Origin of the sequence: Corynebacterium lubricantis DSM 45231 (genome assembly GCF_000379425.1) — a bacterium.
GTDB lineage: Bacteria > Actinomycetota > Actinomycetes > Mycobacteriales > Mycobacteriaceae > Corynebacterium > Corynebacterium lubricantis.
In genome coordinates, this window is sequence record NZ_KB902237.1 from 56403 (window position 1) to 114073 (window position 57671).

The window sequence follows — 57671 nt, forward strand, 5'->3', positions numbered from 1 at the left end:
AGGTTTTGGTGCGCCAGGCTTGGCTGCACCTGGTTTCGGTGCTGCAGGCTTGTCCGACTTGGACTCGCCAGAATTGCCTTCATCGTAGAAGGCGCGCATCTTCTTCACTACCGGTGGTTCGATGGTGCTTGATGCTGTTTTAACGAACTCGCCTTGATCTTTCAAGGTGGCGAGCAGTTCCTTACTTGTTACGCCGAGCTGTTTTGCCAGTTCGTGTACGCGTAGCTTTCCGGGCACGTGTCTCCTCTGGGGTTGGGCTAGAGGTACTCGGCCACGGAAAGCGGCCGGCCCCTAGACGTGATTAGTGACTTTCATCGCTGATGCTTCATCGTTGTTCGCTCATCAGTGTTCGGTCTTCCTTCATTTCTCGGGTCCATCTGCATGTTCTGCAAGGTACGTGCGTACATGACCTAAGTCCATGGGTATGGACGTGCGGAATGCTCGCCCGAAGGCGCGCCGTTTCTCCGCAAGCTCAAATGCGTCCATATTCGGACTGATCCACGCTCCCCTTCCCGGAAGGCTCCGGGTGGGATCTGCAAGCACACGCGTAGAGTCCGCGGGATCTACCACGCAACGAAGTAGCTGCGTATCCGGCAGAGCCTGACGAGTAGCTATACAAGTGCGGACTCGAATGGGTCGGCGACGGTTAACGTCCGACGCTCTACTCATTCAACTCCTTAATGCTCGTGCAGATTCCAAATTTTGGGAAGTATGGAAAATGGGCCGTAGACAAGTTTACGCTAAAGTCACCTAAATTAGAACTTGCTTGCGTCAGTGCTTACGCCTCAGCGTCTGCATCCGAGTGAATGTCGATCTTCCAGCCAGTCAGGCGAGCAGCAAGGCGCGCGTTCTGACCTTCCTTACCAATGGCCAGCGAGAGCTGGTAGTCAGGCACGGAGACCTTGGCTACCTGGCCTTCCCGGTCGATGATTTCCACGCGGACCACCTTCGATGGTGCCAGTGCATTGCCCACGTAGACGGCAGGGTCATCCGAGTAGTCGATGATGTCGATCTTCTCGCCGCCGAGTGCCTGCATAATGTTGGTCACACGCGAACCACGTGGGCCGATGCATGCGCCCTTGGCGTTGATACCCTTGGCCACACCGCGCACCGAAACCTTGGAACGGTGTCCGGCTTCGCGGGCGATCGAGATGATCTCCACGGAACCGTCAGCCACCTCAGGGACCTCCAACGCGAAGAGGCCGCGCACGAGTTCGGGGTGGGTGCGCGACAGGTTGATCTGAATGGAGCGCTCGCCCGGGTTCACACCGACAACATAGGCCTTGATGCGGTCACCGTGCTTGAGCTTTTCGCCGGGGATCTGCTCCGCCGGAAGCAAGATGCCATCTTGTGGTTCTTGCTCAGTGCCAACCTCCACCACGACCATGCCACGGGAGTTCGCCGCCGCGTCGCGCTGGACCACACCGGAGACAACATGGCCCTCGGTGGTGGAGTACTCCTCGTACGCGCGACCTGCTTCCTGTGCACGCAGGCGCTTGAGCATCGCGTCGCGAACAGCGGAGGAGCCGATGCGGGAAAAGTTGACTGGGGTGTCATCGTATTCCGAAACGGTCTCGCCCTCGTCGTCAAGTTCACTGACGATGACCGCAACGTCGCCGGTTGCCGTATCGATGTCGACGCGAGCCTTCGTGTTGGCAGCGGGTGCCGCTTCCTTATTATCGCGGTACGCAAACAGTAGTGCCTGCGCGATCGTCTGCAGCATCTCATCAACTGAGATGCCTTCTTGCTTCTCAATTGCAGACAGCGCCGAGATATCGATATTCACTTGTGTTTCCTCTCACCGGTTTAGGGCTTCATCAAATTCTTTCTCCGCAAGCGCAAGTTCAGCTGCTGGCGGATTGCTAAATTCAATTTCTACCACTGCGCGCGGGGATTCGGAAACCACCAGCGACTTCACCGCGGGATCGGCTTGAGATTTGTTGGCCTTCGGGTCGTGCGCAATGAGCACCACTTCGGTCTCATCCGCGTTGAGCGCGCCGATGCGCCAGAAAGTTTTCTGCCCGTCTTCGTCGAAAAGCGCGACGATGCGGGCCCGGTTGCGGCGCCAGTGGCGTGGCAGGGTCAGCGGATGGTCGACACCCGGCGTTGTGACCTCGAGGCTATAACCCGCACCAAAGTTGGCTTCGCCACGCTCTTCGGCAGCATCGAATTCCTCGCCGATTTCATTGGACACGACCTCAAGCTCATCGAGGGTGGGGCGCGTTTCGGAGTCCAAGGCGATCGAGACCACCGACTTCTTCCCCGCGCGCGTCGCGCCCACTCGCTCGATGTCCATGGAATGCCGCTCCGCGACGGGAGCAATCAGAGTTGTCAGTTCTTCGACTGTGGGAAATGCCATGGCGCCATCATAGCGACTAGACTTCCTCGAGTGATAAGACCCAAGCAAGCTATCGTCGCTACCGCTCTAGCGCTCTCCGGAACGCTCGCGGGCTGCTCGACTGTGCTCGATGTCTTCGGGCCGCAACCGAATCGCCAGTTGGTCACCCTCGCACATCAGGCCGAGGCCGACGCAGCATCGCTTCACGACGATGCCAGCGCCCAACAATTGCGCACCTTCCAGGCAGAGCAGCTTTACGACGAGATCACTCGCCTCTGCGGCATCGACGAGAATGGCAACCCGCCGACCTCGTGTTCAGTTGATGCGGAGAATGATCGTGCGGGAGCGTCGTCGACAAGCGATGCTGCGATGCAGGCGGTGACCTACTTATTGGACAATTACGCTTCCCTGCCGGAAGACTCCCGAGACTTAGTGATTGCCCAAACCATCGATCTCGTCGGCGCGGCTGGGCTCCCCCTGCCGGAGGGAGGCACGGCCGAACAACCCGCCACGGAGGCGGATCTCGCTGCGGCCAATGCCATGCTTGAGCGCGAATTCGCACTGCAGTATGGACTGGGTCTGGCAAGCGCGTTCGCGGATGACCCGCTGCAGGCGCACATCGATGCTCTCGCGGAGGCGAGCTCGCAGCGCACCTTGTATGTAGAGGAGTTCCTTGGACCGGAATCGGCAAGCGCAGCCGTGGGATACGAGTTCCAAGACGGCGAGACGCCGCAAACGACTGAAGAGGCGGGAGCACTCGTCGATAAGCTTTCTGGCGAAATGGACACAGCATGGCGCGCTGCTGCCGGCAATGCCGAATCGACCGAATGGTTGGAAAAATCAATATATCTGGCGTCGAGTCCCCCGGATTAGGGCAACGCGCAAATATCGATAGATGAACCGTTTTTACCCCCGCGACTTCCCCCTTCAACCTGCCAAGACAACACGATCCCACATCGTGTGAGCCTTGGCGTATTCAAAAACCCAGCCACGGAGACCAGCAAAGTAAGTACGTTGGATACCGCAACATTTTTGAAAAGGCTTTTGAAAGGAAGGGTTGTCCAACTGTGACGAATCCACAGCACGACACACGCATTGATTTCATTTACCTATCCGAACCCGAGATGATCGAGGCGGGTGTTGGCGATCTTGCAAAATGTGTCGAGACCATGGAAGAAACCCTCATCCTGCTCGCCCGCGGTGACTACCGCATGGCTGGAGCGTCAGGAAACTCTCACGGCGCGCAAATTAACTTCCCGGACAACCCGGAACACGAGGGCATGCCGGCCAACGGCCCCGACCGCCGCTTCATGGCGATGCCGGCCTACATCGGCGGACGCTTCCGCACCACCGGTGTGAAGTGGTACGGCTCCAACGTAGAAAACCGCAAGCGCGACCTGCCGCGCTCCATTCACCTGTTTATCCTGAACGACTCCGATACCGGCGCACCGCTGGCCGTGATGTCCGCGAACACGCTGTCTGCCTACCGCACCGGTGCGGTACCGGGTGTGGGTGTCAAGCACCTCGCCGTCGAAAACGCTGAGACTGTCGGCATCATCGGGCCTGGCGTGATGAGCCGCACCATCTTCTCCGCCTCGCTGACCCAGCGCCCAACGATCAAGAACCTAAAGATCAAGGGCCGCTCCGCAGGATCCACCGAGCGCGCCGCGCAGTGGTTCCGCGAGAAGTTCCCGGAGGTCAACGTCGAGGTCGTCGAGACCGAGCAAGAGGCCATCGAGGGCTCCGACATCATCATCGGCGGCACCTCCACCTCGCCTGATGGCCCTTCCGGCTTCCCATATTTCAAGACCGAATGGCTCAAGCCAGGTGCCCTCGTCCTCGCCCCAGCCGCAGCGCGTTTCGACGATGATTTCGTCACCAGCGATGCCCGCCTAGTCGTCGACTTCAAGGGCCTCTACGCCGAGTGGTTCAACGAAAACGGCCCAGATGTGACCTACGAGCAACTCCTGGGTATCCCGGGCAACCGCTGGTGGGACATGGTCCAGGAGGGCACCCTCAAGGAATCCGACCTGGCCAATATCGGCGACATCGCGGATGGCTTGGTACAGGGGCGCACCAACGATGAGGAGATCTTCTTCTACTCCATCGGCGGCATGCCCGTTGAGGACGTCTCCTGGGCGACTGACCTGTACGAGAATGCTGTCTCGAAGGGTATCGGCACCAAGCTGAATCTCTGGGACGTACCAGAACTTTCCTAACCCACACCCCAACAACCAACACGGATAGAGTTTAAGAGCCATGGCCTTTGACAACGCCGAACAACTACGCAAATTTATGAAGGACGAGGAGGTGGAATACCTCGATATCCGGTTCACCAACCTGGTCGGCGTAGAGCACGCGTTGACAGTGCCGGTCGATGAATTCGACGACGATGCTGTAGAAAATGGCTTTGCGTTCGATGGCTCATCGGTTGCTGGGTTCACTTCCGTGGAAGCCTCTGACATGACGTTGCTGCCAGATATTGGCACGGCCCATGTGGATCCCTTCCGCGATCGCAAGACCGTGAACATGAAGTTCTTCGTCCACGACCCCTTTACCAAGGAGCCCTTCTCCCGCGACCCACGCAACGTGGCGCGCAAGGCGGAGGAATACCTCGTCGATACCGGCATCGCGGATGCCTGCTCCATCGGCGCGGAGGCGGAGTTCTACGTCTTCGACCAGGTGCAGTACTCCACCTCGCTGAACGCTTCCTTCCACAAGGTCGACTCCGACGAGGGCTGGTGGAACTCCGGCTCGGACACCATGATCGACGGCAGCCCGAACCGCGGCAACCAGATTCGCGTCAACGACGGCTACTTCCCCACCGCCCCCTACGACAAGACTATCCCTGTGCGCGATGAGATCGCCGCGAACCTGACCCAGGTCGGTTTCAAGATCGAGCGCTTCCACCACGAGGTGGCCACCGGTGGTATCCAGGAGGTCAACTACCGCTTCAACACCCTGCTGCGCGCGGGCGACGACCTGCAGACGTTCAAATACATCGTCAAGGGCACCGCCGAGAAGATGGGCCAGACCGCCACCTTTATGCCCAAGCCGCTGGACGGCGACGGCGGCTGCGGCATGCACGCCCACCAGTCGCTGTGGAAGAACGGCAAGCCGCTGTTCTACGACGAGAACGGCTACGCCGGGCTTTCCGACCTGGCGCGGTGGTATATCGGTGGCCTGCTCAAGCACGCCCCGGCCGTGATGGCGCTGACCAACCCCACTACTAACTCCTACCGCCGCCTCTACTCCGGTTTCGAGGCCCCGGTGAACCTGGCGTATTCTCAGCGCAACCGTTCCGCTGCGATCCGCATCCCGGTCACCGGCGATTCCCCGAAGGCCAAGCGCCTCGAGTTCCGCGCCCCAGACCCATCTGGTAACCCCTACCTCGGGTTTACCGCCCAGATGATGGCGGGCCTCGACGGGATCAAGCACCGCATCGACCCCGGCGAGGCCGTGGACAAGGACCTCTACGAGCTCGAGGTCCAGGAGGAGTACGACGTTCCGAAGGTGCCCCACTCCCTCGAGGAATCCCTCAAGGCCCTCGAAGGCGACAACGACTTCCTCACCGAAGGCAACGTGTTCACCAAGGACCTGATCGAGACCTACATCAAGTACAAGTTTGACAACGAGATCATGCCATTACGACAGGGTCCCACACCGAAGGAATTCGAGCTGTACTACAACGTCTAAAGTCCGGAATTTGTGAATAAAAAGAGGTTATCCACAGTCGCTTGACGACGATCGCCTGCGCCGAACCCGCGTGCCCTAGACTCCGGGACATGAACCTTCTGGAGACGCAGGCACAACTGGCCGCCCGAGCAATGGAAATGCTCGAGGCGGCCAGTGGCCTGTCCGTTTCCGAACTCTGCCAGCTGGGTTTCGATCACCCCGCGGCCAAGAACTACGTCGAGCTGAGCAGCGTCTACTTCGGGCCCACCAAGTCTCGACGCAAACAGGCCGATGCCCGGGCTGCCGCCATTAAGAACGGACACACTCTCAATACCCTCGAGCTCATTGAGAAACACGTCAAACGCCTCGACGATGCCACGAAGGCCTGGGGGCTGCGTCGGCTGCTCTGTCGTCGTGAAGCGGACTACCATGCGCTCAACCGCTTCGCCCGCGAGGAAGTCGAACGTCTCAACGGGCCGAGCGAATCGGCGCCCGCGCGCACTGCGGTGTCGTACTCGAACCCGTCGGACACGCTCGACCGGACGCTGCACCTCACCGGGCCGGAGGCACGCGTGGCCAACCTCTTCGACCGGGCCCGCGAGCTCGCCGAAGCACTGGACGTTGAACTAGCGGAGGCCATGTTCACCTTATTTGAGGAGGGTACCGGCGGGACTGCGACCTATACCCCGAAGGTGATCGTGCGGCTGGAGGACTATGTCGCAATCCTGAATGGGGACGGCGACGACGTCGAGCTGGCCGTGACCAACGGAGCGCGGATGACCGGTGCCGAATATATGCAGTCGCGGTTCACGGACTATTTCGAATGCGTGTTGATTGATCCGGTCCGTGGGCCGATCAGCCTCGGCACCGGGGTGAGGTTTGCTACTCCGAAGCAACGCGGCATGATCGAGCCGGTGCATCCTGTGTGTGCCGAGCCGGGGTGTTGCCAGCCGGCTGATCTCAGCCAGATCAACCACAACATTCCCCATGGTCGGGACGGGCCGACGGATTTGTCGAACTTGACCTTATTGTGCAGGTATCACAATGGTGTTGCTGGCGATAAGGTGCGCTACAAAAATGTCAACGGCGAAGGCCATCGGATTCGCCCGGACGGAACCCTCGAGCGCAACGAACACCCGACCGCCAAGCTGGGGGCGATGCGGATTATCTAAAAAGCCGGAACACATGATTGTGTTCCGGCTATAGGTGCGCGACTATCCGCGGACGAGCTCCAGGACCTTCGCGGCAGCCTGATCGGCTGGGATCTCGAGGGTTTCGCCGCCGCGGATGCGAACCTCGACGATGCCGTCCTTGAAGGAGCGGCCGAGGATGACTGCGAATGGCATACCCAGGAGCTCGGCGTCCTTGAACTTTACGCCTGGGGAGACCTTCGGGCGATCGTCGAAAAGCACCTCGATTCCGGCCGCATCGAGCTCGGCGACGAGCTTGTCGCCAGCCTCGATCGCCGCGGCGTCCTTGTTCGCCACCGCGACATGGACCTGGTACGGGGCGACCTCGACGGGCCAGACGAGGCCCTTCTCGTCGTGGCGCTGTTCCGCGATGACGGCCATCATGCGGGAGACGCCGATGCCGTAGGAACCCATGGTCGGCACGGCGCGCTTGCCGTTTTCGTCGAGGATTTGCACGTCCATCGCCTCGGTGTACTTGCGGCCCAGCTGGAAGATGTGGCCCAGCTCGATGCCGCGGGCCAGCTCCAAGGTGCCGTTGCCGGATGGCGAAGGATCGCCTGGGTGGATCTCGGCGGCCTCGATGGTCTCATCGACAGTGAAATCGCGGCCTGCAACCAGGCCGACCACGTGGCGGTTCTTTTCATCAGCGCCGGTGATCCAGGACGAGCCCTCCACGACGCGCGGATCCGCGTAGAGCTTCACGCCGTTGGCTGCCAGACCACGCGGTCCGACATAGCCCTTGACCAGGAAGTCGGAGTTCGAAAAATCCTCGTCGGAAGCGAACTCGAAGGTCGCTGGAGACAGGGACGCCTCGAGGCGGTCCTCGTCGAGCTCGCGATCACCCGGGATGAGCACACCGGCGAACTGCGGGCCCTCCTCGTCGCCGTCGTCGATCTTGATCACCATGCACTTGAGCGTGTCGGAGGCGACGACCTCGCGGCCCTCGACCTGAACACCGGCCGCGTTTGCCCACGCGACCAAGGTCTCAATGGTCTCAGAGTCCGGGGTCTCATGGTCGATGGCCTCAGGCTGGCCCTCGATCGGGCGGGCTGGAGGGGCGACGGTGACCACGGCCTCGACGTTGGCGGCATAGTCGCCGGCGGTGGAGATCACGAAGGTGTCCTCGCCGGACTCGGAGTACGCCAGGAACTCCTCGGAGGCCGAACCACCCATGGCACCGGAGGTCGCCTTGCAGATCTCGTAGCGCACACCGAAGCGGTCAAAGATGCGCTGGTAGGCACCGCGATGCTTCGCGTAGGACTCGTCGAGACCCGCATCCGACATGTCGAAGGAGTAGGAGTCCTTCATCACGAACTCGCGGCCGCGCAGGATCCCGGCGCGGGGACGTGCCTCGTCGCGGTACTTCGTCTGGATCTGGTACAGGGTGACCGGGAACTCCTTGTACGAGGTGTACATATCCTTCACGGCATTAGCGAACATCTCCTCGTGCGTCGGGCCGAGCAGCATATCGGAGCCCTTGCGGTCCTTGAGGCGGAAGAGCTCGTCGCCGTATTCATTCCAGCGGTTGGTCTCCTCGTAGGGCTCGCGAGGCAGAAGCGCCGGGAAGAGCATCTCCTGGGCGCCGATGCCGTCCATTTCGGTGCGGACAACGTCCTCGATCTTGCGCAGGGTACGCAGACCAAGGGGCAGCCAGGTATAAATGCCTGGTGCGGCGCGGCGGATGTAGCCGGCGCGGACGAGCAGCTTGTGGCTCGGAACTTCGGCGTCGGCGGGGTCTTCGCGCAGGGTGCGCAAGAAAAGCTCTGACAGGCGTGTGATCATGCGACATATCGTACCCGGTACCCTTATGTGCATGCTTATAGTGTTGCCTCCTTCCGAAACCAAGGCCTCCGGTGGCGAAAACGACCCCATCGATGTCTCGTTTCCGGCCCTCAATCCGGTCCGGGAGGAGATCGCCGACGATCTCGCAGCACTAACTATCGACGAGCAACTCCCCTTGCTCAAGATCTCCGAAAACCTCCGCGGCGAGGCCGAAGCCAACCTCGAGCTGCGCACCGCGCCCGTCATGCCGGCGATCTTTCGGTATACGGGGGTCCTCTACGATGCGCTTGATCCAGCATCGCTTCACGACGATCACCTCTCGCGGCTGGCCATCGGCTCGGCATTGTTTGGCGTTGTCCGCGCTTATGACATGATCCCGAAGTATCGCCTCTCGGGTGGGACGAAGTTACCGCGTCGCGACGGCACACTGCCCACCTTGAAGGCCCGCTGGGGTACTTCGATCACCGAGGCCCTAGAGGGAACGGGAGAGTTTCTCGTCGATATGCGCTCTGGCACCTACCAGCAGCTGGGCCGGGTGAAGTCGGCGATGACGGTACGTGTGGAGTCGGTGCAGCCGGATGGTTCGCGCAAGGTGGTCAGCCACTTCAATAAGCACTACAAGGGTGAGCTGGCCCGGGTGCTGGCGTCGTCGTCACGCGATGCAAACAATATCGAAACCGTCGCCGATATTGCTGAAAGTGCCGGGATGAATATCGAGGTAAAGGGCCAAGAACTCACCCTCGTGGTGTGAGTTATCAATTTATCAATCGCGTAGCATGGTGGGCATGCGCAACCCGTTTCGCCCCACATTCGGCGCCAGCCCCAAAGTCTGGGCCGGGCGCCACACTGTTCTCGACGAGTTCTCCACGGCGCTTGGCTCGGGACCTGGCCACCCGCACCGCTCGATCATCATTTCGGGCTCACGCGGCATCGGCAAGACGGTGCTGCTGACCGAACTGGAGGACAAGGCGCGCGCCCAGGGATGGGTGGTGATCCGCGCCTCGGGCCGGCAAGGCATGGCGGAGACGCTGACGCAGTCGACGATCCCGGAGGTCATTGAGAGCCTCGAGCCGACCCCGCAGCGCAAAATCACCGGGGTCAGCGTCGCCGGCCTGGGAAGTGTGCGCAGCGATCTCACCGAGGAAAAGCCCGTTGTCCCCCGGCTTGTTACCCGCCTGCACCAGCTGCTGGGCAAGCTGCACGGTACGGGGGTGCTGATCACCATCGATGAGATCCAAGACTCCGACCCGAATGATCTCACCGAGATCGCCGTGGCCTACCAGGATCTCGTGCGCGACGACGCGGAGGTCGCCCTTGCCATGGCCGGGCTGACCCAGGGTGTCAATCAGCTACTCAATCTGCCTGGTGCGACCTTCCTGCGCCGCGCGCGGCACTACGAGCTAGGGCCGCTGACCATCGACGATGCCATCGCCACGCTCACCGATACCGCGGCGGATGCCGGCAAACCGTTTACCCCGGGTGCCGCCGAGTATGCCGGTGAGCTCACTCAGGGCTACCCGTACCTCGTGCAGCTGATTGGCTATCTCGCATGGAACCGCGCGGGCGACAAGGAGATCACGCGGGCGGATGTGTCGTCGATAAGCGAAGAGGCGATTGACACCCTGGGACGTCAAGTCCACCACCCCTCGCTGCGCGCCGTGCCGCCCAGGCAGCGCGAATACCTCGACGCGATGGCGCACATTCAATCGCAGACGGGGCGTCCGAGCGTATCGACGACCGACCTGACCACCGCGCTGGGGCGACCGGTCACGGCCCTGTCGGATACCCGGGGCAAACTCATCGACCGGGACTTGATCGTCCCGGCCGGTTGGGGTGAGGTGGAATTCGCGCAGCCGTACCTCGGCGACTATCTGCGGCGCGAGCAGGGTCCCACTCGGGTGAGCTAGCCGCCTGCCGGGGTCATGAGCCCCAGGGTGGTCGGCAGCCAGATCGAGATCTGTGGAACGAAGACGACCACGAAGAGGGCGGCGATCAGTGCCAGGAGGAACGGCCAGAGCCTTGCGATCACCGGCTCGATGCGCAGGCCGGCGACTTGGGCGCCGACGAAGAGGACGTTGCCGACAGGTGGGGTGATCACACCGAGCGACAGGTTCATCACGACCATGGCACCGAAGTGCACCGGATCGACGCCGAGTTCGGTGACGATGGGCAGGAAGATCGGCACGAAGATCAAGATCGCTGGAGTCGGGTCCATGAAGGTACCGATCAGCAGCAGGATGATCATGATGATGAACAGGATGACGACCTTGTTATCGGAGACCGACAGCAGGCCCTGAGCGATGAGATCCGGGATGCCAGCGAAGGCCATCACCCAGGACAGTGCCGACGAGGCCGCGACGAGCATCATGACGATACACGTGGTCCGGGTCGCCGAGAGGAGTACCTGTGGTAGGTCCTTGAACTTCAGTTCCTTGTAAACGAAGCCGAGGACAAGGCAGTAGATCACGGCAATGGCCGCGGACTCTGTCGGGGTGAACCAGCCCATCAGGATACCGCCGACGACGATGACAATCATCAATAGCGAGGGCACCGCACGCCAGAGCACGATGAGTGACTGCGAAAACGTCGGGAATTCGGTTTGGCGCTTGTAGTTTTCCTTGCGCGCGAGCCACACACCGATGATGAGCACGGCGAGCAACCAGATTAAGCCCGGGCCGACACCCGCCATAAACAGCGCCGCGATCGAGGTCGAGGAGACCAGCGAGTAGACGATGAAGGTATTCGATGGTGGCAGCAGCATGCCGGCCGGTGCCGAGGCCACGTTCACGGCCGCGGCGAATGGGCGGGAGTAGCCCTCTTTGCGCATCTGCGGCATCATGATCGTGCCGATGGCGGAGGCAGCAGCGACGGCAGCACCGGAGACCGAGCCGAAGAGACCGTTTGCGACGACGTTGGTCTGAACCATCGAGGCAGGAAGCCTGCCGACGAGTACCTTGGCGGCGTCGATGAGTCTGCCGGCGATACCGCCGGAGTTCATGAGCACACCGGCGAGAACAAAGAATGGGATGGCCAGCAGTGTGAATGAGTTGGCGCCGGTAAACATGCGCTGGGTCACTGCGGCGGCGGCGTTCTCAAAGCCGAGTACGGCTGCGGCCGCGAGCAGCGAGGGCACGCCGATAGCCACGGCGATGGGGACGGAGGCGGCGATCAGGAAGACCACGCCCACCAGAAGAATAATTGCTGCAACAGCTGCGGGGGTCAACATTAGTTGCTTCCTCCCTTCTCAGTAGGGGCGACGGGCGGAGCCTCAATCACGGTTGTCGTGTCGGGTTTATCGGACTCGCGGGGCTCGTCGGGATCTTCTATTTCTGGGTACGGTTCGGCCTTTCCGGTGACCACCTCGTAGATGTCGATGATGCTGAAGATCGCGATGAACACACCACTGAGAGGAATCACGACATAGACCCATCCGATGGTGAAAGGCAGTGCGGTGAGGTTTTGATGCCAGGCCGTCGAGGCCGCCAAAATGCCACCCCAGATCATGCCGAAGGTGGCGAAGAAGAGGATGACGAGCTGAACGAAGACCTGCATCCCCACTTGACCCTTGTAGGGCAGCTTGCGGGCGAGGAAGTCGACGGCGATATGGCCGCGCTCGCCGAACAGGAATGCGGAGCCCAGAAATGTCAGCCACACAAACAGGATCTTGGCAAGCTCCTCAGACCACGTCGACGGGGCATTGAAGACCTGCCGGGAGGTGACCTGCCAGGTAGTGGTGGCCACCAGCAGGACGAAGAGAATGATCGAAATGACGGCGAGCAGCCGCATCAGGATGTGCTTAAACATTGTCATGATTGATCACCAGTCTCGGCCGGGTCGGTTGCGCGGATGTCGTCGAAAAGCGTGTTCTGGAAATCGGTGGTGAGGAATTCCTCGCGAATCGGCGCGAGGGCCTCTTTGAACGCGTCCGCGTCGACATCGGTGAAGGTGGCGCCGGACGACTCAGCGTCGGCGATGGCCTCCTCGGTCTCCACGGCCCACAGCTCGGTGTGCTCCGTCATGGCCTTATCCCACTCTTCGTCGAAGATGGCGCGGTCGGTTTCGCTCATGGCGTCGCGCAGGTCGGAGCGCATGATCATGTAGTCGAGACCGACGAGGTGCTCGGTGCGGCTGAAGTATGGGGCCACCTCGCTGTGCTTCTGGGTGACGTAGGAAACCTCGTTGTTCTCTGCTCCGTCGAGCACACCGGACTGAATGGCGGTGTAGACCTCGCCATACGACAGCGGAGTCGCGGAAGCGCCCATCAGCTGGACCATGCGGATGTGCATGTCGGATTCCTGGACGCGGATCTTCTCGCCGGCCAGATCCGCAGGGACAGTGACGGGGCCATCTTTGGTGTACACGCTGCGGGTGCCCTGCGTGAACCCGCCGATGACGGTGATGTTGTCGCGGTCCTCGAGGGAGGAAAAGAGCGGCTCCATCAGCTCCTGGTCCCGGATGGTCTCCATTTGGTGCTCGATCGACCCGAAGGTGGTCGGCATGTTGAGCACCTGGAAGTCCTTATTCAGGTTCTCCAGCTGGGTACCGGAGACGATCGCCATCTCAATGGCGCCAGAGGAGATGAATTGCACGACCTCCTGCTGCGAGCCGAGCTGCTCGTTGGGGAAGATCTCGATGGCCCAGCGACCGTCGGTGCGTTCTTCAAAGCGCTGGGCGAAGTTATCCAGCGCAATATACGACGGGTGGGATTCGGTCTGGTTCAGCGCGAGTTTGACGTATGTCGTCTGGTCTTCTGCGCCTACGGTGTCCAGGTTGAGCCCGCCCAGGTTTGCGCACGATGTCACAGAGAGGCCGAGGGCAAGGCTCAAACCGGATGCTATGAGGGTTTTACGTTTCATAGGGCACTCCGGGGTCGATGTATAAAGATTATCTTTACATGTGACCATTTTTTGAGCGTGATCACAATCACCTACCCAGGTGCCCTATACCTCACCGCCAGCGTTTACCCAGCCAGCTGTAGGATTCTTCGCAGCGCATTAATAACTAGTCACCTACCCCTTTTACCCCCGGAGTTCCCCACGCATGACGGTAAATTTCTGGTTTCGCGCTTCCTCCGTCACGTTGGCGAAGCGCGCTTCCAGCTCCGGACGGTAGCGCAAGTGCGAATTGTGCACGACATAGATCTGCCCGCCGGGTTTCAGCAACCGAGCCGCCCCATCGAGGAGATGCTGCACCAACGTGGCATCAACCGTGGTGCCCTCGTGGAACGGCGGGTTGAGCATCACGGTATCGAAACCCGGTTCCAACCGCGCCCCGGCATCGTCCCAGGTCACCTCAGCGCGATCCCCGAGAGTGGCGCGGGCAGAGTTCACCGCGTCAGCGTCGGCGTCGGTGGCAACGACGCGCGCATCCGGATAGGCCTCCAGCACGCGCTTGGCCACCGATCCGTTGCCACAGCCCAGATCAAGGACGGTCCCAGGAGCAGTTCGCTTATCGACGACCACCTGCGCCAGCAGTTGGCCACCGAAGTCCTCGCGTGCACCGGAGAACACGCCTCCGACGGCGACGAGGCCGCCCGATTGCTTCGGCTCGTAGCTCGAGGGCTTCGGCCCAGTGGCGACCAGGCAGCGGAACTTGCCCTTGCCGCGAGAGGCAGAGACCTCCTCGAAGGACTCCCCCAGCACCTCATTCATGGAGCGCGAGAGGTGCTTGTTGTTCCCGCCGAAAACAAGGGTGACCTCGCTGAACCCGGCCGAGGCTACGGAGCGTGCCACATAATCGAGTCTGGCCAGCGACTTCGGCATCTGCCCGATCACAACGGCGCTGCCCTCCCCTGTCAGCCACTGATCGAGGCGGTTGTCCTCCACGGATTCCGCACCGCGGGCGATTGCGTCCCGGGACTGCGCGAAGTCCGGCGAAATCGAGATGACGCGGTTAGCGGAGAGGCGATCGTCGATAAGCGAACGCTCTGGGTCGTCGTCGATGATAACCGTGTCGGCGCGCGGCGCGACCTCGAGGATGAGTGCATCAAGCGTGCGCAAGACCGGCGACCTTTCCAATGACATACACGGCGGGGTTGGTGATGTTGTTCGCCTCCATCGTATCGGCGAGCGTGGCGGCGGTGGCAGAAAAGGCGCGCTGCTGCGGGGTCTCGCCGTTCTCGATGACCTTCGCCGGGGTCTGCGGGTCGAGGCCCGCGGAGACGAGCGCATCGAGGATGGCTCGGGCATTGCGCACCCCCATGATCACGACGATGGTGCCGCCGACCTGGGCGAGCGCCTCCCAGTTGATCAGCGAACCCGGATGGCCCGGGGCGAGGTGGCCGGAAACCAGCGTGAAGGAATGTGTCACGCCGCGATGCGTCACCGGCACCTCGGCGGCGGCAGGCACGGACACGGCGCTGGTCACACCCGGCACGACCTCACAGGCGATCCCGGCGGCGAGGCACTCCTGGTACTCCTCGAAGCCGCGACCAAAGACATACGGGTCGCCGCCCTTGAGCCGCACCACGTGTTTGCCGGCGCGAGCGTGCTCGATGATCAACTCGTTGGTCTTCTCCTGCGCCACCTGCCTGCCGTACGGCAGCTTGGACACATCGATGACCTCTTTGCCAGCAAGATCCAGGAAATCTTCCAGCTGATTCGTCGGTCCGAGATGGTCAGTGAGGATCACATCGGCCTTCTCCAGGGCGCGCAGGCCTCGCACGGTGATCAGGTCCCAGGCGCCCGGACCACCGCCGACTAGGGTGACTCGTCCATAATTCATAGTGTCTCAGTCTAGGCTGGGGACATGAGCGAACCACGACTTACCCACGCTTTCGCCGACGCACTGCCGGAGTTTGCGGTGGAGACCACCGCGGCAAGCTTCCCGGATCGCACTTTGATTGTGCTTAACGACGATTTATCCCGCGAACTCGGCCTGGATACGGATTGGCTGCGCACCCCTGAGGGCCTGGCGTGGCTCACTGGTGCCGGTGGAGGGCATGCGACGGCCTATGTGGGCCACCAGTTCGGTCAGTTTGCGGGCCTGTTGGGCGATGGGCGCGCGCTGTTGCTTGGTGATCTCGCCGGATACGAGATTCAGGTCAAGGGCTCGGGCCGGACTGCGTTTTCGCGAGGGATGTCCGATGGCAAGGGTGCACTCGGTCCGATGCTGCGCGAGTATCTGGTCAGCGAGTTCATGCATGCGGCGGGCATCCCGACGACGCGGGCGCTGGCGGTGGTAGCTACCGGTGAGCGTTTGATCCGCGACGGCAGACCTGCCCAGGGTGCGGTCGTTGTGCGGGTGGCTTCCTCTCATCTGCGGGTGGGCACGGTGCAGCTGGCGGCAACGCAGTCGGAGGAGCTGGTGCGGCGGGTCGTGGAATTCGCGGGCTTTGCTACGGCATCCGAGCTCCTGGACACAGTGATTAACAGGCAGCTGAATCTGGTGGCGCAGTGGATGCGCATCGGTTTCGTCCACGGGGTGATGAACACCGACAATGTAACCCTGTCGGGCGAGACGATCGACTACGGTCCGTGTGCGTTTACCGAGGACTTTGACCCGAAGGCGGTGTTCTCATCGATTGATACTGGTGGTCGCTACGCGTTTGGTAATCAGCCCGACATCATGGCGTGGAACCTGACCAAGCTTGCCGAGGCGCTCGTCCCCGTGCTTGATATTGACGAGGCCCAGGCCATGCTCGCGACGATGCAGCAGCGCTGGGATGAGCTAGACACCTCGCGCCGCGATGATCTGGTGTTTAAACCGCGCAATAGGATGCTGGGCAATGCCATCAAGGACGCCGAGCGCGGAGATTTGGGCCCCTATTTCCTGCTCCTGGGCGCGGTCACGGACCCCTATAACCCGAAGGCTGGACCAGCGTGGCTGGCCCAGCCTGAAGACCCCGAGCCGTTTGTGACGTACTGCGGGACTTAAGGGTCTAGAACTCGTCGATAATTAGCTTCTTCATCTGCATCATCTTCTCGTAGGCACCGGGGCGCTCCATGAGCTCGCCCATGTTCTCTGGAACGATCTGCCAGGACATGCCCCACCTGTCTTTGAGCCAGCCGCATACTTCGGATTCCGGCACGGCGGACAGGGCGTCCCAGTACTTATCAATCTCGGCCTGGTCCTTGCAGTTGACCATCAAGGACACGCCTTCGGTGAACGTGAATGCTTGATCCACGGCCGAGTCCATGGCAGAGAACCACTGGCCACCGAGCTGGAAATCAGAAAAAACGACTTCGGCGCCGTTAGGTGCATCTTGGCCCATCTCCTGATAGGTCACGCGGTTGCCCGGAGCGCTGTCTTCAATGGTGGCGATGTAATAATCGGTGGCTTCCGCGGCTTTATTTTGGGCGGGTCCACAGAACATCAGCTGCGGGACGACAAAGGGGCGGGGATCCCCGTCAGGGTTGGTGAGCATCAACTGCCAGTTCACCCTGTACTTGTCTTCTACCCAGCCATAGAGCTGGGAGTGAGGGTACTGGTTGAGCTCCATGAGCACCTTGCCGCCCACGATGAGTTTCTCCCACGTCGCGCGCAGGGTGGCTTCGGCGTCGAAGTTGAGGAAGAAGTTGATGGCGGGATTGGGCCGGAACTCATCGCCGGCGTTGACCAGGATCATCCGGAAACCATCGATGGAAATCTCGTTTGTAAGTGTTTTACCTGCCAAATCCAGCTGGAAGTCAGCCAGACCTTCTGTCGGGTAGGCGACGTTTTCTTCAAGTTTTGTCTGGGGAAGGGACTGAACGTAGAACTCCGCGGCCTCATCTGCGGTGCCGGAGTACCAGAGGTTAGGAATGATCTTTTGCATAAGAAAAACGCTACACCCCGCACCTTGGGGTTGCCAGGGTGCGGGGTGAGGTATTCGTCGTAAAGCGAAAAAGCTTTAACGATCCAACTTGAGCATCTTCTGGGTGTAATCCCACTGCTCTTGGTACGCAGCCTCGTCGTTGACGAGAGCCTTGCCGTAAGTTGGGACCATTTCGAGGATCTTTGGAGCCCACTCGATCATGCGCTCGCCGAAGCAACGCTCAAGCAGCTCGATCATCGCAGCAGGAGCGATGGAAGCGCCCGGGGAAGCACCGAGCAGACCAGCAATGGAGCCCTCGGAGTTGTTGATCAACGCCGTACCGAACTCGAGGGTACCGAACTTAGGAGCATTCGCAGGCTTGATCACCTGAACGCGCTGACCAGCAACGACGGTCTCCCAGTCCTTGCCCTCAGCGGCAGGAACGTATTCCTTCAGGGTCTCGATCTTCGCGTCGAAGTCCTTGACAACCTCCTCGACGAGGTACTTGACCAGGCCGAAGTTGGTCGCTGCAACACCCAGGTAAGAAGGAATGTTGTCCAGGCGGATAGACTTGAACAGGTCGACGTAAGAGCCTTCCTTCAGGAACTTTGGAGTCCAGCCACCGTATGGGCCGAAGAGCAGACCCTTCTCGCCGTCAATGACGCGGGTATCCAGGTGAGGAACGGACATTGGAGGCGCGCCGACCTTTGCCTTGCCGTAGACCTTCGCATCGTGCGCCTCGATGAGCTCTGGGTTGGTGGAACGCAGCCACATGCCAGAGATTGGGAAGCCAGCGTAGCCGCGGACCTCGGAGACGCCTGCCTTACGCAGCAGGTCAAGTGCGTAGCCGCCCGCACCCACGAAGACGAAACGAGCCTTGGTGACCTTCTTGTCGCCGGTGTGAACGTTCTTCACGGTCACGCGCCAGCCCTTGCCATCCTTCTTCAGGCCGATGACCTCGTGGCTGTAACGGATGTCCGTGCCCGCAGCCTCAGCGGCGGTGAGGAATTGGCGGGTCAGTGCACCGTAGTTGATATCGGTGCCGACATTGGTCCAGGAAATTGCGACTGGTTCCTGCTCGAAGTCGCGGCCCTTCGACATCACGGGGAGCTTCTCCGCAAAGAGGTCCTTGTCGTCGGAAAACTCCATGTTTGGGAAGAGGTGGTTCTTGCTCAGAGCATCGTAGCGACGACGCAGGTAATCAATCTGATCCTCGCCCTGGCCGAAGGACACGTGAGGAACTGGGTTGATGAACTCTTCCGGGTTGGTCAGGATGCCGTTGCCGAGCTGGTTCGCCCAGAACTGACGCGAAACCTGGAACTTCTCATTGATGTTGACGGCCTTGGACACGTCGATCTTGCCGTTGACCTCAGGCGTGTAGTTCAGCTCGCAGAGAGCAGAGTGACCGGTACCGGCGTTGTTCCAAGGGGACGACGACTCCAGAGCTGGTCCGTCGAGGCGCTCGTAGATTGCCTGGGTCCAGCTTGGCTCGAGCTCGCGGAGCATTGCGCCAAGGGTTGCGCTCATTACACCGGCACCGACGAGGAGGACGTCTACCTCGTCGTGTGCAGTTCCAGTCGTATTGTCGTTGGACACCTGTAAAAACCTCTTCGTCGTTGAACGTCGTTGTACACCGGCATTTAGGCAACGAAAAGCTCACCCATGTCGCCGGTGGAGTGGATACCCATAGATGATACGCGCATGAATCTCGGGGGTGATAATAGAGGTGGCTGCAATTCACGATTGTTGCCTCCTACTCCCCTTCTGGGGGTAAAGCCACCGTCTGGGTGCCCATAACCAGGCAGGCAACACTCGCGACCGGCTTCGTAGTGACAACTTTCACTGCCGCCCTGAAGCTGCCCTAGAATAGCGCCATGACGCAAAACGACGGTCTCTTTGACACTCTTTCGTGGCAACCAGACGAGCTTGGCTCGCAGTACGAACGCGCAGACTTGGACTTCGGCCCCGACCCCGAGGGCGAAGGCAAAGCCATTGCAACGCTTGTGCGTCGACTGCCGGACGCACCGACGGGAAAGCCGGCGCTGCTGTGGGTGCATGGCATGACGGATTATTTCTTCCAGACCCACGTCGCGGATTATTTCGTTGAGCAGGGCTACCCGTTTTATGCCCTGGACCTTCGCAAGTGTGGGCGCGCCCGCCAGGAGGGTCAGCGCTGGCACTTCACCAACGATCTGTCGCATTATTTTCCCGAGCTCACCCGCGCCACCGAGATCCTCACGAGTACCCACCCGGCGGTGATTCCGATCTGCCATTCCACCGGCGGTCTCATCGTCCCCTTGTGGGCGGATCACCTGCGCCGCACCAATCCGGGTTTGCACGACAAGCTCGGGGGCATCATTCTCAATAGCCCCTGGCTGGATATGCAGTACCCGCAGTGGTTCGTGCGCGTGATCACCCCGATTGTGAAGGTCGTGGGCAAGCGGCGGCCAAACATTAAGGTTCCCGGCGGCAATCTGGGTACCTATGGCCAGTCGATTCACAAGAGCAAGCACGGCGAGTGGGACTTCGACCTGGTGAAGAAGCCGGTGGGCGGGCACCCGAAGTATATGGGGTGGCTGCGCACCGTGATGGGCAATCAGAGGCGGATCCACCGCGGCGAGATTAATACGGGTGTCCCAGTTCTCACGTTGTGTTCGTCGCATTCCTATCTGAGTAAGCCCTACTCCCCTGCGTCGAATACCGCCGATACCGTGCTCGATGTCGCGCAGATCCAGCGCTGGTCGCCGCGGCTTTCCGACGACGTCCGCGTCCGTACCATCGAGGGCGCTCGCCATGATGTCTTCTTGTCGCTGACCGATGCCCGCCGCAAGGCCTTTTCGGTGACCAGCGAATGGCTCGAGCATCACTAGAAGGTCACTCGGGGAATCAATACCGAACCCCAACGGTTAGTTCTAAATAGGCATATCAAATTCACAAGGAGATTTACTACCGTGGCTGCAATCGACGCCCATTACGACTACATCATCATCGGCGCGGGTTCGGGCAATTCCATCCCCACCCCGGAATTCGACGATAAGACCATCGCCATCGTCGAGAAAGGTCTCTTTGGCGGTACCTGCATGAACGTCGGGTGTATTCCGACGAAAATGTACGTCGTGGCGGCGGACCGTGCGCACCAGGCCAGCGATTCGTCGAAACTTGGGCTCAACACCGAGTACAACGGCGCCGACTGGAAGTCGATTGTCAAGCGCGTTTTCCATGACCGCATTGACCTGATCGCGGAGGGCGGAGAAGCTTATCGACGAGGTCCTGAAACCCCGAACATCACCGTCTACGACCAGCACGCCACATTCATCGCACCGAAAACGCTTAAGACTGGCCAGGGCGCCGAGGAGAAGATCATCTCCGCCGACACCATCATCGTTGCGGCAGGCTCGCGGCCGATCATCCCGAGTGGTATTGCCAACTCCGGGGTCACCTATCACACCAACGAGACGATCATGCGTCTCGACGAGCAGCCGAAATCCATGACCATCGTCGGCGGTGGCTTCATCGCCGCGGAGTTCGCGCATGTCTTCCAGTCACTCGGCACGAAGGTGACCTGGGTCAACCGTTCCCCACTGCTGCGCGCCCTCGACGATGAGCTAGTCACGCGCTACAACGAGATCGCGGACGCCCGCTTCGACACGCGCATCGGTCGCATTTGTAAGACTGCGCGCGAGGACGAAAACGGCGTAACGCTCGTGCTTGACGACGATTCCGAGGTCACCTCCGAGGTACTACTCGTAGCCACGGGACGTCAGCCCAATGGCGACCAGATGGACCCGGCCGCTGCGGGTATTGAAATGCACGAGGATGGCCGCATCAAGGTCGACGAGTATGGTCGCACCACCGCGGAAGGCGTGTGGGCGCTGGGCGATGTGTCGTCCCCGTACCAGCTCAAGCACGTGGCCAATGCCGAAACCAAGGCAGTACGCCACAATATCTTGCACCCAGACGAGATGGTGGAGATGCCACACAAGCACGTGCCGTCTGCCATTTTCACAAACCCCCAGATTGCCACCGTGGGTCTGACTGAGCAGCAAGCCAAGGACCAGGGCTATAACACCACCGTCAAGGTGCAGAACTATGGTGATGTTGCCTACGGTTGGGCCCTGGAGGATTCCACCAGCATCGTGAAGTTGGTCGCCGATAAGGACACCGGCAAGCTTCTAGGCGCCCACTACATGGGGCCGCAGGCCTCGACCCTGATCCAGCAGATGATTACGGTAATGGCCTTCGACCTAGACGTCCGTGAGGTGGCCATGAATCAGTACTGGATCCACCCGGCCCTACCTGAGGTGACGGAGAACGCGTTGCTGGGGCTCGATTTCGAGTTCCCCGACGTGATCCGCCAGGAATCCTAACCTCTCAGTTCTACCCAGATCCCGCAATCGTGTTACAAATCACAGTGATACCTTTGCGGGATTTTCATATGATCAAGGTCCGCATTTTTGCCGAATGACATGCACTTATTCGTATAAAAAGGATTTATGCTGGCAGACGGCACCTTTGAGTACACATCAACTTCACAGCGAAGAGCAGCAAGGATCTAATATCTCCACTACAGTGACGCATTATCACCTGGTTCTGTACAGCGAATTTCCAGGTGTCCATACCACCCGGTCCGACTTGCCCAGTGATAGGTCTGGCCGGAACCACATAAAGGACATATTTAGATGAGTAATTTCCGTAAGGCTGCCCTCGCGGGCGCGACTGCACTGACCGTTGCCCTGGGATCCACCACAGTAGCTTCGGCGCAGGAAAACCCAACCATCACGTTCGGTGAATCCAACCTTTCGTCGCAAATTGGCTCTGACGTCTTCGACGTCAATACCAACCCTGAGACGAACCAGGATCCTACCGCCGAAGAAAACTCTGAGAACTTCGCAGACGGTCGCGAGATCTTCGGCTCGACCAAGGATGGCTTCGGCGAGCAGCCGGCGTGGGCACAGGTCCTCTACGGCGTGACCATCCTCGGTGGTCTTGGCGCGCTGATCGGCACCCTGATTGGACCGCTGTACAACTTCGTCGTTCACGGCCCATTCGCTAAGTAATTCCCTCTTCTTCTCAAAGGACTCTCACCATGCGCAAGTTCCGCACCGCTGCCCTCGCCGCAGCTACCGCTTTGACCGTCTCCCTAGCGGGCACCTCCATCGTCTCGGCACAAGAAGCCCCCGTCGCTGAAGGCTACGAAACCGGCTCCTCCGACCGCTATGAGAATGGCTCCTCCGAGCTCACCGAACTCACCTTGAACGGCCTGTCCTCCGGCGAGGGCCTCGGCCCAGTCGGCGATGCAACCGACGCCGACACCCCTGTCAACGCCACCGACATCCTCGGCAACGAGCGTGACGCCGAGGCCGCACCACAGTGGGCAAACCTGTGGGCAACAATCGTCGATCTCGGTGTTGTCGGCTCGCTGCTTGGCGGCATCATCGCTGCATACAACTACGCTGTCTACAACGGCATGATCCCGCACTTCATCCAGTTCTAAACTGAACCTTAAACGAGGTCCTCATCAGGAATGGTGAGGATCTCGTTTCCGTCTTCCGTGATCACAATCGTGTGCTCAAACTGGGCGGTGAACTTGCCGTCGTTGTTCTGCACGGTCCAATTGTCGTCCCAGATCGTGTACGGCAACTCGCCTAAGTTGATCATCGGCTCGATGGTCAGGGTCATGCCCGGCTCGAGGACGTCGGTGTACGCATCAGAATCGTAATGCAGGACGACGAGACCATTGTGGAACGTGGGGCCTACACCGTGGCCGGTGAAATCGGTGACCACGTTGTAGCCGAAGCGCTTGGCGTAGGACTCAATCACGCGACCGATGACATTGATCTGACGGCCGGGCTTGGCCACCTTGATGCCACGCATGGTGGCTTCCTTCGTGCGCTCGACGAGCAGACGATGTTCCTCCGAGACGTTGCCAGCGAGGAAGGTCGCGTTGGTGTCGCCGTGGACACCGTTCTTATACGCGGTGACGTCGATGTTGACGATGTCACCGTCCTGGATCACGGTGGTATCCGGGATACCGTGGCAGACGATCTCGTTGAGCGAGATGCACGTGGATTTGGTGTAACCACGGTAGCCCAAACACGACGGGTACGCGCCGTGCTCGATCATGTATTCGTGCGCAATGGCATCGATTTCATCGGTGGTTTTGCCCGGGGCAACCGCCGCACCAGCTAATGCAAGAGCATTGGCCGCAATCTTCGACGCCTCGCGCATTGCCTCGATGACCTCGGGAGTCTGGACGAATGGCTCGCCGATATTCTCCTGGACTTCCGACTTCCACACGTATTCGGGGCGCTCGATGGAATCGGGCACCGAACGAATTGGGGTGGGTTTACCTGGGGTGAGCATTGCGCGTTCAGTCATGGAACTCATGGTAGTCCCCCACCTGGTTCATGGGCAGCATCCCCCGGAGGCAGGTTGGCCTGATCCAGATTGACCAGCATGCTGTCAGTCAAAGCGACCGCGGCTTCGGAGCCGCCGCCGAGCACAACCAGGGTGGCAAAAGCAAGGTCGTCGCGGTAGCCGGCAAACCAGGCGTGCGAGCCTCCCGTGATCTCGGCCTCACCGGTCTTGCCGTAGATTTCGCCGCCGGCGGTCATGCCACTGGCGGTACCGTTTGTGACCACCGACCGCATCATCTGACGGGTATTCGTAATGGTTTCTTCGCTCAGTGGCGCGACCTCCTCGCTGACCTCGGTGTGCTGCCCCTCAATCAAATACGGTGTCGGGGTCTGCCCGTTGGCCACGGTCGATGCCACCAGCGCAAGGCCGAAGGGGCTGGCCAGATCGTAGCCCTGACCATAGCCTGCCTCGGTGCGTTCGAGGGGGGTTTCGCCGACAGGGATCGAACCGGTCAGGGTATCTAGGCCAGGAATGTTGTAGTCGACACCGAGGCCGAATTGCTTGCCCACCTTCTCCAATTCCCCTGGCTCCAGGTTGGTCGACATGTCGGCGAAGGTGGTGTTGCACGAACGCGCGAAGGCTTCCTCAAGCGGAACGTTACCGAGCGCAAACCCCTCGTAGTTGGTCACGATGCGACCGTAAATATTCTGCGTACCAGGGCACCCCACGATCGACCCAGGCGTTTGCCCCTGCAGCTCAAGCCCCGCCGCGGCCGTGACAATCTTGAACACGGATCCCGGCGGGTACTGCCCCATCAGGCCGATATTGCCATCTCGGTCCGCAGCTTGGGTCTGGGCGATCGCGAGGATCTCGCCACTCGACGGCCGCACCGCCACGATCACGGCCTGCTGGCCAGCAACCGGTTCCAGTGCCTGCTCGGCGGCAGTTTGCACCTTCGAATCCAGACTAATCTTCACGGCCGGAGCCGGATCGGGGCCGTGATATTCCACGTCTTCGTAGGCTGCGCCCTCGCTATTAACTATCGAGACTCGCCACCCATTTGTGCCCTCAAGTTCATCGGCGACAATGCCTCCGACGCGCGCCATGATGTCAGGAGCGAACGAAGGATCCTCATTGACCATCGCCGCCTCTTCATTAATCACCACACCTTGGACATCAGCGAGCGCATCTTTGACCCGTTGCCCCTGCGCCTGCGGCACCATCGCCACCGAGTACGTGCCCTGCGCCCGGCTGATCTCCTCCGCCAGCTGCGCGGCGTCGCGTTGTGGCACCGTGCGATCGTCGTTATGCGCGGCGTTCAGCGCATCAGAGATAGCGCGAGCAGTGCTTTGCGACGATTCCATCTGCTCAGTATTGACCAGCAGCCTGTAGGCCACACCTGGCTTCAATAGCTCGGCGCCATCAGAGGAAATGACGCTGGCTGGTTCCGCTTGCACGGGTCGCAGCTCGAGGTGCTGGTGCGCGCCGAGTGCCGGATGCACCAACGAGGGCTGCCAGCGCACCGACCACTGCCCACTTACTTGGGTCAGAGTGAGTTGCGTGTCGTAGGTCAGTTCGCGCTCGCGGGGAAGCTGCCACTGCAGCGTGTAGGAAGCAGTGGCCATGTTCTCGTCTTGTTCCACCTGGTTTAACGTCGCGGTGGCCCCCTCGGCCTGCAAACCGGTATAGGTGGCGTTGATCACCTCGGTGGCGGTGGTGGAATCGTCGATAAGCGGTGCGATGCTTTCTGCATCGTTGGTTGTGAGCGCGGCGAGGAAATCCTCCGCCACCGGTGTCGCGTCGTTGGGGCGGGGTGTGCACGAGACCACTCCCGCAGCCATGATCAGCGCTACGAGAACTGCCGCGAGCTTTTTCATGGCATAAAAATAGCAGCACCGGGAATGCTCCCGGTGCTGCCACGCTTAATGCCGAAAAAGTCTAGTGGGTGACCTTTACTTCAGCCTTGGTGCCTTCCTTCGCCTCGAGGCCTTCCTCTTCGGCGATGCGGTTGGCGTAGTCGATGAGGGTTTCTACGATCTTGGACTCCGGCACGGTCTCGACGACCTCACCCTTGACGAAGATCTGACCCTTACCGTTGCCGGAAGCGACGCCGAGGTCAGCGTCGCGCGCCTCGCCTGGACCATTGACAACGCAGCCCATGACGGCCACGCGCAGTGGGAACTCGAGGCCATCCAGGCCAGCGGTGACCTCCTCGGCGAGCGTGTACACGTCCACCTGGGCGCGGCCACAGGATGGGCAGGACACGATTTCGAGGCCACGCTCGCGCAAGTTGAGCGCCTGGAGGATCTGGTCGCCGACCTTGATCTCCTCGACTGGGTCGGCAGACAGGGACACGCGGATGGTGTCGCCGATGCCCTGGGAGAGCAGCGCGCCGAAAGCCACAGAGGACTTGATGGTGCCCATGAACTTCGGGCCGGCCTCGGTCACACCAAGGTGCAGTGGGTAGTCGGTCTTCGCCGCGAGCTGGCGGTAGGCCTCGACCATGAGAACTGGGTCGGAGTGCTTGACGGAAATCGCGATATCGCCGAAGCCATACTCCTCGAAAAGGCCTGCTTCCCAGATTGCGGACTCGACGAGCGCCTCAGGGGTTGCCTTGCCGTACTTCTCCAGCAGGCGCTTATCCAGGGAACCACCGTTGACACCGATACGGATAGGGATGCCCGCATCGCCGGCAGCCTTCGCGACTTCCTTGACGCGACCATCGAATTCACGGATGTTGCCGGGGTTCACACGCACGGCCGCGCAGCCGGCGTCGATGGCGGCGAAGATGTACTTCGGCTGGAAGTGAATATCGGCGATCACAGGGATCGGCGACTTCTTTGCGATGATTGGCAGCGCCTCAGCGTCGACCGTCTTTGGCACGGCAACGCGCACGATATCGCAGCCAGCAGTGGTCAGCTGCGCAATCTGCTGCAGGGTGGAGTTAATATCGTGGGTTTTCGTAGTAGTCATCGACTGCACGGAAATCGGATGATCTGATCCAACCCCTACATCGCCGACAAAAAGTTGGCGGGTCTTGCGACGCGGCGCGAGCGTCGGTGCTGGCCCTTCAGGCATTCCAAGACCAATGGGTGTGGGCATGTTTCTCCTCAACATAAAAGAAAACCAAAAGTTGTCACCAATGCTAGCACCAGTGTCAACTAGCCGAAAAGGCGAATTGGGTTGACAACGTCCGCCACAATCACGATCAGACCCACGGTGAGCAGCACCGCCGCCATCGCAAAGGTGATCGGCATGAGCTTCTCGTAATTAGCCGGGCCGCCTGGACCCAATCCACGCAAGCGCCGGAAGAAGTCGCGGACCTTTTCGTAGAGCACCACGGCGATATGTCCGCCGTCGAGCGGTGGCAGCGGAACCAGATTGAATAGCGCCAGGAAGAAGTTCAGATTGGCCAGGAGCATGAAGAACACACTCCACATGGAGCGCTCAACCAGTTCGCCACCGGTCATCGACGCACCCAGGACACTCATCGGGCCCTCGATGTCGCGCTCGGCACCGAAGATCGCGGCCACCACTCCAGGAATCTTGGCCGGGAATTGCAGCAGCGCCTCGAAGGTGGCATTGATGGTCTGCCCGGTAAACGCGGCGGTGGCGGGTACGGCCTCAAGCGGGCCAAACTTCCGCATCGCGTCCTCGACAGGGGCGTTGGTTAAGCCCACGGCACCTGCGGAAATCGTCTCGCCGTCGGCGTTCAAGCGCTCAACGGGTTCGACCTCTATGGCATAGGTATGCTCGGCGCCTTCGCGTGAAATGGTGAGATCGACGGTCTCGCCAGGTCGAACGATGACGTACTCACGCAATTCCTGGAAGGTATCCAACTTCTGCCCGTCGATGCTGACCAGTTTGTCGCCGACCTGGACACCAGCTTCACCTGCTGGTCCCGGACCAGTGCAGTCCTCCAGCGTTTCGGCATCGATCTGGTTGGAGGTACAGGAAACCTCGCCGACGGTCGGCGTGCGATCGGCATAGGGATTCGGGATCCCGGACGACACAGCCACCAGATACAGAATCATAAAGCCCAGGAAGAAGTTCGTGATCACACCGCCGGAGAGCACCAGCACGCGCTGCCACCACGGCTTATTCACCATGGCGTGTGGCGCTTCTTCCTCAGTAACGGGGTCTTGGGCTGTCATGCCTGCGATTTCGCAGAAGCCGCCGAAAGGAACCGCGGCAATGCCGTATTCCGTATGGCCCTTCTTCGTTGACCACAGGGTCGGCCCGAAGCCAATGAAGTATTTGCGCACGCGCATCTTAAATGCACGTGCAGTTAACAGGTGCCCCAGCTCGTGCAAAGCAATGGTCGCTGCGATGCCCAACGCGAAAAGCAGAACACCTAAGATATATGAACCCACTGGTGGGCTCCTCCCTACAACAGATAGAAACTAGGCGGCCAGCTCGTCGATAAGTGTATTGGCGCGCATCCTGGCGATGCGCTCAACCTCGACTACTTCGTCGAAGGTCGATGCTACGTGGGCGAAATCATCGGCGCCGGTGACGATCGCCGCGACCACGTCGACGATCTGGGGGAAACGGATCCGGCCGGCGAGGAAAGCGGCAGCGGCCTCCTCGTTCGCGGCGTTGTAGACAGCCGGGAATGTGCCACCCCGGGTAGCCACGTCGCGGGCAAGTTGCACGGCTGGGAAGGCCTCGTCGTCAAGCGGCTCGAAGTGCCAATCGTGGGCCTGGGAGAAATCGAGGGCCGGCTGGGCGTCGGCGACGCGGTTCGGCCAGGCCAGGGCGTGGCTGATCGGCAGCATCATCGACGGTGGCGAGGCCTGCGCGATCGTGGAGCCGTCGACGAAGGTGACCGCGGAGTGGATGATCGACTGCGGATGCACCGTAACGTCAATGAGCTCCGGCGCGACATCAAAGAGCAAGCTCGCCTCGATCAGCTCGAGGCCTTTATTTACAAGCGTCGCGGAGTTGAGCGTATTCATCTGCCCCATCGACCACGTCGGGTGCGCCGCCGCCTGCTCCGGGGTGACATCCCACATCTGCTCACGCGTGCGCCCGCGAAACGGCCCACCGGAGGCCGTGAGTACGAAACGCGCCACCTCGTCGCGACGCCCAGAGCGCAAACACTGCGCCATCGCGGAATGCTCCGAATCCACCGGCACGATCTGTCCCGGCTGCGCGCGATCAATCACAAGCCGGCCACCAGCGACCAGAGATTCCTTGTTCGCCAGCGCCAAGGTGGCACCGGTATCCAGCGTCGCCAGCGTTGCCGCCAGCCCCAGGGAACCCACCAGGGCGTTGAGTACCGTGTCCGCAGGTTGCTTGTCGACGAGCTCCCGCGCCGCATCCGGACCAGAAATCACCTTCCCGCCGAGCGCCTCCGCAACGGTACCGGCCGCCAGTTCGTCGGAGACCGCAACATTGTGCGGCTGCAAGTTCAGCGCGCGGGCCTGCTCGATGAGTAGATGCGGATTCGACCCGCCGGCAGCGATCCCGACGACCTCAAAGGTATCCGGGTTGCGCGAAATAACGTCGATGGCCTGGGTGCCTATCGAGCCGGTGGAACCAAGAATCAGGACCCGTGTTGCTGTGGTTTTGGTAGTGCTCACCCGACCTATTGTGGCACCAGTTCCCTATCCTGCGAAAGTATGAAACCTTAAGGGGGTATTCACTCACATAAACGGACACCGGTGTGAGATGATGGAGCGCAGACAACAGTGCAATTTTAAAGGAGAATGCAATGGCTGCGTCCCACGAGAAGACCTACCAGGTTTACAACGGCGTATCTGAGGAAGACGTTCCTTCCGCAAAGTGGGGCTGGTCGGAATTCAGCCCAAAGACCATTCAGATCGCTGGTTGGATCTCGGTTCTTTTCTTGCTGGGTTTCAACTTCGGTAACCACCGTGGCCATGTGGAGACCATCTGGCTGCTCACAATCGCTGCGTTGATCGCCATCGGCCTGATCCTCTTCGCACTGCGCCCACAGCTCTCCCAGATCCGCACGCTGACGGGTAAGAATGAGCCAGTCGGCCACGTTGAGCCAGACTGGGCCTACGATCAGAAGACGCTTTCCGGCGATTACTCTGATCTCTCCGATTCGCAGCTGCGCGCGCTCAACATCGAGCCATCCCGCGTTCGCCACCTCCGCGAGGTCGAAGGCTAAAAGCTCCACAGCGAAAAAACCCTGTACCGATTCGGTACAGGGTGTTTTCGTGTCTTTGCTTAGCCGACCTTTTCATCGGCGGCGAGCTGACCACAAGCCGCCGCGATTTCCTGGCCCTTGGTGTCGCGAACCGTACAGGTGACACCCTGAGCGATCACGCGACGCACGAACTCATCCTGGCGCTCCTTCGGCGAGGCATCCCACTTCGATCCCGGAGTCGGGTTCAGCGGAATCAGGTTCACGTGCACCTTGGACCCCAGAGCCTCGTGCAACTTTTGGCCCAGCATGTCCGCGCGGAAGTCTTGATCGTTGATGTCGCGGATCAAGGCGTACTCGATCGAGACGCGTCGCGACGATTTATCGGCGTAGTACCGCGCAGCGTCAAGAACCTCTTGTACCGAGTAGCGATTATTGATGGGGACGAGGGTGTCGCGCAGCTCGTCGTCAGGCGTGTGCAAAGACACCGCCAGGGTGCAGGAGAGGTCTTCGTCGGCAAGCTTGCGAATCGCTGGCGCCAGACCAACCGTGGAGACGGTGATATTGCGCTGGGAAATGCCAAAGCCGTCTGGTGATGGCTGGGTGATTTGGCGCACGGCCGAGACCACGCGTTTGTAGTTCGCCAACGGTTCGCCCATGCCCATGAACACGATGTTGGAGAGGCGAGAGCCTTCCGCTTCCATCATCGCGGCGGCCTCACGGACCTGATCGACGATCTCCGCGGTGGACAGGTTGCGGTCAAGGCCGCCCTGGCCGGTGGCGCAGAAAGGACATGCCATGCCGCAGCCGGCCTGCGACGAGATGCACAAGGTCGCGCGGTCGGTATAACGCATCAAGACGGATTCCAACAAGATGCCGTCGTGCAGGCGCCACAGGGTTTTCGTGGTGTCGCCTTCGTCGGTCTCCACTGTGCGCACTGGTGTCAACAGTGTGGGGAATAGCGCGTCCTTGACAAGCTCGCGTTGTGCTTCGGGCAGGTCGGTCATGGTGGTGGGGTCGGCTTCGAAGCGACCGTAATAATGGCGTGCGATCTGGTCTGCACGGAACTTTGGCAGGCCAAGCTCCTGGATTGCTGCCTGGCGTTCCGCCTTGGTCAGGTCAGCGAAATGCTTAGGTGGCATACCATGCTTGGGGGCCAATAACTGGATCTTAGGAAATTCACTCATATCGCGCTCCATCATTGCACGTCGAGGGCCGTTTACCGAATTGTTCGCACGCCTAGCATAAATTTTGATGCGCGTACGTTTATCATATGTCCTATGACACGAGACTCTTCCTCTGCTGGATCATACGACTACTCTGACCCAATCGAGCCGGTCGATCCGACGGACATTCCCGAGCCAACTGACACCGCGCAGCCACCGGCTGTACGCGAGGAACCCATGCCTCACGCTGAGGATACCAAACCACCGGCGAAGGTCTCCGGTTCCCTGGCGGCTGGCACGTGGGCGGCGTTGATCGTCGGCACGCTCTTGCTGATCTTGCTGATCATCTTCATTCTGCAGAATCAGCAGGAAGTGGAGATCACGCTCTTCCAATGGACCTGGCACTTCCCTGCCGCCATTGCATATCTCATGTCGGCAATCACGGGTGCGCTGATCATGGCGCTTGTTGGTGGCTGGCGCATGTTTGAGCTGCGTCGCCAGGTGAAGAAGGCTTATAAAAGCTAATCACCAGTAGCCGCTGACCAGGCTGAGTAGCAGCCAGGTCACGGCCGCGGCGGGGAGCATGCCGTCGAGTCGGTCCATGAGCCCGCCGTGGCCTGGGAGGAAATTCGACATATCCTTGATCCCCAGCTCTCGTTTAAATTGGCTTTCCACCAAGTCGCCGAGCGTGGCGCAAATAACCAACACGAAACCGAGAATCGCCCCAATCCACCAATCCTGTTGCAGCAGGAAGTGCAGGCTGAGCGAACCGATAATAACGCCGAAGGTAACGGAACCGGCGAAGCCTTCCCACGACTTCTTCGGGCTGACTGCTGGGGCCATGGGATGGGAACCGAACATCACACCGGCGATATAGCCGCCCACGTCTGAGCCCACGACGCAGAGCATGAACGTCAGGATGAACAGCGAACCTGGGACGTCCCACGAGGAGAGCTGTGAAATCATGGCGCCGAAGGAACCAAAGAGTGGGATCCAGACGAGCACGAAAATCGAGACGGCTGTGTCCCGCAGGTAGTTTTTCGGGGCCGTGGTGCGCCCATGGTGGAACAATCTGCCAAACATGAGCAAAATGGCGCTGACGGTGAACGTGAAAATCAGTCCCGTCACACCGAAAGGCCACGTGGACCAGACCATCGCCTGGCCGGCAACCAACAGCAGCGTGCGAGGAACTACATAGCCCGACTCACGCAGGCGAGTGAGCACCTCCCACATTCCCCCACCGACCGCCACGGCAACCAGCGGATACCACCCGATTGGTCCCGCAATCAACGCGGCGATGACAATCAGAGCCAAAATGACACCCACGATGATCGCCTGGGTGAGGTTGCGCCCGGCCGAGTTCTTCGGCTTGGGCAGGTCTAAATGTAGCGCTGAATCGCGTTGCGGTTTGGGGGTGTCTTTATCAGTACTCACCTTTAAACAAAGTTCTCGCTTCCTTGTAGGGCTGCGCGCGGAGGCTAGCTATGTGCTAAACCTCCATGAGCTCAGCTTCCTTGTTAGCGACGACTTCGTCGACCTTCTTCACGTACGACGCGGTGACGTTGTCGAGTTCCTTTTCTGCTGCGACAACCTCGTCCTCGCCAGCATCGCCGTCCTTCTGGATCTTCTTCAAAGCTTCCATGCCTTGACGACGAATATTGCGGATCGCAATCTTGCCATCCTCGCCCTTAGACTTGGCCATCTTCACCATGTCGCGGCGACGCTCCTCGGTGAGCTGCGGAATGGTGACGCGCAGTACCTGACCATCGTTGGTGGGATTCACGCCGAGGTCCGAGTTGCGAATAGCGTTCTCGATCTCGCCCATGGTGGACATGTCATAGGGCTTGATCAGCAGCATGCGTGGTTCAGGCACCGAGATGGTGGCCATCTGGTTGATGGGAGTTGGTGCGCCGTAAAAATCAGCCACGAGACCGTTAAACATAGCCGGGTTTGCGCGACCGGTACGGATGGATACGAGATCCTCGCGGGTGTGTTCTACGGAGTTACCCATGCGCTCTTCGGCATCTAGCAATACTTCATCAATCATTGTTGTTCCTTCGCAATCATCTCGGATATTTTTGCGCCACAGCGCGGCTACCTAATCAATCTACCAGTGCTAAAGCACCCGACTGAACTTATTGAACGAGGGTGCCAATCCGTTCGCCCTGCACGGCGCGCTTGATATTTCCTTGGGTCAGCAGGTTGAACACGAGGATCGGCATCTCGTTGTCCATGCACAGCGAGAAAGCAGTCGCATCGGCTACCTTGAGGCCCTTTTCGATGACCTCGCGAGGCGAGATCTCGGTGTAGAGCTCGGCGTCCGGGTTCGTGCGTGGATCATCCGAGTACACTCCATCGACGGCCTTGGCCATGAGCAGTACCTCGCAGTTGATCTCCAAGGCACGCTGTGCCGCGGTGGTATCGGTGGAGAAGTACGGCATGCCCATACCTGCACCGAAGATGACCACGCGGCCCTTCTCGAGGTGGCGTACCGCGCGCAGCGGCAAGTAAGGCTCGGCGATCTGGGCCATATTGATGGACGTCTGGACGCGGGTATCAACGCCACGCTGCTGCAGGAAGTCCTGCAGAGCCAAACAGTTCATGACGGTGCCGAGCATGCCCATGTAGTCCGCGCGTGCACGGTCCATGCCACGTTGCTGCAGCTCCGCGCCGCGGAAGAAATTACCGCCACCGATAACAACGGCGACCTCGGCCCCAGTCTCGGCGACCTCGGCGATTTGGGCTGCAACGTTTTCGACAACATCTGGGTCGATGCCGACTTGTCCACCGCCGAACATCTCACCCCCGAGTTTCAGCATCACTCGCTTGTAGCCATGACGTGGTTGTTCAGCAGTTTCAGTCACTTGAGATGTACTCCTTTTGGGCATACGCCATCGCAATTTTCCTGTTCCACATCCTACCTGCAATAGGCGGGATGCCGTTAGTTACCCACCGGAGGGAGCACAGAAGTTTCGGGCGGGCCAATCGTCGTCAAGCGAAATGCGTAAATCCCCGCCTCCGCCACGAGGCGGAAACGGGGATCACAACTGGCAGCGAGAATTACTGCTGGCCAACCTCGTAGCGGACGAAGCTGGTGATCTCCAGGCCGTTCTCCTCAGCGTACTGCTTGACGGACTTCTTGGAGTCAGACAGGGAAGGCTGATCCAAAAGAACGATGTCCTTGAAGAACGCGCCCACGCGGCCTTCAACGATCTTTGCAACGGCAGCTTCTGGCTTGCCCTCGTTGCGGGTGATCTCTTCCTGAACTGCGCGCTCCTTCTCGACGACGTCAGCTGGGACATCCTCGCGGGTCAGGTAACGAGCCTTCATAGCAGCGATCTGCAGAGCGACCTGGTGAGCGGCCTCAGCAGCCTGCTCGCCAGCACCGGTGTAGCCGACGAGAACGCCGACAGCTGGTGGCAGGTCAGCGGAACGCTGGTGCAGGTAAACCTCGAGGTTCTCTGCCTCAACGGTAGCTGCGCGACGAAGCTCAAGCTTCTCGCCGATCTTTGCGGAGAGCTGCTCGATGACCTCGGAGGCTGGGGTGCCGTCAACCTGTGCGGAAGCGAGCTCCTCAGGGGTGTTTGCCTTAACAGCTGCTGCTGCCTCAGCGATCTGGCCTGCGATGGTCTTGAACTCTTCGTTCTTTGCTACGAAGTCGGTCTCGGAGTTGATCTCGACGATCGTGTTGCCGGACACTGCAACCAGGCCCTCGAGAGCATTGCGCTCTGCGCGCTTGCCCACGTCCTTCGCGCCCTTGACGCGCAGGATCTCAACGGCCTTCTCGAAATCGCCTGCAGCCTCTTCCAGGGCCTTCTTGCAGTCCATCATGCCGGAGCCGGTCATCTCGCGGAGCTTCTTAACATCAGCAGCGGTGTAGTTCGCCATAGTCGGGCGATCCTCCTCGTTGTAGAACGAAATTCGTTTAAATGATCTTTAAAAAGACTAGTCGACAGCCGAAGTCGTGGCATGTCGAAAAAGACAACACCCCCAGTGCCGCCGTGCGCCCATTCATTCAGATATGGAACGACGTGCAGGCGCTGGGGGTAGATGCCGTGTTGAGCAGCGACTAAGCGTTTTCGGACTCAGTCTGTGCTGGAGCCTCAGCCTGAGCTTCAGCCTCGGCTGGTGCTTCTGCCGCCTGGTCAGCGGAAGCAGCAGCTGCTGCCTCTGCGTCCTGAGCTGCCTTCTCGTCGGTGTCGCCTGCAGCTTCGCGGGAAGCTGCGAGTGCACGCTCTTCGCGGGACTGCTTACCTGCGATGATTGCCTCACCGATGATGTGGGTCAGGATCTTGGTGGAACGAATTGCGTCGTCGTTGCCCGGGATTGGGAAGTCAACTTCATCCGGATCACAGTTGGTGTCGAGGATAGCCACAACAGGGATGCGCAGCTTGTGTGCCTCAGCAACAGCGATGTGCTCCTTGTTGGTGTCCACGATCCACAGTGCGGAAGGTGCCTTGGTCATCTCGGAGATGCCGCCAAGAACGCGCTCAAGCTTGGTGCGCTCGCGGGTCAGCATCAGGATTTCCTTCTTGCCGCGACCTGCGTAGCCGTCCTCGGCTGCGTCCATTGCCTGCAGTTCCTTCATGCGGTGCAGACGCTTGGAAACGGTCTGGAAGTTGGTCAACATGCCGCCGAGCCAACGGTGGTTGACGTAAGGCATGCCAACGCGCTCAGCTTCTTCCTGAACTGCTTCCTGAGCCTGCTTCTTGGTGCCAACGAACAGGATGGAGCCGCCGTGAGCGACGGTTTCCTTCACGAATTCGTATGCCTCATCGATGAAGGTTAGCGTCTGCTGCAGGTCGATGATGTAGATGCCGTTACGGTCGGTGAAGATGAAGCGACGCATCTTCGGGTTCCAGCGACGGGTCTGGTGGCCAAAGTGCACACCAGCGTCGAGGAGTTCGCGCATGGTTACAACTGCCATGGGAAGCTCTCCTTAGGAGTAATAGTTAGTTCGGTTACAAAATGTTGTGTGGGTTTTTATCCCGCACCCTGGCAACGAGCCGCACCAACGCCCATTTTCCATCAAAGGAAGCTGGGACCGATGTTGATAACGACAGCCAAGCTCATGCTTAGTATTTCGTCGCGCGTAGTCAGTAGTTCACAAGCTGACGCAAATGGACACACTGCTGCGCCCAATCTTAAACCGTGAACTACGTTCTCGCCAAACGGGCGCGCCAAGCTATCCACAGCCATCTGGTTATCCACAGGCTTTGATGGCTCGCTCGGTGCAAGGTCCATTGTTCGGCCAAGATCGCATATATGGCTTTACGACGAGCTGCTCTCTCCCCTTTGACCGTCCTTCTTCTCGTATTTTGTGTGGTAGTTTCTTCTGCCTTCCCCGCGGGGCGTGCCTTTGCTTATGTCGACCCGACCACCGGGGATTCGCAGGCGACTCGTGTGCTGCGAGGTGCGCAGATACCGGAAAAGAATTGGCTGCCAGGCCACCGTGGCGTGGATTTAGCACTCCCCATTGGCGGTGATGTGCGGGCCGCGGAGTCCGGCACAGTCGCTTTCGTCGGCGTTGTGTTTGGCACTCCGACAGTTTCTATCGATCACGCCGATGGCATCCGTACCACTTATCAACCTGTCCATGCCCGTGTTTCAGCGGGAGATGCCGTCCGCGAAGGCGAGCTGATTGGGCGTTTGGGGCATCCATTCGACGACCATGAGGGGCTGCACTGGGGTGCTCGGACCGGCCCCGACGAGTACATCAATCCCCTCACACTGCTTGATCGCCCCACGATTCGGCTCAAGCCCGTGGACAGTACTCAGGCACGCGGGTGCGCCTGGGCGAAGACGTCCTTGAGCCGTTGCGCCGAGACGTGGGTATAAATCTGGGTCGTCTGCATGGACGAGTGACCGAGAAGCTCCTGGACGAGGCGAAGATCTGCCCCACCTTCAAGCAGGTGCGTGGCAGCAGAGTGGCGCAGCCCGTGCGGGGTGAGATGAGGCACGTCAGTCTCCTGCCCGGCGCGCTCGACGATGCGCCGGACCTGCCGGGGATCGATCCGGTTACCCCGGACTCCGACAAACAAGGCTGGAGTGTCTCCGGCGATCTCATCGCGACCGTGGTTGAGCCACGCGTTCAGCGCAAGTCGCGCCTGCTTTCCGAAGGGGACGACACGTTGCTTATTTCCCTTACCGGTCACACGCGCTTGCATCCGGTCGAGGTCGAGGTCACCAACATCGAGATTGGTTAGCTCAGAAACGCGGATTCCGGTGGCGTAGAGCAGTTCAAGCATCGCCTGATCGCGCACTGCTTCGGGTCCCGTTGGGTTGTCCGCATTGGCTCGAGGCTGCGTCACTAGTTCCGCGGCTCGCTCGGTGCTGAGCACCTGGGGTAACTTTCGGTTGATCTTGGGGGTTTTCAGTCGCGCGGCCACATCGGAGGCAAGGTATTCGTGGTTATAGGCCCACGTGGAAAACGCTCGCGCAGCGGCAGTTCTGCGGGCGAGGCTCGTTCGCGCCAACCCCTGGTCCACCCCGTTGGCCAGCCAGGAGCGCAAAGTCACAATCGTGAATGAGCGAAACGTCGGTGCGAACTCGGTCAACGTTGCCAGATCCGATCTATATCCTCGCACGGTGGCGGCTGAGCGACCTTTCACGAGGCTGAGGTAGTCGGCGAAGTCATCGATGGCAGCACCGACTTGGGTAACCTCGCGGCCTGCTTCGCGTTCCTTCTCTCTTTCACTCACACCTCACGAGTATAGCGTCGCACCACTCCTCTTCGGCTCAGCCTTGTTCGATCCCGGGTGGCGGCCCAGGAAGCTTCGCCCAGGCGGTTCCTTCTCGCACAACCAGGGATCGCTTGGCTAAGTCCACAAGGAGATGCACGGTCAGCGCCACGCTCAGGCCTGCCGCGGCGGCCACTTCCTCCGCGGTGATTCCCCCTTGGTCGTCTCGTGGCAAGACGTCGTAGACACGCAGCTCGTTGCGCGAAAGCTCCTGAATCGGAGTCGGCGCGAATTCGAGTTCTAGCTGGGCGTCGACATCTACTTCCCCGATTCGGGAAAGATGTCCGTGTACTTCGCGGATATCGACGATGGCGATCGCTCGTTGTTGTTTGATCAAACTATTGCTGCCATTCGACGCTCCGCCACTGATCGGACCGGGCACGGCCATGGGCAAGCGCCCGAAATCGTCGACACGCTTCATGGTGTTTAGCGCACCTGACCGATACGGCGCTTCGACAACGACCGTGCCTTGAGTCAGGGCGGCGACGAGGCGATTGCGCACTAGGAAACGGAACCGTTCCGCTGGTGTCCCGGGTGCGTATTCGGTGATCAACGCCCCGCCACTATCCACGATGCGATCAAATAGGTCCTTATTGCGCAGCGGATACACAAATCCGGGGCCGGAGGCCATGACGGCGACGGTCGGAGTGTTGCATTCCAGCGCCGTGCGGTGTGCATAGGTGTCGATTCCGAGTGCTCCACCCGAAAAGATTGTGTAGTGATGTCGCGCGAGATCAGTGCAGATTTGTTGGGTGGTCTCGAAGCCGTACTGGGTGGCTGCTCGCGTGCCGACGATGCCCACCGCACGTGCCGTGAGAGATTTCAGGTCCTGATTGCCGCGGATCCACAAGCCATGTGGGGCGGTGAGCTCGCGGGGGTCGGTATGAGATGAGACATCGGCAGAGTGCTCCGCGTGAAAGAACGCTTGCCCTAGGACCTCGGCGGGCCAGTACGGAGAATCTGGATGGATGAGGTGAAACCCCGACTGCGCTGCCTGCTCGACAATTTTCTGCACGCTGACGTTTAAGCGTCGCTCCGTTTCTTGGGCTAAGGCGCCTAACCAACTGGCGCGGACCTGGATTCCATGTGCCACTTCCTCTGGGCTACGCCCTGCCCGCAACGCTTGCTGTAATGCTGGAGAAGGTCCGTCGAGAACGGTATTGAGATAGCCCCAGGCTTCAGTACTCTTCATTCCACTCGCCCCGCGTTCACGGTCGTTCGCAAATCCAGTGCAGACGCGACATGGTCAAGGTTCGGGCGCGTACCGCCCTCGAGATCGCAGAGTGTCCACGCCAATTTGATGGCGCGATCGACTCCCCGTTGTGAAAGATCTCCCTGCGCCAGGTAGGCGCCGAGCAAGGCCATCCCAGCGTCGTCGGCTGGGTAGTGCCGACGTAGATACGGTGCCTCGACCTCCGAATTAGTTTGCATGTTCAACCCTGCGCGCGACCACCTAGCGCGGGCTCGATCGCGCGCCTCCTCGACGCGGTGGGCAATCGTGGCTGAGGTTTCAGTCGTGTCATCTGCAATCACCGCCCCTGATGCCCGAGTTGCCACAGTGATATCGATCCGGTCGCGCAGTGGTCCAGACACGTTACTCAAATGTCCGCGCTTCTCCCTGGAACTACACCGGCACCGGAGTGCATCTTCTGCTCCGCAACGGCAGGGATTCGCGGCCATGATGAGTTGGAAGCGGGCCGGAAATTGCACTTCTCGGCGGGCCCGGGAGAGACGTACGCATCCTTCTTCCAACGGAGTTCTTAAATTGTCGAGTACCGCCGCGGGAACCTCACTGACCTCATCAAGGAATAAAACCCCGCGATGAGCAAGGCTCACGGCCCCAGGCCGTGCTCGCCCTGATCCGCCGCCGATAAGAGCAGCGCGCGTCAATGCCGGGTGGGGCGCAATATAGGGGGCACGCCGGATCACGGCATGTGTTTCGCGCCCGGAGACTGAGTGAACGGCGGTGGCCTCAACAATCTCCTGGGGTGTCAAGGGCGGGAGGATCGACGGGATACGCTGCGCCAGCATCGACTTTCCGGAACCCGGAGGACCCACCATAAGCACGTGGTGCGCACCAGCCGCTGCCACCTCGAGTGCCTTTTTGACCTCGGATTGGCCGGCGATATCGGCAAAATCTGGCCCACCTCTATCCACCTCCTCGAAATGGCCAAAGTCGGTGGCCGCCGGTAACTGCTCATTCCCGATGGCCCAGTTCCACACATCGTTGAGCGAACGGGCGACGAGAATATTGCGCTGCCCCACTAGCGCGGCCTCCGCTGCATTACCTGCTGGGATAATGATGGTCCGTTCCGGGTCGGCCGACGCTGACGCAACTATGGGCAGGATGCCATCGACGGGCCGCAAGCTGCCGTCGAGGCCGAGCTCTCCGGCCAACAAGGTTGTTTCTAGTCTGTGGGCTGCACCCGGATGAAGCGAGCCCAGTACCGCGAGTGCGACGGGCAGATCGAAATGCGAACCGGATTTAGGCAGATGTGCCGGCGATAAAGAGACCATGATCTTTGTTTTCGGCCATGGCAGACGAGAATTCGCAATGGCGGTTTTGATCCGGTCGCGTGATTCCCTGACGGTGGCGTCGCCGAGACCGACGATATACATGCCCGGCAAGCCAGGACCGACGTTGGCTTCAACGGTGACGGGGAAAGCGACGACGCCTTCGACGGTGGCAGCCGACGTACTAGCAAGCGCCATCTTCGACCCCCTCGAAGAGATCGAGCGCGAACTCGTCTCCGGTCGCGGTCAGCGCGATGACGTCGAAGCGGACTAAGGAATAGGGCCGATCAAGTAACCACCGCGCGGCGGCCTTGCGCATCTTTGCCAGCTTGCTGCGTGTGACGGATTCGGCATTCCCGTAGGCGCCACTGGAGCGCGTCTTGACCTCAACGAATACGACTGTGCCATTGGGTTCGCGCACGATGAGGTCGAGTTCGCCAACGGGATAGTGGATGTTTCTGGCCAGAATTGTTGCGCCACGGCGTGCGTAGAATTCTGCCGCAACGTGTTCGCCACGTTTCCCCAGCGCCTGGCGCGTTGCTGATTCCTGCATAAAGTATTCCCCCAAGTAGATGCGTTCTAGTTACATCTAGCTTGGGGGATGGAGTGCACGCGGAACACTGCCGCGTTAGAGATGCCCGAAAATTGTGGAAAACCACATTTCGGGGGTTGCGCCTACCTGTACCTACTTCTCGGGGAAGACAAGATCGGGCTTGTCGAGCTCTTCGATATTGACGTCCTTGTAAGTGATAACTCGCACGTAGCGGACGAATCGCACGTTGCGGTACATGTCCCAGACCCACGCGTCGGACATGCGTACCTCGTAATAGACATCCTTGCCTTCGGTATGTGGAATAAGCTCCACGGCGTTGGCAAGGTAGAAGCGGCGCTCAGTTTCGACAATGTACGAAAACTGGCTCACAACATCGCGATATTCGCGATACAGGGACAGCTCAACCTCTGCTTCGTAGTTGTCTAGTTCCTCAGCGCTCATGGTGTGTTCGTACTCCTTTGAAATTCCGCATTGGCTGCAGCCACGTTTGAATAAGTGTAGCGATGCAGAGGTGTTGCACCGTTACGACGCACCGCATCCATGTGGTCCTTTGTCCCGTAGCCCTTGTGCTTTTCCAAGCCATAGTCGGGATAGTCCGCCGCAAGTTCGATGATCAGTCTGTCGCGACTGACCTTGGCTAAAATGCTAGCCGCGGCGATGCACCGTGCGGTGTAATCCCCGCCAATGATGGGTAATTGAGGAGAGCTCAGCCCCGGCACGCGGAAAGCGTCGACGAGCACGTAGCCGGGTTGGGTGTCTAAAAGTGCAATCGCCTTGCGCGCCCCATCGAGGTTGGCGGTGTGGATGCCGCGCTCGTCGATAAGCTGTGCGGAGATATGCACGACGGAAAAGCTCACGGCAGTGTCGGTGACGGCGTCGAAGAGCTCGTCGCGACGCTTCGGCGTGAGCTTTTTGGAATCCGTCAGGCCCTCGAGGGCCTTCATGGGGCGATCCGGCAGGATGCAGGCGCCGATGGTGATGGGGCCGAAGCAGGCGCCGCGACCGGCCTCGTCGATACCCGCGATGGGGCCGAGTCCGGCCTTGGATAAGGCGACTTCGTAGGTGCGGAGTTGCTTGAGCCTGCGCACGTTATTGCTGGATAACTGGGTCGTCGACCCCACCAATGCGGCTAAACGGCAAGATGATCGCCTGGACTTTGCCGCGAATATTCTCTGCAGGGATAGCGCCCTGATATGGGTCGCCGACGTGAGCGCGCGAGTCCAGGGAGTTCGTGCGGTTGTCGCCCATCATGTAGTAGCTATCGTCGGGGACGGTGATCGGGCCGAAGAATTCGCCACCACACTCGACGGAACCAATTTCAGGGTCGACGGGGTACGTCGGCGGGTCCAATACATAGGACTGATCGATCGGCTGGCCATCGACCATGACCGCGGGGTCGCCTGCCTGACACGACACGGTTTGGCCACCCGTGGCAATAATGCGCTTGACCAGGTTATTTTCATCCGGAGCGACAAGACCCGCATAGGATCCCAGGTCTTGGAGTCCGCGCACGAAGGTGTTCTGGCTGCGCTGCGAGATAAAGCCCTGGTTCCAAGAATCGGTGCCTTCGAAGACGACAACGTCGCCGGGCTCCGGATCGTTGAAGTAGTAGGACACCTTCTCAACGAAAATCCGGTCGCCGGTGCACCCCTCGCAGCCATGCAAAGTGGGCTCCATTGATGCGGACGGAATGAGATACACCCTGCCGACGAATGTTTGCAGCAGGAAAATCAAACCCAACGTCAGCAGGATGACCACGGGGATCTCGATATACCACGGGGTGGTCTTCTCCTCCTGCTCACCTGCGTCGGCAGTTGAGGCCTGAGAAGGGTCCACCCCCTCGGGATCGTGGTTATGTTGTGCTGCTCCAGTTGAATATGTCACGAAGAGCCACTCTACCAATGAAGCAGTGGTTGCCCTGCTCCATCCTCATGGGATTGGCCTGGGAATTCCATCAGTAAAAAGTGAGGTTTATGCACCGGTAGGTCCTACCAGCCCCACGGCGTGCAGAGTCTCAGGCTTCGAGGCCTTCCTGGCCTGGAGCTCCCAGCCGCCGTCGGTGTGCTCGGTCCACAGTGCCACCTTGGCAGGCAGGATCACTGGCTTGGCAAAGTCAACGGTATAGGTGAAGCTTTGAGGCAAGCGACCTTCGAGGCTGCCCAGCATCACCGCGGCAGTGTACATTCCATGCGCAATCGTCGAGGGGAAACCAAACGCCTTCGCCCCAAGCTTGGACACGTGAATCGGGTTTTTGTCCCCCGATGCATCAGCATAATTACTGATGTCCTCGGCACTCACGCGCAGCAAAGCGTTCGAGGCACGCGCGGGCACATCTGGGCGGTCAAGGGTCTGCCCGGTGTCTTCCGCACGTTCGCGTAGCGACGATTCCGCGTCCTTGGCTAGCTTCGCGCCACCTCCCAGGAACGTGGAAGTTTGACTCCAGACGACTTCACCCGCCACCGATACTTCCGTGATGAAGTCGATGATCAGACCCCGGCGGTGCGGCCGAAGGTTCTGCGCATGCACGCGCACGTCGAAAACATCGTTGAGCGTCAAAGGGCGCAACTGTGTAATCGAGTTGGAGATGTGCACGGCACCGATCGCTTTGAAGGGAAACTCCTTCGCGGTGAGCAACTTCATCACCAGCGGGAAGGTCAGAACGTAGGGGTACGTCGCCGGAAGTTCATTGCCCAGGCGCAGGCCGGTTGCCTGACAGTAGGACGCCAAGTGCTTCTCGTCCACCTCAACCCCACTGACCTCAAAGGCGGTTGTGGGATCGGACTTCGCTGTATGAGTGGTACCAATGACTGGCACCATATCCTTCATGGCCGAACGATAGATAACCATCAGCTCGGGGATGGACGATAGCTGTGTGTATTGTGCCATTGCCCCAATCACGCTCCCAGCAGGTTCTGGCCACACACGCGCACCACGTTGCCGTTGACAGCCTTCGAGGAGGTCGCCGCGAAATAGGCAACGGTCTCTGCCACGTCGACAGGTTTGCCACCTTGCGACAGGGAGTTGAGGCGACGACCGATTTCACGTGGACCGGTAGGCATTGCAGCGGTCATGTCCGTCTCAATGAACCCTGGAGCCACGGCGTTGATGTTGCCGCCGCGCGCGGCCAGCTCGCCAGCCAGTGCGTCGACGAGCCCGATAACACCGGCCTTGGTGGTGGCGTAATTGGTCTGGCCACGGTTTCCTGAAATACCGGCCATCGACGACACGCCGATAACGGAGGCACCCTCCGCCAGCTCGCCTGCGGCCAGCAGCTTCTCGGTGATGCGCACAGGTGCGACCAGGTTGATGTTTTGCACCATGTTCCACTGGCCATCGTTCATGTTTGCCAGCAACTTGTCGCGGGTGACACCGGCGTTGTGCACGATGATGTCGATCTTGCGACCATGGCGCTCATTCGCGTGCTGCGCCAGACGATCGGCAGCATCTGCCGCGGTCACGTCCAAAGGCAAGGCGGTTCCCTTGACCTTGTTGGCCGTATTGGCCAGACCCTCGCCTGCAGCGGGGATATCCACGCAGATCACATCGGCACCGTCACGTGCGAGCACTTCTGCGATCGTGGCGCCGATACCGCGAGCGGCACCGGTGACCACGGCGAGGCGCCCCTGCAAAGGCTTCTCCCAATTCTCGGGAGTGGGCGCATCGATCGCCGAGACGCGGATGACCTGGCCGTCGACGAAAGCGGACTTGCCGGAAAGCAAGAAGCGCAGGGTGGATTCCGCGGATGCCAGTGTCGCGTCAGGTGCGACGTAGACAAGTTGTGCGGTTGCTCCGCGACGGAGTTCTTTGGCCACGGAGCGACTAAATCCCTCCAGCGAGCGTGCCACGATGCGAGCGTCGGCGTCGTCGAGAAGCTCTGGTGTGTGCCCGATGACGACGATGCGACCACTTGGCAGCAGCTTCTTCATCTGTGGGTTGAGGAAATCGTAGATTTCATGCAGTTCTTCGGGAGCGGTGAGTCCGGTCAGGTCCACGACGATCGCGGAGCGCTTGGATTCTGCCGCCGCGTCGACGAGCTGGTAGTCACCCTGCAGCAATGCGGGCAGTTCCGCGAGGAGGCGACCGCGTCCGCCGATGACGACAGGTCCGTCCAGGAGGGGTTCACCCGGCGCGTAGCGACGAAGTGGTTCCCCCTGTGGAACACCGAGCTTGGCGCCCACTGGAGAGTTGATGAGTTGTTCGAGAATTCCTTGTTTTGCCATTGCGACCATCCTTTTCGTACTTTTACGTGATCTACACTACACTAGAAAACGAACGGTGATTCGTAACACAGATAATTGCACTCAACATGAGGGAGAGTCAACCCATGAACACCCCACAAGCTCGTCGCGTTACCATCGTCGGAGGAAACCGGATTCCCTTCGCACGTTCCAACAATGAATACGCAAGCGCTTCGAACCAAGACATGCTCACCGCAGCCATCGACGGCCTTGTTGCACGTTATGGCCTCCAAGATACCGAGCTGGGCATGGTTGCTGCAGGCGCAGTTTTGAAGCATGCCCGCGATTTCAATCTCACTCGCGAATGCGTCCTCGGCTCCGCACTCGCACCCACCACTCCGGCCTTCGATATCCAGCAGGCATGTGGCACAGGGCTTGCGGCAGCGGTCCAGGTCGCCGATGCCATCTCCATGGGCCGCATTGAGGTAGGCATCGGCGGGGGTACCGATACCACCTCGGATGCCCCCCTTGCCGTGGGCGATGAATTGCGTCGCACCCTCATCAAGCTCTCGAATGCAAAGAAGCCTGCAGAGCAGTTGAAGTTGGTCGGCTCGATTCGCCCGAAGCAGCTCACCCCGGAGCAGCCTCGTAATTTCGAGCCTCGCACCGGCTTATCTATGGGCGAGCATGCCGCGATCACCGCGCGCGAGTTCGGCGTCACCCGCGAGGACCAGGATGCGCTCGCAGTGGCTTCGCACCGCAATCTTGCCGCTGCCTACGACGCAGGTTTCTTCGATGATTTGATCACGCCGTTCATGAAGGTCACCCGCGATACCAATATGCGCCCGGATACCAGCGAGGAAAAGCTGGCTAGCCTCAAGCCGGTCTTCGGTAAGAAGGATGCCGAGCAGCACGGCACTCAGGCCACGATGACCGCGGGCAACTCGACCCCACTGACCGACGGCGCCTCCGCCGTATTGCTTGCCTCCGAGGAATGGGCCGCGGCCAATAACTTCGAGCCCTGGGCCTACCTCGTCGACTCCGAGACCGCGGCGGTCGACTTCGTCCACGGCGATGACGGCCTGCTGATGGCCCCGACCTACGCAGTCCCACGCCTGCTGGAGCGCAATGGACTTACGCTGCAGGACTTCGACTTCTATGAAATCCACGAAGCCTTCGCGTCCCAGGTCCTGGCCACCCTGTCTGCTTGGGAATCCGAGGAGTACTGCACGACTCGACTGGGCCTTGATTCCGCACTTGGCTCGATCGACCGCTCCAAGCTCAACGTAAAGGGTTCCTCCCTCGCGGCCGGCCACCCATTTGCTGCGACCGGCGGGCGCATCCTCGCCTCCGCCGCGAAGACACTGAAGGAAAACGGTGGCGGACGCACCCTGATCTCCATCTGTGCAGCAGGCGGCCAAGGCGTCACGGCGATCATCGAGGCCTAAGAAATCTCGGCCCGCTGGGGGTGACTAAAAGGCCACAACCAGCAAAGATAGGCCGTTTTCACCCAAAAACAGTAGTGTTCTACATCACATTCACGCTAAGGTTGCGACATGTCACACACACAGGTAGAAATTAAGACCTCGCAGAAGAACTCGCCAAAGAATGCTCCGAAGGCCAAGCCCGAGGCACACCGCCCGGATACACTTCCGGCGTCAAGAAATGAATCCGATGTCGAGGCGATTGTTCGCGGACTGCGCACCGTCATCGACGGTAAATACGCCGATGACCGAAACATCATGCGCGAGGCGATCGCATCACCAACGTTGCAGCTCAACCTCGAAGGAACCATCGACGAGCAGCGCGATCTGCAGGTTGAAAAGATTCGCGAATTGCTGCACACCAATATCCAGCGCGCCAGCTTTTCTAAGGCAAACGGTGGCGACGGTAATACCGCCCGCGCCATCGTCGCGCTAGAAACCCTTGGCTCGGTGGATATGTCCACCATGGTCAAGGCTGGCGTTCAGTGGGGCCTGTGGGGCGGCGCTATTGACGCGCTCGGCACCGAACGCCACCGCAAGTACGTCGAACCGACCATGAACCTTGAGCTGCTGGGGTGCTACGGCATGACCGAGCGTGGCCACGGTTCCAACGTTGCGGCGATTGAAACCTCGGCAACCTACGATCCTGAAACCCAAGAGTTTGTTATCCACTCTCCTAACGATGGCGCCCGCAAGTCCTACATCGGCAATGCAGCTCGCCACGGCACCATCGCCGCAGTCTTCGCGCAGCTCTACACCCCGGGCAGCACCGATTCCCACGGCGTACACTGCCTTGTCGTCCCCATCCGCGACGACGCAGGCAACCCACTGCCAGGTGTGGAAATCGGCGACAACGGACGCAAGGGTGGCCTGCTTGGTGTCGACAACGGCACCCTCAAGTTCGATCACGTCCGAGTGCCTCGCGAAAACCTGCTGAACAAGTTCGGTGACGTCGACGAGGCCGGCAATTACAGCTCCCCGATCGAGTCTCAGAACCGTCGCTTCTTCACCATGCTCAGCACATTGATCCGTGGTCGCGTCGGAGTGGGCGCCGCTGCGGGTGCAGCGACTCGAACCAGCCTCGACATTGCGGTGCGCTACGCTCTGCGTCGTCGCCAATTCGAAGGCGCTCCTGGCAAGGAAAAGACCTTGATGGAGCACCGCTCCCACCGCCTCCGCCTGCTCGTGCCACTATCGCGCACCTACGCACTGGCGGCGCTGCAGAACAAGGTCACCGACCGTCTTGACGCGCACTACGCAAACATCGCTAATGGCCGCTACAATCTGATGGATCCCACCGAGGAGCAGAGCATCCAGCAGCGCGAGCTCGAATCTTGGGCATCCGGCGTGAAGGTGATTTCGTCGGCGCACGCTACGGCCACCATCCAGGAATGCCGCGAGGCTTGCGGTGGTGCCGGCTACATGTCGGAGAACAAGCTGACCACGTTCAAGGATGACTCTGACATCTTCACCACCTTCGAGGGCGATAACACCGTCCTGATTCAGATGGTGACGAAGGAGATGCTCACCGCCTACGGTCGTGACATGGCAGATCTCACCCCGCGCGATATCGTGCGCTACGGCATCGACGAGGTCTCCGACCTGCTGCGTCGTCGTTCTGGTGTATCGGTCACGATCCAGGGACTAGTTGATCGCGTGTCCAAGCGCGACGAGAATTCTCTCTTCGATTCCGGCTACCAGGTCACCTTGTTGGAGGAACGCTCCCAAAACCTGCTGAAGTCGCTGGTCCGTCGCATTCAAAGCGCCCGTAAGCTCGACCCCGTCGCAGCTGCCGAGGTTGTGGACAAGGCCCAGGACCATATGATCGCCGCTGGCTACGCCCGTATGGATTCGCTCGCTCTCCAGGCGCTCGTCGAGGCTGAGGAGCGGCTGGAGGAAGGTTCCGAGGCACGCAAGGTCCTCGAGCAGGTTCGTGACCTGTTTGCCCTGTCCACCATCAGTGAGCACGGCGGCTGGTACCAGGAGCAGAACATCTTGCCTGCAGGTCGTCTGAAGGCAACTCGCGCGGCAATCAACGACATCGTCGATTCCCTCGGGCCATGGGCAGATGTGCTGGTCGACGGCTTCGGAATCCCGAGTGAAATCACCAACGTACCGATGCTCAACGACGGCGGAGTGGATCCCCGCTAGCAGTTAACGCACCCCGCTCCCGGTCACAGGAAATTCAGTGACCGGGAGCATTTTCATTCCACTCCACGCGCTACTCGGGAGTACCATCGCACCGTGCAACAAAGCTGGAAGATTTTTACCCGCGACTTAAAGCGCTTGTGGAAAGTCCCCAAAGTCTGGATCATCGTCATCGGTGTGCTCATCATCCCAGCGATGTATGCGTGGATCAACATCGGCGCGTTTTGGGATCCTTATGGCAACACGCAGAACATCAAGGTAGCCGTCGTCAATGAGGATCAGGGCGCCAACAACGAGCTCACCGGGTCGATCAATATCGGTGATCAGGTCGTTGACACGCTCGCCGGCAACGATCAGCTGGGCTGGCAGTTCATGGACAAGGACGAGGCGGACCATGCGCTGCGCCGCGGCGACGTGTACGCCACCATCGAAATCCCCAGCGATTTCAGCGGCAACCTGGTCAGCATGTTCGAGGGTACTTTTACCCAACCGACGCTGAATTACTACCCCAATGAAAAACTCAGTGCGGTCGCCCCGGTGATCACGGATACGGGTGCCAACTCGATTGATACGCAGATTACGTCGGTGTTCAAGGAGCAGGTCGCCGAGGCCACCGCGACAGCGCTGCGCGATGCGGGGGTCGGCCTCGAAGAGCGTATCGACGACGCCGAGAACCGAGCTGGTGCCTCCTTAGGCAACACAGCCGATACGTTGGCTTCCGCGCAAGAGGAAATAACACGTGTCCAGGGCTCGCTTGAAGGTGCTCGCCCGGTGCTCTCGGAAACCGAAGACGCGTTCGGGTCCGTAGATACAACGCTCGACGATGTCCGCACCGGCTTGTCCGAGGTGCAAACGCTGATGGAAGAGGTACAGGGGCTCGTCGTGAATTTCTCTGATGCGACGACCTCCGCCTTCGTCGACGGTACCGCGGGCCTTGCTGAGGGGACGGCCTCGGCGAACGCTTCTATTAGTACTGTGGCTGGCGAATTAGAGTTGGCGGGTGCCAGGCTGGATACCGCTACACGAGATACCGCGGCGGTGCTCGACGAAGGTGACACGGCCATCGCGGAACTGCAAGGCCTACTTGATACGGCGAATCTGTCTCCTGAGCTCACCCAATCACTGGAGGAAGCGATCTCTGGGATTCAGCAGCGCAATGCCACGAACCAGGAACTGCTCACAGACCTCAATGGTCTCAATAATGATGTCGGTGGCATGGTCGATTCGGTGCAAGGATCTGCCGACGCTCTTGCGCAGGCGACCCAGGCAACGAATGGTACGGCTCAGGACTTGCGTACAGCGGTCTCCGATACGGTTCCTGCGCTGAATAATTCTATTGCGCAGCTCTCATCGACGGCGGGGGCGTTTTCATCGTCGATAAGCAATCAGCAAACTCTCTTAGGCGAAGCCTCCCAACTGCTGCGTGACATCGACGGCCAACTCGTGGCTACCGGCGATACGCTGGAAGGCTTTAAAACCGACCTGGCAAACATGGAAGACGGAGCGCGCACCGCACGCACCGATGTGCTGGCACTCAACGCGGCGGCAAACTCGGATCTCCTACAGACGGTGACCGATCTCGATTCGGTGGGGATTTCGCAGTACATGGCCACGCCTGTCGAGGTGACAAGCGAGACTGTTTTTCCTGTGGCGAATTATGGCTCTGGGATGGCGGGGCTGTTTACCAACCTGTCGCTGTGGATCGGCGCGTTTATGCTCATGGTGATTTATCGCGTGGAGGTGGATACGAAGGGCCTGAGTAAGAACGTGTCGGTGGCACAGGCCTATATTGGCCGCTTCTTGCTGCTCGCGCTGATGGTGATCTGCCAGGCCTTGGTGGTCTCGGTGGGCAACTTGATCATCGGGGTGCAAACCGTCAATCCGCTGGCCTTCGTGCTCACGTCCGTTTTCATCGGACTGACCTATCTGAGCATTATTTATTCGCTGGTGGCGGCGTTTGGACATGTCGGGCGCGGGCTCGCGGTGCTGCTGGTGATTGTGCAGATTCCGGGTGCCTCAGGGCTGTATCCGATCGAGCTCATGCCCGATTTCTTCCGGGCGATTTATCCGTGGTTGCCGTTCTCCTATGGCATTGATGCGCTGCGCGAGACCATCGGCGGGTTCTACGGCAATCACTATTGGCGCTACCTTAGTGTGCTGGCCGTGATGTTTGTCGTGTCCTTTATCTTGGGCATTATTTTGCGACGCAACCTGTCGTATTTCAATCTGTTGTTCAACCGGCAGCTCGCATCGACGAAGTTACTGTCCAGCGAGAAACCGCAGATCGTCGGCAGCGGGTACCGGCTTGCCGATGTGATTCACGCGCTGCAAAACCGCGATGAATACCGTGCCGATATTGACCGAAAGTGGAAGCCGATCCGTGAGAACTATTCCACGCTGCTGAAGATTGCCGTGATCGTCGGGTTGATAGGTGCTCTCGTGCTGGCCGCCGTGGCGTGGTTCTTCCCTGCGGAGAAGGCCATGATGTTGGGTATATCCGTGCTTTGGGGACTGGTTGTTTTGGGGTTCATCGGCACTCTCGAGTACGTGAAGCAGAGCTTCGCGCACGCCGAGGGGTTGGTGCACCTCAATGCTTCCGAGCTGCGCAGTGCTGTGGCGCCTGAGAATCAGGGGCTGCACACAGTGGATGTGGACGCTGGTGCGGACCAGGAGTCGGACACGGAGGCAACGCGCTCATGAAAAACATCCTCACCATTGTCCGCAGCGACATCCGTCGGATCACGCGTAATGTCTCGGCCTCCATCGTGGTGTTCGGGCTCATTGTCATCCCGCTCCTGTTTACTTGGTTCAACGTCTTGGCATCATGGGACCCATTTGGCAACACAAGCAACCTCAAGATCGCCGTGGCCAGCGAAGACGAGGGCCACGTCACCGATCTCGCCCCGCTGCGCCTAAACCTGGGCGAACAAGTACTCGCTCAGCTCAGCCTGAACAATGACCTCGACTGGGTGATCACAGATGTCGACGAGGCCATCGACGGCACAGAATCCGGCGAATACTACGCAGCCATCGTGCTCCCGCCGACGTTTAGTACTGACCTGCTGACCTTCTATGTCGACGAGACCGACCCCTCCGAGGTCACGCTGTATACCAACCAGAAGAAGAACGCGCTGGCTGGCACGATCGTCTCCCAAGGTGCGAGTGGCGTGACCGCGCAGATCAACACCTCGTTCACCAAGATTGTCAGCGAGGTGGGTCTCGGGCTTGTCACTTCACTCAACGATTACCTGCAAGAGGACCAAACGCAGCAGGCCCTCAACCAGATGGATGCGCGGCTCGAGGGTGTCTCCAGCCAGCTCCGCTCGAGTGCGCAAAGCGTCTCCTCGCTCTCTGCACTCGTTGATTCCAGTATTCCGCTCGTCGATAGTGCCGGGCGGATCGCTTCCGCAGCCGGCGCGCAACTGTCCACGTCCGGCGCCGATACCGGTGCAGGCTCGCAATCCACCGACGGACTTGCTTCTACGTTGGAAACATCCGCGCAGTCTCTGAGTACCTCGTTGGATGCCACGAGCCAGAGCTTCGATCTTGTCGGGCAGCGTGTCGACGAGTTGTTCGCCAATGCGGATTCCACCAGCGCCTCCGCGTCCGATACCTTTAATACGTTGGCTGAGCGGGTGGGACAACAGGTTGGGCTCTACGAATCGGTGCGCGAGGAATTGAACACTAGCGTGGCTCCGAATCTCCCAGCAGATGCACGCCCCGGCTACAACGATGTGATTGCTAGCTTGGATGAGGCGATTGCGCGCCAGCAAACTTTGCAGGAGCGATTTACTCAAACTGCGAGCGATATCTCTGCGGGAAACACCACTTCGCAGGAGAATCGCCAAGCAACAACCGATGCCGTCAACGACGCAAAAACAGCTATCGACGACGCACGCTCCACTTATGACACTCAACTTCGCCCGCAGCTGGACCAATTGGGCAACACCTTGGATACCATTCGCGCGGACCTAACGACCGTGGGTGCCGAGATCGACCAAGCTACAGCCGCACTATCCAACTCCCCTGGTTCTGTGCAAAATACATTGGTCAATGCCAAGGATGTCACCGCGGGTCTCGCAGACACCCTCAACCGCTCGGCGAATGACTTCGACCAAGCACGCGACGCGATTCAACGCGCCCGCGACACCGGTGATTTCTCGCAGCTCGCGGACCTGGTTGGGTCGAACCCGGAGCAACTCGCTTCGGCTCTATCCACTCCGATTGAAGTCAAACGCGAGCCCGTCTTCCCCGTGGCGAGCTTCGGTGTGGCGATGACCCCGCTCTATACCACCCTGGCGCTCTGGGTCGGTGCGCTGCTTTCGGGAGTTGTGCTGCGTGCTTCGGTAACCCGTAAGGACGTCGAAGATGAGGCCGCCGACGATGCCGACGATGTTGAAGAAAAACAGGAGTACTCGCGCATCGAGCAATACTTCGGTCGCTTCGGGATCTTTGCCCTCATCGGCCTCGCACAAAGCACACTTGTTGTCCTTGGCCTGATTATCTTTGTCCAGATCGAGCCGGCGCACCCACTCTTGCTCTTCTTAGTCGCCTGGCTAGCATCGCTAGTGTTCATGTTGATCGTCTATACGCTGGTGTTCTCGTTCGGCAATGCAGGTAAGGCCGTCGCGGTGGTGCTGCTCGTGCTGCAGATCTCTGCCGCCGGAGGATCGTACCCGCTTGAGCTATTGCCACAGTGGTTCCAAAACCTCAGTCCGTGGCTACCTGCAACGCACTCGATCGCTGCGATGCGCTCGGCCATCGCGGGCACTTATGAGGGCGACTTCTGGATCAGCTTGGGTTGGCTGGCCTTGTTCATCCTGCCGACATTGCTGCTCGGTGTGGTGCTTCGCCCTCTGCTTGACGGTTACAACCGCTCCATGAGTGAGGCCATGGAGAAAACGAAGTTGATGTAGGAGCCCACACCTTCTAGTGGGCACTGCACCCGTGCAGATTTCTGCTTTGGCGCTACCTCAAACAAGCGAAAGGCCCCTCGGTTGCGCAATGCAACCGAAGGGCCTTTAAGCCACAAGAAACGCTAGAACTAGCGACGTTCCTTAATACGTGCAGCCTTACCGCGCAGATCGCGCATGTAGTACAGCTTCGCGCGGCGAACGCGACCACGACGGTCGACCTCGATGGAGTCGATGTTTGGGGAGTGTACTGGGAAGGTACGCTCAACGCCGATACCGAAGGAGATCTTACGCACGGTGAAGGTCTCGCGGATACCGGAGCCCTGGCGGCGAATGACAACACCCTTGAACAGCTGGGTACGGGTGTTGTTGCCCTCGATAACCTTAACGTTTACGTTCAGGGTGTCGCCTGGGCGGAAATCTGGGATGTCGGAGCGCAGCTGTGCTGCGTCGATCTTGTCAATGATGCCGTTGCTCATGTGTGGCAATCCTTTTCAATTCTGGACAGAGGACCCTAGCGGCTTCTCCCTTGCGGGCGCTCGACTGGTTCGTGTCAGCTACAAGTTCACGTGCTGTCACAAGATGACAGACAACGCTCACATCTTGCCACATCACGTGGCCTTTCCCCAAATCCCTGCCGAAACCGATTGCGGAGAAGTTTTCCGGTAGCTAACGTTAGTTTCTAACCCCACGGGTGCCCGAAGGATCGGGCTGAGATCGCGCTTCCTTGACTGCGCGGGACCGTTTGAACCTGTCTGGTTAGCACCAGCGAAGGAAGGAAAGATTTCTTGGCACACGTGCCCCCATTAGATCTCCGCTGCTACGTCATCACCGGCAAAGGCAACGCCGACCACATCGTCCGCGTCGCCTCCGAGGCTGCCCGCGGTGGCGCCGGAGTGATTCAAGTCCGTTCCAAACCCATCGACGCAGGCGATTTACTCCGTCTTGCAGAGCGCATCGCCGTAGCAGTCGCCGAGGTTAATCAGAGCACAAAAATACTTATCGACGACCGCGTGGATGTCGCCCTCACCCTGATCGATCACGGAGTGCCCATCCACGGAGTGCACCTCGGACAGAGCGATCTGCCAGTACAAGCAGCGCGCGAGCTCCTCGGCCCCGACGCGATTATTGGCCTGACCACGGGCACCGAGGAGCTGGTGCGCGGTGCCAACGAGGTGGCCGAGTTTATCGACTACATCGGCGCCGGCCCGTTTCGGCCGACACCGACGAAAGACTCGGGGCGCCCACCCATCGGGCTCGACGGATATCCCCGCCTCGTGGAAGTTTCCCGGCTACCCATCGTGGCCATAGGCGACGTTCAACCAGCAGATGTCGCCGACCTCGCCGCAACCGGCGTAGCAGGATCAGCCATGGTGCGCGCCTTCATGGACGCGCCAGACCCCTACGCTGTGGCACGCCAGGTGGTGGCCAATGCCTAAGCACGCCATCGTCATCGGTGGCGGCATCATTGGGCTGGCCACCTGCTTCGAATATCAGGAAGCGGGCTACGAGGTCACGCTCATCGACCCCGATCCGATCTCCGGGGCCACCCATCACGCCGGTGGCATGCTGGCACCCACCGCCGAGGTGCAATACCAACAGCACGCGCTCTTGCCGCTGATGCAGGAATCAGCCAGGCTCTATCCCTCGCTGATTCAACGTGTTTCCGAGCACACCGACCTGCCCACGGGATACCGCACCGATGGCACCCTGCTGGTGGGCGCCGACCGTGCCGATGCCACCCATCTCTCTGATATCGCGCACTACCTCGAGCAAGAAAGTGTCGAAGTGGACAAGCCCACCACCAGGCAGGCCCGCGCATTAGAACCGGCGCTCTCCCCGAGTATCACGAAGGCGTTGCGCATCGACGGGGATCACCAGGTTGCCCCGCGCCTATTCGCCCGCGCGCTCCTCGATGCCATCACACACCGTGGAGCGGAGATCATCCGGGATCGCGTGGTCGCCCTCGAGGGGAACTCCCGCTGCGAGAAGGTGCGTTGCGAAAATTCCACGCTGGAATCGTCGTCAAGCGACATCGTGCTCGCCGCCGGACTCGGTGTCGCACGCATTGAAGGCGCGCCGCAGCTCAACTTGCGCCCGGTGTATGGCGATATTTTGAATCTGCGGGTGCCGGAGGCGATGCGGCCGCTGATCACGCGGGTGATCCGGGGCTTCGTCGAGGACCGGCCCGTGTATCTCATTCCGCGCGATAATGGGCTGCTGACAATCGGGGCGACGAGCCGTGAGGATGCGCCGACACCGCGTGCTGGCGCCGTGTACGACCTGCTGCGCGATGCGATCCGGCTGGTCCCGGGCATCGAGGAATGCGAATTCGTCGAGGCGACCTGCGGCGCGCGACCCGGCACGCCCGATGACCTGCCATATCTGGGCCGCGTCGGAGAGAACCAGATTGTGTCGACGGGATATTTCCGCCACGGCATTTTGCTCGCGGCGCTGGGCGCGCGAAGTACCGTCGCGCTCTCGCAGGGCGGGGAGCCACCTGTGGACCTCAGCGCCTGCGACCCATGTCGCCACACACTTACAGAAAGGCAAGCCCAATGATTACTTACACCGTCAACGACCAATCCACGGAATCTGCGCCACTGACCGTGGCCGAGCTCGTGGCGCAACGCGTGGGCTCCGAAACCGGCGTGGCCGTAGCCATCGGCGGGGCGGTCGTGCCTCGCTCAGCGTGGTCGCGCGAGATTCAGCCCGGCGACACAGTAGACATCCTCACCGCAGTCCAAGGAGGCTGATTATGCTCACCATTGCCGACAAGTCTTTTGAGTCGCACCTGGTCATGGGCACCGGCGGGGCGACCTCGCAGTCGATCCTGGAGGAGTCGCTGGTAGCCAGCGGCACGCAGCTGACCACGGTGGCGATGCGTCGCCACCAGGCCACGGCCGGAGGTGGCGAATCCGTCTTCGAGCTGCTCACCCGCCTCGGCATCGCGCTGCTGCCGAATACCGCCGGGTGCCGCACCGCCCGCGACGCCGTGCTCACCGCGCAACTCGCGCGCGAGGCACTGGGCACCAACTGGGTCAAGGTCGAGGTCATCGCCGACGAGCACACGCTTTTGCCCGATACGACAGAGCTTATCGACGCCTGCGAGATCCTGGTCAATGACGGCTTCACGGTGCTCGCATATACCTCGGATGACCCGATTGTGGCCACCCGCCTCGAAGATGTCGGTGCCTCCGCCGTGATGCCGCTGGGCTCCCCGATCGGCACGGGTTTGGGTATTCTTAATCCGCACAATATCGAGCTGATTTGTTCGCGCGCCTCAGTTCCTGTGCTGCTGGATGCGGGTGTGGGCACCGCCTCCGATGCGACACTTGCCATGGAGTTAGGCTGCGACGGAGTGCTGCTGGCCTCAGCAATTAACCGTTCCCAGGACCCCGTGGCCATGGCCCGCGCGATGCGCTTTGCTGTTGAGGCTGGGCGTCTCGCCAGGGGTGCCGGGCGGATCCCGAAGCGTGAGCATGCCGTGGCCTCCTCGAGCTTTGACGGACTCGCTTCCTGGTCGGATCAGGTGCTTTAGGGATGGTAGAAACTCAACTTCCCGAGGCGGAACTCCACCGCACGGCCCGCCAGCTGGCACTGCCCGGTTTCGGCCTGAAGCAGCAAAAACGCCTGCATAACGCACACGTGTTGGTCATTGGTGCTGGAGGTCTCGGCTGCCCGGCCATGCAATCGTTGGCATCGGCAGGTGTGGGCACCATTTCCGTGATCGACGACGACACCGTGGACCTGTCGAATATTCACCGCCAGATCCTTTTCGGCG

At 60.1% G+C, this 57671-nt stretch carries 56 protein-coding genes and 1 riboswitch (2 of these 57 cut by a window edge); of the genes, 23 read left to right on the plus strand and 33 right to left on the minus strand.

Features of this window, described 5'->3' with window-relative positions:
* From infB to rimP, 4 genes are all read right to left on the minus strand, one after another.
* Positions 1-237, minus strand: partial view of a translation initiation factor IF-2 gene (gene infB / locus A37O_RS0113375; RefSeq protein ID WP_018298016.1) — the beginning only. It extends 2703 nt beyond the left edge of the window; 237 of the gene's 2940 nt are visible here — the first part of the coding sequence; the start codon lies at positions 235-237; its stop codon lies beyond the left edge, outside the window.
* Between the two features lie 123 nt (positions 238-360).
* Positions 361-669, minus strand: coding sequence for a YlxR family protein (locus A37O_RS16305; RefSeq protein ID WP_083912664.1), 309 nt, complete (start codon positions 667-669; stop codon positions 361-363).
* A gap of 109 nt (positions 670-778) precedes the next feature.
* A complete protein-coding gene (gene nusA / locus A37O_RS0113380) occupies positions 779-1786 on the minus strand; it encodes a transcription termination factor NusA (protein ID WP_018298017.1) in 1008 nt (335 codons plus the stop codon).
* Between the two features lie 12 nt (positions 1787-1798).
* Positions 1799-2359 (minus strand): ribosome maturation factor RimP, encoded by a 561-nt coding sequence (gene rimP, locus A37O_RS0113385; protein ID WP_018298018.1) that lies wholly within the window; start codon positions 2357-2359, stop codon positions 1799-1801.
* Between the two features lie 30 nt (positions 2360-2389).
* Between rimP and A37O_RS15540 the strand changes: the two genes are divergently transcribed.
* The 4 genes from A37O_RS15540 (at position 2390) to A37O_RS0113405 (ending at position 7185) form a co-directional block, all read left to right on the plus strand.
* Positions 2390-3211 (plus strand): hypothetical protein, encoded by an 822-nt coding sequence (locus tag A37O_RS15540; protein ID WP_156802613.1) that lies wholly within the window; start codon positions 2390-2392, stop codon positions 3209-3211.
* 194 nt (positions 3212-3405) lie between these two features.
* On the plus strand, positions 3406-4557 hold the full coding sequence (locus A37O_RS0113395; RefSeq protein ID WP_018298020.1) for an ornithine cyclodeaminase family protein: 1152 nt from the start codon (positions 3406-3408) through the stop codon (positions 4555-4557).
* Positions 4558-4597: 40 nt separating this feature from the next.
* Positions 4598-6034 (plus strand): type I glutamate--ammonia ligase, encoded by a 1437-nt coding sequence (glnA, locus tag A37O_RS0113400; protein WP_018298021.1) that lies wholly within the window; start codon positions 4598-4600, stop codon positions 6032-6034.
* Between the two features lie 89 nt (positions 6035-6123).
* Positions 6124-7185, plus strand: coding sequence for an HNH endonuclease signature motif containing protein (locus A37O_RS0113405; RefSeq protein ID WP_156802614.1), 1062 nt, complete (start codon positions 6124-6126; stop codon positions 7183-7185).
* A gap of 42 nt (positions 7186-7227) precedes the next feature.
* Here A37O_RS0113405 and A37O_RS0113410 read toward each other — a convergent pair whose 3' ends face one another.
* The gene (locus A37O_RS0113410; protein ID WP_018298023.1) at positions 7228-8985 is read right to left on the minus strand and encodes a proline--tRNA ligase; all 1758 of its coding nucleotides are present in this window, start codon (positions 8983-8985) and stop codon (positions 7228-7230) included.
* A gap of 31 nt (positions 8986-9016) precedes the next feature.
* On the opposite strand from A37O_RS0113410, the gene yaaA reads away from it, so the two are divergent.
* Entirely contained in the window at positions 9017-9736 is a 720-nt protein-coding gene (yaaA, locus tag A37O_RS0113415) for a peroxide stress protein YaaA (protein ID WP_026196383.1), read from the plus strand.
* 34 nt (positions 9737-9770) lie between these two features.
* Complete coding sequence (locus A37O_RS0113420) at positions 9771-10892, plus strand: AAA family ATPase (protein ID WP_018298025.1); 1122 nt, start codon at positions 9771-9773, stop codon at positions 10890-10892.
* On the opposite strand, the gene A37O_RS0113425 is transcribed toward A37O_RS0113420, so the two are convergent.
* From A37O_RS0113425 to cobA, 5 genes are all read right to left on the minus strand, one after another.
* The gene (locus A37O_RS0113425) at positions 10889-12211 is read right to left on the minus strand and encodes a TRAP transporter large permease (RefSeq protein WP_018298026.1); all 1323 of its coding nucleotides are present in this window, start codon (positions 12209-12211) and stop codon (positions 10889-10891) included. The genes A37O_RS0113420 and A37O_RS0113425 overlap by 4 nt on opposite strands.
* Positions 12211-12795, minus strand: coding sequence for a TRAP transporter small permease (locus A37O_RS0113430; RefSeq protein WP_018298027.1), 585 nt, complete (start codon positions 12793-12795; stop codon positions 12211-12213). Before A37O_RS0113430 ends, A37O_RS0113425 begins: the two co-directional genes overlap by 1 nt.
* A complete protein-coding gene (locus A37O_RS0113435) occupies positions 12792-13841 on the minus strand; it encodes a TRAP transporter substrate-binding protein (protein WP_018298028.1) in 1050 nt (349 codons plus the stop codon). Before A37O_RS0113435 ends, A37O_RS0113430 begins: the two co-directional genes overlap by 4 nt.
* 162 nt (positions 13842-14003) lie before the next feature.
* Positions 14004-14984: a class I SAM-dependent methyltransferase gene (locus A37O_RS0113440; RefSeq protein ID WP_018298029.1), complete on the minus strand. Its 981-nt coding sequence runs from the start codon at positions 14982-14984 to the stop codon at positions 14004-14006.
* Positions 14971-15708, minus strand: coding sequence for a uroporphyrinogen-III C-methyltransferase (gene cobA, locus A37O_RS15545; RefSeq protein ID WP_018298030.1), 738 nt, complete (start codon positions 15706-15708; stop codon positions 14971-14973). Before cobA ends, A37O_RS0113440 begins: the two co-directional genes overlap by 14 nt.
* A 24-nt stretch (positions 15709-15732) precedes the next feature.
* Between cobA and A37O_RS0113450 the strand changes: the two genes are divergently transcribed.
* Positions 15733-16860, plus strand: coding sequence for a protein adenylyltransferase SelO family protein (locus A37O_RS0113450; RefSeq protein ID WP_018298031.1), 1128 nt, complete (start codon positions 15733-15735; stop codon positions 16858-16860).
* Between the two features lie 4 nt (positions 16861-16864).
* Here the strand turns inward: A37O_RS0113450 and A37O_RS0113455 are convergent, their stop codons facing one another.
* Both A37O_RS0113455 and mqo read right to left on the minus strand, forming a co-directional pair.
* The gene (locus A37O_RS0113455; protein ID WP_018298032.1) at positions 16865-17740 is read right to left on the minus strand and encodes a VOC family protein; all 876 of its coding nucleotides are present in this window, start codon (positions 17738-17740) and stop codon (positions 16865-16867) included.
* A 75-nt stretch (positions 17741-17815) separates the two neighbouring features.
* A complete protein-coding gene (gene mqo, locus A37O_RS0113460) occupies positions 17816-19315 on the minus strand; it encodes a malate dehydrogenase (quinone) (RefSeq protein WP_018298033.1) in 1500 nt (499 codons plus the stop codon).
* A gap of 278 nt (positions 19316-19593) precedes the next feature.
* Here mqo and A37O_RS0113465 point away from each other — a divergent pair, with 278 nt between their 5' ends.
* From A37O_RS0113465 to A37O_RS0113480, 4 genes are all read left to right on the plus strand, one after another.
* The gene (locus tag A37O_RS0113465; protein ID WP_018298034.1) at positions 19594-20589 is read left to right on the plus strand and encodes an alpha/beta hydrolase; all 996 of its coding nucleotides are present in this window, start codon (positions 19594-19596) and stop codon (positions 20587-20589) included.
* 81 nt (positions 20590-20670) lie between these two features.
* Positions 20671-22086 (plus strand): mycothione reductase, encoded by a 1416-nt coding sequence (gene mtr, locus A37O_RS0113470; protein ID WP_018298035.1) that lies wholly within the window; start codon positions 20671-20673, stop codon positions 22084-22086.
* A 312-nt stretch (positions 22087-22398) separates the two neighbouring features.
* Positions 22399-22776, plus strand: a complete 378-nt coding sequence (locus A37O_RS0113475) for a hypothetical protein (protein WP_018298036.1) — start codon at positions 22399-22401, stop codon at positions 22774-22776.
* Positions 22777-22805: 29 nt separating this feature from the next.
* Positions 22806-23213, plus strand: coding sequence for a hypothetical protein (locus A37O_RS0113480; RefSeq protein WP_018298037.1), 408 nt, complete (start codon positions 22806-22808; stop codon positions 23211-23213).
* A gap of 8 nt (positions 23214-23221) precedes the next feature.
* Here A37O_RS0113480 and map read toward each other — a convergent pair whose 3' ends face one another.
* The 5 genes from map to dxr all read right to left on the minus strand — a co-directional run bounded on the left by map (position 23222) and on the right by dxr (position 29661).
* A complete protein-coding gene (gene map / locus A37O_RS0113485) occupies positions 23222-24097 on the minus strand; it encodes a type I methionyl aminopeptidase (protein ID WP_026196384.1) in 876 nt (291 codons plus the stop codon).
* 5 nt (positions 24098-24102) lie between these two features.
* Positions 24103-25953 (minus strand): penicillin-binding transpeptidase domain-containing protein, encoded by a 1851-nt coding sequence (locus A37O_RS0113490; RefSeq protein WP_018298039.1) that lies wholly within the window; start codon positions 25951-25953, stop codon positions 24103-24105.
* A gap of 61 nt (positions 25954-26014) precedes the next feature.
* On the minus strand, positions 26015-27178 hold the full coding sequence (gene ispG, locus A37O_RS0113495) for a flavodoxin-dependent (E)-4-hydroxy-3-methylbut-2-enyl-diphosphate synthase (protein WP_018298040.1): 1164 nt from the start codon (positions 27176-27178) through the stop codon (positions 26015-26017).
* 59 nt (positions 27179-27237) lie between these two features.
* The gene (locus A37O_RS0113500) at positions 27238-28449 is read right to left on the minus strand and encodes a M50 family metallopeptidase (RefSeq protein WP_018298041.1); all 1212 of its coding nucleotides are present in this window, start codon (positions 28447-28449) and stop codon (positions 27238-27240) included.
* 30 nt (positions 28450-28479) lie between these two features.
* A complete protein-coding gene (dxr, locus tag A37O_RS0113505) occupies positions 28480-29661 on the minus strand; it encodes a 1-deoxy-D-xylulose-5-phosphate reductoisomerase (protein WP_018298042.1) in 1182 nt (393 codons plus the stop codon).
* Positions 29662-29792: 131 nt separating this feature from the next.
* On the opposite strand from dxr, the gene A37O_RS0113510 reads away from it, so the two are divergent.
* The gene (locus A37O_RS0113510) at positions 29793-30215 is read left to right on the plus strand and encodes a DUF2631 domain-containing protein (RefSeq protein WP_018298043.1); all 423 of its coding nucleotides are present in this window, start codon (positions 29793-29795) and stop codon (positions 30213-30215) included.
* Positions 30216-30274: 59 nt separating this feature from the next.
* Here A37O_RS0113510 and rlmN read toward each other — a convergent pair whose 3' ends face one another.
* Positions 30275-31378 (minus strand): dual-specificity RNA methyltransferase RlmN, encoded by a 1104-nt coding sequence (gene rlmN / locus A37O_RS0113515; protein ID WP_018298044.1) that lies wholly within the window; start codon positions 31376-31378, stop codon positions 30275-30277.
* 93 nt (positions 31379-31471) lie between these two features.
* Here rlmN and A37O_RS0113520 point away from each other — a divergent pair, with 93 nt between their 5' ends.
* A complete protein-coding gene (locus A37O_RS0113520) occupies positions 31472-31882 on the plus strand; it encodes a LapA family protein (protein ID WP_018298045.1) in 411 nt (136 codons plus the stop codon).
* Here the strand turns inward: A37O_RS0113520 and A37O_RS0113525 are convergent, their stop codons facing one another.
* The 5 genes from A37O_RS0113525 to rpsB all read right to left on the minus strand — a co-directional run bounded on the left by A37O_RS0113525 (position 31883) and on the right by rpsB (position 36284).
* Complete coding sequence (locus A37O_RS0113525; protein WP_018298046.1) at positions 31883-32791, minus strand: phosphatidate cytidylyltransferase; 909 nt, start codon at positions 32789-32791, stop codon at positions 31883-31885.
* 55 nt (positions 32792-32846) lie between these two features.
* The gene (gene frr, locus A37O_RS0113530; protein ID WP_018298047.1) at positions 32847-33404 is read right to left on the minus strand and encodes a ribosome recycling factor; all 558 of its coding nucleotides are present in this window, start codon (positions 33402-33404) and stop codon (positions 32847-32849) included.
* Between the two features lie 88 nt (positions 33405-33492).
* On the minus strand, positions 33493-34221 hold the full coding sequence (pyrH, locus tag A37O_RS0113535) for a UMP kinase (RefSeq protein WP_018298048.1): 729 nt from the start codon (positions 34219-34221) through the stop codon (positions 33493-33495).
* 196 nt (positions 34222-34417) lie between these two features.
* On the minus strand, positions 34418-35245 hold the full coding sequence (tsf, locus tag A37O_RS0113540) for a translation elongation factor Ts (protein ID WP_018298049.1): 828 nt from the start codon (positions 35243-35245) through the stop codon (positions 34418-34420).
* A 181-nt stretch (positions 35246-35426) separates the two neighbouring features.
* Positions 35427-36284 (minus strand): 30S ribosomal protein S2, encoded by an 858-nt coding sequence (rpsB, locus tag A37O_RS0113550; protein ID WP_018298051.1) that lies wholly within the window; start codon positions 36282-36284, stop codon positions 35427-35429.
* A gap of 338 nt (positions 36285-36622) precedes the next feature.
* On the opposite strand from rpsB, the gene A37O_RS16310 reads away from it, so the two are divergent.
* Positions 36623-37195, plus strand: a complete 573-nt coding sequence (locus A37O_RS16310) for a M23 family metallopeptidase (RefSeq protein ID WP_083912665.1) — start codon at positions 36623-36625, stop codon at positions 37193-37195.
* Here the strand turns inward: A37O_RS16310 and A37O_RS0113555 are convergent.
* The 9 genes from A37O_RS0113555 to A37O_RS0113595 all read right to left on the minus strand — a co-directional run bounded on the left by A37O_RS0113555 (position 37132) and on the right by A37O_RS0113595 (position 45384).
* On the minus strand, positions 37132-38058 hold the full coding sequence (locus A37O_RS0113555; RefSeq protein WP_018298052.1) for a tyrosine recombinase XerC: 927 nt from the start codon (positions 38056-38058) through the stop codon (positions 37132-37134). The genes A37O_RS16310 and A37O_RS0113555 overlap by 64 nt on opposite strands.
* 37 nt (positions 38059-38095) lie before the next feature.
* Complete coding sequence (locus A37O_RS0113560) at positions 38096-39289, minus strand: DNA-processing protein DprA (protein ID WP_033378248.1); 1194 nt, start codon at positions 39287-39289, stop codon at positions 38096-38098.
* Entirely contained in the window at positions 39286-40809 is a 1524-nt protein-coding gene (locus A37O_RS0113565; protein ID WP_018298054.1) for a YifB family Mg chelatase-like AAA ATPase, read from the minus strand. The genes A37O_RS0113560 and A37O_RS0113565 overlap by 4 nt, the downstream gene beginning before the upstream one ends.
* A complete protein-coding gene (locus A37O_RS0113570) occupies positions 40796-41164 on the minus strand; it encodes a YraN family protein (RefSeq protein WP_018298055.1) in 369 nt (122 codons plus the stop codon). The genes A37O_RS0113565 and A37O_RS0113570 overlap by 14 nt, the downstream gene beginning before the upstream one ends.
* A 132-nt stretch (positions 41165-41296) precedes the next feature.
* Positions 41297-41605, minus strand: coding sequence for a DUF2469 domain-containing protein (locus tag A37O_RS0113575; protein ID WP_018298056.1), 309 nt, complete (start codon positions 41603-41605; stop codon positions 41297-41299).
* Complete coding sequence (locus tag A37O_RS0113580) at positions 41602-42252, minus strand: ribonuclease HII (protein ID WP_018298057.1); 651 nt, start codon at positions 42250-42252, stop codon at positions 41602-41604. The genes A37O_RS0113575 and A37O_RS0113580 overlap by 4 nt, the downstream gene beginning before the upstream one ends.
* Position 42253: 1 nt before the next feature.
* Positions 42254-43000, minus strand: coding sequence for a signal peptidase I (lepB, locus tag A37O_RS0113585; protein WP_018298058.1), 747 nt, complete (start codon positions 42998-43000; stop codon positions 42254-42256).
* 135 nt (positions 43001-43135) lie between these two features.
* The gene (locus A37O_RS0113590; RefSeq protein WP_018298059.1) at positions 43136-44050 is read right to left on the minus strand and encodes a MaoC family dehydratase; all 915 of its coding nucleotides are present in this window, start codon (positions 44048-44050) and stop codon (positions 43136-43138) included.
* 8 nt (positions 44051-44058) lie between these two features.
* On the minus strand, positions 44059-45384 hold the full coding sequence (locus tag A37O_RS0113595; RefSeq protein ID WP_018298060.1) for a 3-oxoacyl-ACP reductase: 1326 nt from the start codon (positions 45382-45384) through the stop codon (positions 44059-44061).
* Between the two features lie 104 nt (positions 45385-45488).
* Between A37O_RS0113595 and A37O_RS0113600 the strand changes: the two genes are divergently transcribed.
* The 4 genes from A37O_RS0113600 (at position 45489) to A37O_RS0113615 (ending at position 53890) form a co-directional block, all read left to right on the plus strand.
* The gene (locus tag A37O_RS0113600) at positions 45489-46790 is read left to right on the plus strand and encodes an acetyl-CoA C-acetyltransferase (RefSeq protein WP_018298061.1); all 1302 of its coding nucleotides are present in this window, start codon (positions 45489-45491) and stop codon (positions 46788-46790) included.
* A gap of 108 nt (positions 46791-46898) precedes the next feature.
* Complete coding sequence (locus A37O_RS0113605) at positions 46899-48977, plus strand: acyl-CoA dehydrogenase family protein (protein WP_018298062.1); 2079 nt, start codon at positions 46899-46901, stop codon at positions 48975-48977.
* A 93-nt stretch (positions 48978-49070) separates the two neighbouring features.
* Positions 49071-51674, plus strand: coding sequence for a YhgE/Pip domain-containing protein (locus A37O_RS0113610; RefSeq protein WP_018298063.1), 2604 nt, complete (start codon positions 49071-49073; stop codon positions 51672-51674).
* Positions 51671-53890, plus strand: coding sequence for a YhgE/Pip domain-containing protein (locus tag A37O_RS0113615; RefSeq protein ID WP_018298064.1), 2220 nt, complete (start codon positions 51671-51673; stop codon positions 53888-53890). Before A37O_RS0113610 ends, A37O_RS0113615 begins: the two co-directional genes overlap by 4 nt.
* A gap of 128 nt (positions 53891-54018) precedes the next feature.
* Here A37O_RS0113615 and rplS read toward each other — a convergent pair whose 3' ends face one another.
* Positions 54019-54366: a 50S ribosomal protein L19 gene (gene rplS, locus A37O_RS0113620; protein ID WP_018298065.1), complete on the minus strand. Its 348-nt coding sequence runs from the start codon at positions 54364-54366 to the stop codon at positions 54019-54021.
* 201 nt (positions 54367-54567) lie between these two features.
* A riboswitch (TPP riboswitch) is annotated at positions 54568-54681 on the plus strand.
* Between rplS and A37O_RS0113625 the strand changes: the two genes are divergently transcribed.
* The 5 genes from A37O_RS0113625 to A37O_RS0113645 all read left to right on the plus strand — a co-directional run.
* A complete protein-coding gene (locus A37O_RS0113625; RefSeq protein WP_425386903.1) occupies positions 54643-55326 on the plus strand; it encodes a thiamine phosphate synthase in 684 nt (227 codons plus the stop codon). Its footprint overlaps the riboswitch before it by 39 nt.
* Positions 55319-56449: a glycine oxidase ThiO gene (gene thiO, locus A37O_RS0113630; RefSeq protein WP_018298067.1), complete on the plus strand. Its 1131-nt coding sequence runs from the start codon at positions 55319-55321 to the stop codon at positions 56447-56449. The genes A37O_RS0113625 and thiO overlap by 8 nt, the downstream gene beginning before the upstream one ends.
* The gene (gene thiS, locus A37O_RS0113635; RefSeq protein WP_018298068.1) at positions 56446-56643 is read left to right on the plus strand and encodes a sulfur carrier protein ThiS; all 198 of its coding nucleotides are present in this window, start codon (positions 56446-56448) and stop codon (positions 56641-56643) included. The genes thiO and thiS overlap by 4 nt, the downstream gene beginning before the upstream one ends.
* Before the next feature lie 2 nt (positions 56644-56645).
* On the plus strand, positions 56646-57428 hold the full coding sequence (locus A37O_RS0113640; protein WP_018298069.1) for a thiazole synthase: 783 nt from the start codon (positions 56646-56648) through the stop codon (positions 57426-57428).
* Positions 57429-57430: 2 nt separating this feature from the next.
* Positions 57431-57671 carry the 5' end (the start) of a ThiF family adenylyltransferase gene (locus tag A37O_RS0113645; protein ID WP_018298070.1) on the plus strand. The gene runs 854 nt beyond the window's last position, so 241 of the gene's 1095 nt are visible here — the first part of the coding sequence; its start codon is at positions 57431-57433; its stop codon lies beyond the right edge, outside the window.

Coding starts and splice junctions, on each gene's coding strand:
- A37O_RS0113640 (WP_018298069.1), top strand. CDS start 56,646: ATGCTCACCATTGCCGACAAGTCTTTTGAGTCGCACCTGGTCATGGGC.
- A37O_RS0113450 (WP_018298031.1), top strand. CDS start 15,733: ATGAGCGAACCACGACTTACCCACGCTTTCGCCGACGCACTGCCGGAG.
- A37O_RS16310 (WP_083912665.1), top strand. CDS start 36,623: ATGGCTTTACGACGAGCTGCTCTCTCCCCTTTGACCGTCCTTCTTCTC.
- thiO (WP_018298067.1), top strand. CDS start 55,319: ATGCCTAAGCACGCCATCGTCATCGGTGGCGGCATCATTGGGCTGGCC.
- cobA (WP_018298030.1), bottom strand. CDS start 15,708: ATGAATTATGGACGAGTCACCCTAGTCGGCGGTGGTCCGGGCGCCTGG.
- A37O_RS0113480 (WP_018298037.1), top strand. CDS start 22,806: ATGCGCAAGTTCCGCACCGCTGCCCTCGCCGCAGCTACCGCTTTGACC.
- frr (WP_018298047.1), bottom strand. CDS start 33,404: ATGATTGATGAAGTATTGCTAGATGCCGAAGAGCGCATGGGTAACTCC.
- A37O_RS0113595 (WP_018298060.1), bottom strand. CDS start 45,384: ATGGCAAAACAAGGAATTCTCGAACAACTCATCAACTCTCCAGTGGGC.
- rlmN (WP_018298044.1), bottom strand. CDS start 31,378: ATGAGTGAATTTCCTAAGATCCAGTTATTGGCCCCCAAGCATGGTATG.
- A37O_RS0113615 (WP_018298064.1), top strand. CDS start 51,671: ATGAAAAACATCCTCACCATTGTCCGCAGCGACATCCGTCGGATCACG.
- A37O_RS0113420 (WP_018298025.1), top strand. CDS start 9,771: ATGCGCAACCCGTTTCGCCCCACATTCGGCGCCAGCCCCAAAGTCTGG.
- rpsB (WP_018298051.1), bottom strand. CDS start 36,284: ATGGCAGTTGTAACCATGCGCGAACTCCTCGACGCTGGTGTGCACTTT.
- glnA (WP_018298021.1), top strand. CDS start 4,598: ATGGCCTTTGACAACGCCGAACAACTACGCAAATTTATGAAGGACGAG.
- rimP (WP_018298018.1), bottom strand. CDS start 2,359: ATGGCATTTCCCACAGTCGAAGAACTGACAACTCTGATTGCTCCCGTC.
- A37O_RS0113560 (WP_033378248.1), bottom strand. CDS start 39,289: ATGAAGAGTACTGAAGCCTGGGGCTATCTCAATACCGTTCTCGACGGA.
- A37O_RS0113510 (WP_018298043.1), top strand. CDS start 29,793: ATGGCTGCGTCCCACGAGAAGACCTACCAGGTTTACAACGGCGTATCT.
- A37O_RS0113430 (WP_018298027.1), bottom strand. CDS start 12,795: ATGACAATGTTTAAGCACATCCTGATGCGGCTGCTCGCCGTCATTTCG.
- A37O_RS0113570 (WP_018298055.1), bottom strand. CDS start 41,164: ATGCAGGAATCAGCAACGCGCCAGGCGCTGGGGAAACGTGGCGAACAC.
- A37O_RS0113605 (WP_018298062.1), top strand. CDS start 46,899: ATGTCACACACACAGGTAGAAATTAAGACCTCGCAGAAGAACTCGCCA.
- A37O_RS0113565 (WP_018298054.1), bottom strand. CDS start 40,809: ATGGCGCTTGCTAGTACGTCGGCTGCCACCGTCGAAGGCGTCGTCGCT.
- A37O_RS0113600 (WP_018298061.1), top strand. CDS start 45,489: ATGAACACCCCACAAGCTCGTCGCGTTACCATCGTCGGAGGAAACCGG.
- A37O_RS0113405 (WP_156802614.1), top strand. CDS start 6,124: ATGAACCTTCTGGAGACGCAGGCACAACTGGCCGCCCGAGCAATGGAA.
- A37O_RS0113490 (WP_018298039.1), bottom strand. CDS start 25,953: ATGAAAAAGCTCGCGGCAGTTCTCGTAGCGCTGATCATGGCTGCGGGA.
- A37O_RS0113465 (WP_018298034.1), top strand. CDS start 19,594: ATGACGCAAAACGACGGTCTCTTTGACACTCTTTCGTGGCAACCAGAC.
- A37O_RS0113520 (WP_018298045.1), top strand. CDS start 31,472: ATGACACGAGACTCTTCCTCTGCTGGATCATACGACTACTCTGACCCA.
- A37O_RS0113475 (WP_018298036.1), top strand. CDS start 22,399: ATGAGTAATTTCCGTAAGGCTGCCCTCGCGGGCGCGACTGCACTGACC.
- A37O_RS0113575 (WP_018298056.1), bottom strand. CDS start 41,605: ATGAGCGCTGAGGAACTAGACAACTACGAAGCAGAGGTTGAGCTGTCC.
- yaaA (WP_026196383.1), top strand. CDS start 9,017: ATGCTTATAGTGTTGCCTCCTTCCGAAACCAAGGCCTCCGGTGGCGAA.
- A37O_RS0113435 (WP_018298028.1), bottom strand. CDS start 13,841: ATGAAACGTAAAACCCTCATAGCATCCGGTTTGAGCCTTGCCCTCGGC.
- A37O_RS0113455 (WP_018298032.1), bottom strand. CDS start 17,740: ATGCAAAAGATCATTCCTAACCTCTGGTACTCCGGCACCGCAGATGAG.
- thiS (WP_018298068.1), top strand. CDS start 56,446: ATGATTACTTACACCGTCAACGACCAATCCACGGAATCTGCGCCACTG.
- A37O_RS0113590 (WP_018298059.1), bottom strand. CDS start 44,050: ATGGCACAATACACACAGCTATCGTCCATCCCCGAGCTGATGGTTATC.
- ispG (WP_018298040.1), bottom strand. CDS start 27,178: ATGCCCACACCCATTGGTCTTGGAATGCCTGAAGGGCCAGCACCGACG.
- A37O_RS0113425 (WP_018298026.1), bottom strand. CDS start 12,211: ATGTTGACCCCCGCAGCTGTTGCAGCAATTATTCTTCTGGTGGGCGTG.
- A37O_RS0113410 (WP_018298023.1), bottom strand. CDS start 8,985: ATGATCACACGCCTGTCAGAGCTTTTCTTGCGCACCCTGCGCGAAGAC.
- rplS (WP_018298065.1), bottom strand. CDS start 54,366: ATGAGCAACGGCATCATTGACAAGATCGACGCAGCACAGCTGCGCTCC.
- A37O_RS16305 (WP_083912664.1), bottom strand. CDS start 669: ATGAGTAGAGCGTCGGACGTTAACCGTCGCCGACCCATTCGAGTCCGC.
- map (WP_026196384.1), bottom strand. CDS start 24,097: ATGACTGAACGCGCAATGCTCACCCCAGGTAAACCCACCCCAATTCGT.
- tsf (WP_018298049.1), bottom strand. CDS start 35,245: ATGGCGAACTACACCGCTGCTGATGTTAAGAAGCTCCGCGAGATGACC.